Here is a 57671-nt window from a genome sequence, read left to right as displayed (position 1 = left end):
ATGAAAAAGAACTGGGCGTGGTGCTGGTGGATATCGGCGGCGGCACGACCGACGTCGCCATCTTCACCGGCGGCGCTATTCGCCACACGGCGGTGTTGCCGATTGCCGGCGACCAGATCACCAACGACATCGCGGCCATGCTGCGCACGCCGACGCCGGACGCCGAAGAAATCAAGCTGCGCTACGGCGTGGCCAAGCAGGTGCTGGCCAGCCCGGACGAATCCGTGGAAGTGCCGGGCCTGGGTGATCGCGGTCCGCGCCAGGTCAAGCGCCAGGCGTTGGGCGCCGTGATCGAGCCGCGTGTCGAAGAACTGTTCACGCTGGTGCAGCAGGTGGTGCGCGATTCCGGCTACGAAGATCTGCTGGCGTCAGGCGTAGTGCTGACCGGCGGTTCCGCGCAGTTGCCCGGCATGATCGAGCTGGCCGAGGACGTGTTCCTGAAGCCGGTTCGCGTGGCGGTACCTGAATACGAAGGAAGCTTGGCCGACGTGATGCGCAACCCGCGCTTCTCGACGGTGATGGGCTTGTTGCAGGAAGCTCGGATGCAGCGGGTGCGCGGTCGCAAGGTCGCCGCTCAGACAGGCAATTTCAAGAGCCTGCTTGCGCGCATGAAGGAATGGTTCATGAATTAAAGAGGAAGGGGCAGGTTGGGGCCTGCTCCTTGGCACGCATCGCGGCGGTATTGCGGGGCGGGCCAGAACGGGGAGGCGTCTCAAACCCGTGGCGGGCCATAGCAGTCGGCATCGGCTTTGAGGCGATTCACAAAATATAGGTTGTTGGGGAATTTTTGTGATTTGCAAAATCGGACTTGTGAGGGAGTCATCATGATGAACTTTGAGATGCTTGAGAACAACACCAAAGGGACCGTAATCAAGGTCGTTGGTGTGGGCGGTGCGGGCGGCAATGCCGTCGCGCACATGATTCGCAGCGGCGTGCACGGCGTGGATTTCATCTGCGCCAACACCGATGCGCAAGCACTGGCGGCAACCAATGCCCCGGTGCAAATTCGTCTGGGCCGTACCGGCCTGGGTGCGGGCGCCAAGCCCGAGCAAGGACGTGCGTCGGCTGAAACCGCGCGCGAGGAGATCCGTGCTGCGCTGAACGGCGCTCACATGGTCTTCATCACCGCCGGTATGGGCGGTGGCACCGGCACCGGCGCGGGTCCGGTCGTGGCCGAAGTGGCAAAGGAACTGGGCATCCTGACCGTTGGCGTGGTCACCAAGCCTTTCACGTTTGAAGGCAACAAGCGCCTGAAGATGGCCGAGGACGGCATTGCCGAACTGGCCAAGCACGTGCATTCGCTCATCGTGGTGCTCAACGAGAACCTCTATGAATTGATGGACGAGGACGCGACGCAGGAAGACTGCTTCCGTTCGGCCGACGATATCCTGCACAACGCTTGCGCCGGTATCGCCGAAATCATCAACGTCGAAGGTAACGTCAACGTCGACTTCGAAGACGTCAAGACGATCATGGGCGAGCAGGGCCAGGCCATGATGGGCACGGCATCGGCATCGGGCGCAGACCGCGCGCGTGTCGCCGCCGAGCACGCCATTGCTTGCCCGCTGCTGGAAGGCGTGGACTTGAACGGCGCGCGTGGCGTGCTGGTCAACATCACCGCAAGCCGCACGCTGAAGATGCGCGAAACGCGCGAAATCATGGAAACGATCCGCAGCTACGCTTCGGACGACGCGACCGTGATCTTCGGTACCGCCTACGACGAGTCCATGGGTGAAAACCTGCGCGTGACCGTGGTTGCAACCGGCCTGGGCCGTGCGCAGTCGCGTCCGCAATTGGTGCAAAACACCGCTGAGGTGCTGCGCACCGGTACCGACAACATGCCCATGGGCACGATGCCGGCCGGTCAAGGCGGCGATTACCGCAATCTGGACATGCCGTCTGTCATGCGCAATCCGCGCAGCCAGGCGTCGGCTCAAGTGCGTGCTCTGGAAAGCTCGGGAATGGATCATTTCGACATCCCGGCGTTCTTGCGCAAGCAGGCAGATTGAACGAAAGAGCCGATCACAGGCTCTAATCGCACTCCCTCATCTCCGGCTCGCTTGTCCCCGCGGGCGAGCCGGAGGCGGAGCGGTCCGTGTTTCCCTTGCACGGTTCTTTTAAGGGACGGAAGTATCGGTCGATCCGGGTTGCTTGATGGCGCCAAGGATCGGACAGCGTTACAATACGTCAGTTACGCCGGCAATCTGTACTCTACGTGCCGGCTTCCTGGCTCTAATACCCAAGCACCATGTTCCGACAGCGCAGCATTCAGAATCTAGTCCGCACGACAGGCGTCGGCGTCCACTCCGGACGGCGGGTAGAACTCACTCTGCGTCCGGCACAGCCCAATACGGGCATTGTTTTCCACCGCGTGGACCTGCCTGAAGTCGTGGACCTGCCTGCTCAGGCCACTGGCGTGGGCGATACGCGCATGGCGTCGGTCCTGCAACAGGGCAACGTCCGCGTTTCCACGGTAGAGCACCTGATGTCGGCATTGGCCGGCCTGGGTATCGACAACCTGCATATCGACCTCACTGCCGAAGAAGTCCCCATCATGGACGGCAGTGCGGCAACCTTTGTTTATCTGTTGCGCTCGGCGGGCATCGTCGAGCAGAACGCGCCCAAGCAGTTCATCCGCGTGAAGAAAACCGTGGAAGTGCGCGAGGGCGAGGGCCGCAACGAGAAATGGGCCCGGCTGGAACCCCACGAGGGCTACGCGCTGGCCTTCTCGATTGACTTCCGCCACCCCGCCATTGATTCCACCGCCAATTTCGCCGAGATTGATTTCGCGACGCACTCGTATGTGCGCGAAATCGCCCGCGCGCGCACCTTCGGGTTCGTGAATGAAGTGGAAGCGCTGCGCTCGATGGGCCTGGCCCGTGGCGGCAGCCTGGACAACGCCATCGTCATGGACGAATACCGGGTGCTGAACAGCGACGGGCTGCGCTACGACGACGAATTCGTGAAGCACAAGATCCTGGACGCCATCGGCGACCTGTATCTACTGGGCAAACCGCTGGTGGCGCGCTATGTGGCGTGCAAGTCGGGTCACAGCCTGAACAACCAATTGGCCCGTGCGCTGCTTGCTCAGCAAGACGCCTGGGAAATGGTCACCTACGAATCGCAGGCAGAAGCGCCGCAGGCCTTCCGCCACGAGTGGAAACTGGCATAACGCCAGGTTCCTGATCGGGTCTGAACCGGGGGAGTGTCCCCGGTATTCACATCAGGTCCCTGCTTAAGGATGGCGCTGGCTCCATCCGTTAGCGAAAAAATCCCCATCCGGTTGCAAACCATCGGATCTAAACCCCCGAGAACTTGGTTTCGCTTCGTTTCCAGGCGCCCGTGGCGCCGGACAGGGCCGGATGGCTTCAGCTACTCTTGTGATGCCTCAAGAGCTTGGCGACCGCGTCGGCCAATGGGCCTGGACGTAGTTTTTCGTGCAGCGTCTCGAACGCGCCCAGGGCCTTGTCGCCCAGGGGTTGCGCCTCTTTGGGAGGGCGCGCCTGACGGGCGCCGGGCTTCGGTAACCCCGCTTGTACCTTGACGGCAATTTCGTTAAGGTTCCAGCCTTGATCGGCCAGGGCGCGCGCCACGCGCGGCGCCAATTGCCGCATCTTGGCTGCATGCGCGGCGCTGGGCACCACCAGATGCAGGCACTGGTTTTCCAGCTTGCCGACCTGGCAGACAGCACCTAGCGGGGCGGGCAGAACCGCCGCCACCGCATACTGAATTTGCAAGTGCTTGCGGGCAGTCGCCAACACACCGGCGCCCCGCATGTCATGACCCAGCCATCCCAGGGCGGTATTTTCTTTCCGCCGGCTGGAACCGGAACGTTGACGGTATGAAGAGGGTCTATTCATCCCGGCTCTATAGAATTAGGAAGCAATCTTGAAAATCGTGATTATGCACGCCCGTGACGGGCGGGACGGGCATTTCACCCTGGGCGGTGCGCGGCTGGCGTTGTTGCTTGGGGCGGCGCTGATGACGGCGGCCATCTTTGGCGCCGCCATTCAGCGATACCTTACTCCCATCCTGCCGGCCGTACACGCCGTGGGTTGGCCGTTGGCGCAGCAGCCCGGCCGTGACACCGATTTCTTGCGGGGAAACATGAACCTGCTGGCCGCCAAGGTGGGGGCACTGCAGGCCAAGCTGGTCAGCATCGACGGCCTGGGCCAGCGCGTGGCCAAGGTGGCGGGTGTGGCGTACACCGACCCCGAATTGGCCAAGCAATTGGCCGTGGCGCAGCCCGAGGCGATGACGCAGCCTGAAGCCACCCACGTCATGGACGACCTGTTTACCGACCACCCGCCACCCAGCGCGGCATCGGCCGAGGCGCTGGGGCGCCAACTGGACGAAATCCAGGCGCGCCTGGCGCAGCAGTCCGACAATCTGAAGCTGCTTGATGCTGCCCTGACCAAGCGGTCCGCGGATCAGGCGCGCATGCCGACCGCCATGCCGATCACGGATTACCCGTATCTGAGTTCGTCCTACGGCTGGCGCCGCAACCCGGTCACGGGGCGCACCGCCATGCATGAAGGGCTGGATTTCGCGGCCCCGTCCGGCACGCCGATCCTTGCCGCCTCCGGCGGCGTCGTGCTCGAAGCCAAGTATTTGCCTGGCTTTGGCAACATGGTCGAGATCGACCACGGCGATGGCCTGATCACCCGCTACGCCCACGCTTCGTCCTTGATGGTGAAGCAGGGCGAGCTTGTAGAGCGCGGCCAGCAAGTGGCCCGCGTAGGCAGTTCGGGCCGTTCGACCGGACCCCATCTGCACTTTGAAGTCCGCCTTGCCGGGCAACCGCTCGACCCTCGATTGTTCCTGGGAACGCCACAGAATGCGCCGCCAGCCGTGGCGCAAGCCGCAGGGACTGAACCTGTGGTGCGCTGACCGGTCAAACCGCACAACATAAGTACTCTGGCAATAGGTCCAGGCTATTACGCGCCAGGTGCGTTAAACTGGTTCGTTTCCCAGCGGACCCCCGCTCAACCAATAACATCAAAGTCACGGGAAGCGCTGCCCTTGCCTTTTGCAGGCGCGGCGTGGCTCGTGCGGCCGACATACGCATGGTTTCTCTGCTCAAAAAACTCATAGGTAGCCGCAACGACCGGCTGCTTAAGCAGTATCGCAAGCTGGTAACCCAGATCAATGGGCTGGAGCCCAAGATTTCCGCGCTTTCCGATGCGGAGCTGGCGGCCAAGACTGACGAATTTCGATCTCGATACGCGCAGGGCACGTCGCTGGACGACCTGCTGCCGGAAGCCTTCGCCGTTGTGCGCGAAGCGGGCAAGCGCGTGTTCGGGATGCGGCACTTCGACTCCCAGTTGTTGGGCGGCATCGCGCTGCACAACGGCAAGATTGCCGAAATGCGCACGGGGGAAGGCAAGACGCTGATGGCGACCTTGCCCGTTTACCTGAACGCTTGCGCCGGCAAGGGCGTGCACGTTGTTACGGTGAACGACTATCTGGCCCGCCGCGACGCGGAATGGATGGGGCGCCTGTACCACTTCCTGGGCATGACCACGGGCGTGGTGGTGCCGCAGCAGCCTAACGAAGAGAAGAAGGCAGCCTACGCCGCCGACATCACTTACGGCACCAATAACGAATTCGGTTTCGACTACCTGCGCGACAACATGGAATTCCGTGTTGAGGACCGCCGCCAGCGCGTGCTGTTCTACGCCATCGTCGACGAAGTGGACTCGATCCTGATCGACGAAGCTCGCACGCCGCTGATCATTTCCGGCCAGGCCGAAGATCACACCGAGCTCTACATCCGCATGAACGCGGTGCCGCCGCTGCTCAAGCGCATGGCCAGCGAACCCAAGCCGCAGGAGCCGGAACCCGAAGGCGACTACTGGGTCGACGAAAAGAGCCAGCAGGTTTACCTGTCGGAAGCCGGCCACGAAAATGCCGAGGCAATTCTGGCCCGCCTGGGCATCCTGCCGGAAGGCGAATCGCTGTACGACCCCCGCCACATTGCGCTGATGCACCACCTGATGGTGGCCTTGCGCGCCAATAACCTGTTCTTCCGCGACCAGCAATACGTGGTCCAGGATGGCGAGGTGGTGATCGTCGACGAATTCACGGGCCGCCTGATGGTGGGCCGCCGTTGGTCCGATGGCTTGCACCAAGCCGTCGAAGCCAAGGAAGGCGTGAAGATCCAGCACGAAAACCAGACGCTGGCATCCATCACGTTCCAGAACTACTTCCGCATGTATGAAAAGCTGTCCGGCATGACCGGCACGGCCGATACGGAAGCGTACGAGTTCCAGGAAATCTACGGGCTTGAAACGGTCATCATCCCGACCAACAAGCCGATGATCCGCAAGGACCAGAACGATCAGGTCTTCAAGACCGATCCGGAAAAGTACAACGCGATCCTCGAAGACATCCGCGACTGCCACGAGCGTGGCCAGCCGGTGCTGGTGGGTACGACCAGCATTGAAAACTCCGAGCTGCTGTCGGGCCTCCTGAAAAAGGCCAAGCTGCCGCACGAAGTGCTGAACGCCAAGCAGCACGCCCGCGAAGCCGAGATCGTGGCCGAAGCCGGCAAGCCGGGTCACATCACGATCGCCACCAACATGGCCGGTCGTGGTACCGACATCGTGCTGGGTGGCAGCGTCGACAAGCAGGTTGACCTGATCCGCGCTGACGAATCGCTGTCGGAAGCTGAAAAGACCGCGCGCATCGAGAAGATCCGCGCCGAATGGAAGCCGCTGAACGAGCAGGTCAAGGCCGCGGGCGGCCTGCGCATCATCGGTACCGAGCGCCACGAATCGCGCCGTATCGACAACCAGCTGCGCGGCCGTGCCGGCCGTCAGGGTGACCCGGGTTCGTCCCGTTTCTACCTGTCGCTGGAAGATTCGCTGATGCGCATCTTCGCGGGCGACCGCGTGCGCGCCATCATGGAACGCCTGAAGCTGCCCGAGGGCGAGCCGATCGAGGCGGGCATGGTCACGCGCTCGATCGAAACCGCGCAACGCAAGGTGGAAGGCCGCAACTTCGACATCCGCAAGCAATTGCTGGAATACGACGACGTGGCCAACGACCAGCGCAAGGTGCTGTATTCGCAGCGCAACGACGTGCTGGAAGCCGCAAGCGTGGGCGACACGGTGAATAGCCTGCGCGACGCTGCCGTGGTGGAAATGTTCAACACCTATGTGCCGCCGGAATCGGTGGAAGAGCAATGGGACGTGCCGGGCCTGCAAAGGGCTCTGGAATCGGACTGGAACCTGCACCTTCCGCTGACCGAAATGTTGGACAAGGAAACCAGCCTGACCGACGAAGACCTGCGTGAGCGCGTGGTGAAGGCGGCTCGCGATGCCTACCAGGCCAAGGTTGACCAGGTTGGGGCCGAATCTTGGTCGCAGTTTGAACGTTCGATCATGTTGCAGTCGATCGACACGCATTGGCGCGAACACCTGTCGTCGCTGGATTACCTGCGCCAGGGCATCCATTTGCGCGGTTATGCGCAGAAGAATCCCAAGCAGGAATACAAGCGCGAAGCCTTCGAACTGTTCTCGGGCATGCTGGACCGCATTCGCGACGACGTGGTGCGCGTGTTGATGACGGTGCGTGTGCAGTCGTCGGAGCAAGTCGAACAGGCCGAAGCCGAAGCCGCGCAACCGCATGTGCAAAACGTGCAGTACCACCACTCCGATTACGACGAAGCGCTGGCCAAGACGGAATCGGAAGAGGGCGAGCAACCCGTGCGCAATGCCTTGCCCAAGGTCGGACGCAACGATCCGTGCCCGTGCGGCAGTGGCAAGAAGTACAAGCAGTGCCACGGCAAACTGGTCTGATCAGGGGATAACGCCATGCTGCATTCTGTCGGCCGCACCGAATTCGACCACGCCGTCGTGATGGTGCGCGACCGGCTGGATGCGTTGGCGCCGCATTTCGAGCGCCAGGGGTTTCACCTGAGCGACAAGGCGGTGCATAACCTGGGGTCGTGCAATCGCCTGATCGTGCTGGAAGGCACGTATGTCGAGCTGCTGGGATGGCCCACGGGCGCCCCGCCGGCCCGCAAGGAAATCGCTGATTCGCCGTTTGGGTTGGAAGCGCTGGTGTTCCGTACGTATGACGCCGACGCTACCTACGAACGCCTGAAGGCGGCCGGGTTTGCGGTGAACCCGGTACAGGAACTGACGCGCCCGGCGATGCTGGACGGTCAGGAAGTGCAGGCCCGATTCCACACCGTGCGCTTTGCCGAGCAGCCTTTGCCCGGCATCCGCATGTATTTCTGCCGTCATCTGACACCCGAGTGTGTCTGGTCGCCGGACCTGATGGCGCATCCCAATGGCGCACGCAGCCTGATGCGCATTGATGCACGCGCGGCCGATGCCCGGGCCGTGGCCGAGCGCCTGGCGCTGGTGGCGGACGTCACGGCTGAAGCTGTCGATGGCGGTTGGGACGTGCCCTTGGCCAACCTGCGCATTCACGTGCACACTGACCCGACAGCGTCAGCTCCCACGCTGTCCACGCTGACCCTGGAAAACCGCGACGGCGCCCACTACACCCTGGACACCGGGACACCAAAGCCCTAGACCCAGGACGTAGGATGGGTGGAGCGCGCGAATCTCGCCGCTAGCACTCCGACATAACAACGCGCGAAACCCATCAAGCAACGATTGAATTCTTGGCCGGATCAGCCATGACGCAATCGCTGCTTGATGGGTTTCGCGCGTTCAATACTGGTTTCCTGTTTAGAAATCCTTCGCGCTGCACCCATCCTACGATGGCAACGGTCCGTGGCCGTGGCAGCGGCATGGCGATGTTGCTCATCATCGGCCACGGCCATTCGTGATCGGGGCAAACCCTGCTTGCGTCGCAAAGTGTATGCACTTTAGTATGCACTTCATACCCGCTGATCATCCCCTCTCAAATCGACCAGCCATGACGCAGCCCCCCTCAGCGATTCGCCCCGCCGCCCGCACGTCTGCCGGGCAGGCCGAGCTGTATGGCGCGGTCAAGGCGATGGCGGTGCGGTTTGATTTCAAGCCGGGTGAGCGCATCAACGAAGTGGATCTGGCGCGGCGCTTGAATGTCAGCCGGACGCCGCTGCGCGAAGTGCTGAACCAATTGATGGTCGAGGGCTTCCTGACTCGTTCCGTGAACCGCGGCTTCATCGCCCGGTTGTTGGACGCCAAGCAGATCCACAGTTTGTACGAGTACCGGGCGGTGCTTGAGGCCGGCATCGTGCGTGCCGCCTGCGAGCGCGCCAGCGACGAGGAACTGGCCGAACTGCGCCAGTTCGTGGAGCGGTCTCGCGATGTGCCGGAAGACAGCGACGCCACACGGCTGTTGGAACTGGACGAAGCCTTTCACCTGCATCTGGCGCGCCTGTCTCGTAATGAAGAATTTGTGCGTGCGCTGGAAAGCGTGAATGCCCGCATTCATTTCGTGCGCTGGATCGACATGCAGCAGGGCCGACGCAGCCATACGCAGGGCGAGCATCTGCGTATCGTCCAGGCTTTGGAACAGCGCGATCTGGACGCCTTGTCCGCGCTGATCAGCGCACACATCGGACGCCGTCTGGACCAGATCACCGACGTGATCCGCACGGGGTTCTCAACGATTTACATGCGGGACCAGGCCGAACCCGCCACGGTAGCGCCGGCCAACACCACAACAGCAGGGGAAAAACAATGACTCACACGATGAAGCGGATTTTGGCGGGCCTATGCACGCTGGCAGCCGCGGGGGGCGCTTTTGTCGCCGCGCCCGCCGCCGCCGAGGAACGGCCGTTGGTGCTGGTAGTGCCCTACCCGCCGGGCGGCAGCACCGACATCCTGGCGCGCATTCTGCAACCGCGTCTGTCGCAGCAACTGGGCGGACGCACGGTGATCGTGGAAAACCGCCCCGGTGCGGCCAGCCAGATCGCCACCGCGCACGTGGCGCGCGCCGAGCCCGATGGCAGCACGCTCTTGGTCAGCTTCGACAACCACGGCATCAACCCCGCCGTGAAGCCCAAGCTGCCCTACGACACCTTCAAGGACTTTGTCGCCATTTCGCAGACCGTGCGCTTTCCGCTGGTCATTGGCGCCAACCCCAGCGTGCCTGGGGATAACCTGAAAGCGTTCCTGGCGGCCGCCGCGAAAGAATCGCCCAACAAATTCAACTACGCCTCGACCGGGGTCGGTTCGCTGAATCACCTGGCGCCCGAAGAGCTCAAGCGCTTGTCGAAAGTCGAGCTGCTGCACGTGCCGTATGGCGGCGGCGGGCCGGCCATCCAGGCGGTGGTGGGCGGGCAGGCCAATATGACGTGGTTGAGTTTCGCGGCGCTGCGCGGCCAGATCCAGGCCGGCAAGATCAAGCCGCTGGCGGTGGCGGGTGAAAAGCGCTTGCCCGAACTGCCCAACGTGCCGACGGTGGAAGAGTCGGGCTTCCCTGGCTTTGTTGCCTACTCGTGGAGCGGCATGTTCGCCCCGAAGGGCACGCCCGAGGCCACGGTGAAAAAGCTGACGGCCGATTTCAAGGCCGTGCTGGCGGACCCGGAAATCAAGAAGAAGATCACTGAAGCGGGCTTCGAGATCGTGGCCTCGGACGGCCCCGCGCTGGATGCCTACGTGAAATCGGAATACGACCGGTGGAGCGCCTTCATCAAGAAGAACAACATCAATCTGGATAACTGAGCGACGGTTGGCCGGGTGGCGCGCCGCCCGGTCCTGTCGGCTAACTACGTGGAGATGATATGGAAAACCTGAACGGCGCCGAAGCCATGGTGCGGATGCTGCAGCACAACGGCGTCAAACATATTTTTGGCCTGTGCGGCGACACCAGCCTGCCGTTTTACGATGCGCTGTACCGCCTGGATCACGGCATGCAGCACATCCTGACGCGCGACGAGCGCAGCGCCGGGTACATGGCGGACGCCTACGCCCGCGTCACCGGCAAGGTCGGCGTGTGCGAAGGCCCTAGCGGTGGCGGCGCCACCTATCTGCTGCCTGGCCTGGTCGAAGCCAATGAGTCCTCGATTCCCGTGCTGGGCATCACCTCGGACGTGGCGGTGGGGTCGCGCGGGAAATACCCGCTGACCGAGCTGGACCAGGAAGCGCTGTACCGTCCGCTGACCAAGTGGAACCGCACCATTGACCGTGCCGACCAGATTCCCGGCATGGTGCGCGCGGCATTCCGCGCCATGACCACCGGCAAGCCGGGCGCGGCGCACCTGTGCTTTCCATATGACGTGATGAAGCAGCAGGTGGATGCGTCCGATATCTGGGCGCAGCCCGAGCACGGCCGCTTCCCGGCCATGCGCTTCGCACCGGATCCCGCCGATGTGGCGCGTGCCGCGCAGCGTTTGATCGGTGCGCGTGCGCCCGTGATCATCTGCGGTGGCGGCGTGGTCATCGCGGGCGCCAGCGGCGCCTTGCAGGAACTGGCGGAAAGCTTGAAGGCGGCGGTGTGCGTGACGGTCAGCGGGCAAGGCAGCCTGGCCGACACGCATCCGCTGAATGCAGGCGTGGTGGGCTCCAACGGCGGCGTGATGGCCACCCGCGACGTGGTGGCCGCAGCCGACGTGGTGCTGTTCGTGGGTTGCCGCGCCGGTTCGACGTCCACGGAACATTGGCGCTTCCCGAACCGCGACGTGCCCATCCTGCACATCGACATCGATCCCATGGTGATCGGCGCCAACTACCTGACCGAAGTCGGCCTGGTGGGCGACGCGAAGCTGGCGCTGGAAGCCTTGGGCGCCGAAGTGCAGGCGCGCCTGGCGCACCGTAATTCGGACGCGGTGGACGGCGCGGTGCTGGCCGGCCGCGCCAAGGCCGCGCGCCTGGCGCAACTGGAGCCGCTGGCCAACAGCCTTGAAACGCCGATCCGCCCCGAGCGCGTAGTGCAATCGCTGAACCGCTTGCTGCCCGACGATGCGGTGGTGTGCGCGGACCCGGGCACGCCTTGCCCGTACTTCTCGGCCTACTACGATGTGTCGCGCCCCGGCCGCCACTTCATCACCAACCGCGCGCACGGCGCGCTGGGCTTTTCCATGTCGGCCGCGTTGGGCGCCTGGGTTGGCCGGCCGCAGTCCAAGTGCGTGTCGGTGATGGGCGACGGCAGCTTCGGCTTCACCGTGGGCGAATTGGAAACCATCGTGCGCCACAAGGCGCCGCTGCTGATGATCGTGTTCTCGAATTCGGTCTACGGCTGGATCAAGGCCAGCCAGAAGGCGGGCTACGACCAGCGCTACTACAGCGTGGACTTCAACCGCACCGACCATGCCCGCATCGCCGAAGCGTACGGCGTGAAGGCCTGGCGCGTGGAAGACCCGGCCAAGCTGGACGACGCCATCAAGGCCGCCATGGAACACGACGGCCCGGCGCTGATCGACGTGGTGGCGCAGCCGCTGCAAGATACGGCGGCGCCGGTCAGCCAGTGGATGGGTTGATAAGCGCCTGACGGCGCAGTCAACACAAGAGGCCCTTCGGGGCCTCTTTTTTTTGGTCCAAGGTGCCTGCGGCTGGTCCTATACTGATTCGCTTTGGCGCGGCGTCGCCGCGTGGCTTGCAACACGTCAAAGGGGAATTGGGCATGGATCTGGGGATCAGTGGCAAGACGGCTTTGGTGTTCGGCGGCAGCCGTGGCATGGGCCGCGCCTGTGCGCTGCAGTTGGCGCGCGAGGGTGTGGCGGTGACCATCGCCGCGCGCAATCCCGAGACGCTTGCGCAGGCCGCGGCCGAGATTTCCAAGGAAGCCGGCATCGGCGTGGGCTGGGTGTCGGCCGACCTGACCCAGGAACACGGTCGCGATGCGGCCATGGCCGCGTGCCCGCAACCCGACATCCTGATCAACAACGCCGACGGCCCGCTGCCCGGCGATTTCCGGGACTGGACGCGTGAGGACTGGATCGCATCGTTGGACGCGATGATGCTGGGGCCCATCGACATGATCCGGCGCGTGGTCGACGGCATGGTCGAGCGGCGCTTTGGCCGCATCGTGAATATCGTGTCGCGCAGCGTGAAGGCGCCGCATGCCGAGCTGGGTCTGTCCAATGGTGCGCGTTCGGGGCTGATCGGCTTCGTGGGCGGCCTGGCGCGGCAGACGGTGCGGCACAACGTCACCATCAACAACCTGTTGCCGGGGGCCTTTGCCACCGACGCGCAGGTCAGGCACGTGCGGGGCATGTTGGAACAGTCGTCGGACAAGACCTTCGACCAACTGTGGGAAGAGCGTGGGCGCGCCAACCCGGCCGGGCGCTTTGGCCAGCCGGAAGAAGTGGGCGCGTTGTGCGCCTATCTGTGTTCGGCGCAAGCCGGCTACATGACGGCGCAAAGCCTGTTGATCGATGGGGGCGGCTACCCCGGTACGTACTGAATCCCGCCGCGCGCGGCGGCGGCTTCCGGCTGGACGCGCGCCGGACTAACGGGCAAGATTGGCTCCCATCGCGTTCGAGAAAACTCATGGACCAGACCGACATCAAGATCCTGGCGTTGCTGCAGAAAGACGCTACCTGTTCGGTTGCTGAAATCGCCGAACAGGTGAATCTGTCGGTGACGCCATGCTGGCGCCGCATCCAGAAGCTGAAGGATGACGGCGTTATCGCGCGCAACGCCATCTTGCTTGACCCGCGTGCGCTGGGCTTGAACCTGACGGTGTTCGTGTCCATCAAGACCAGCCAGCACAACGAGAAATGGACGCAAAGCCTGATCAACGCCGTCATGGCCTTGCCGAACGTGGTGGAGTTTCACCGCATGGCGGGCGATATCGATTACCTGCTCAAGGTGGTGGTCGAGGACATGGCGGCGTATGACCGCTTCTACCGTCGGCTGATCGGCGCCGTGGACCTGCTGGACGTCAGCGCCAGCTTCTCGATGGAGATCATCAAAAGCACGACGGAACTGCCGCTGGACGCGGTGTAGCGGCGTTGTTGCGGCAGCGTTGTGGCTATTGAGCAAAAATTTTTCGCGGCCGGCCACTGCGGCGGATGCAAATTTCTTTCGGCGTGTTGCACAAGGCCTATCTCGCAATGCTTTTGCGCAGTGTGCGGCGTAGGATATCTCTCGTTCCCATCAGGGAATGAATCGGGATATCAGAGGACCCTATGTCGTTCGCAGTACCCGCCGGCTGTGCCGGTATGGCAAAAGCGCGACAAGCGCGATCGGTGGACGACCTTTTGGCCGACTGGAACGGCGTTGACGACTTATGGGTGTTCGCCTACGGGTCCCTGATCTGGCATCCCGGCTTTGCGTGGCGCGAGCGCCGTCTGGCGACCGTGCGTGGCTATCACCGCTCGTTGTGCCTGTGGTCGCACGATCATCGCGGCTCGCCAGACAACCCTGGCTTGGTCTTCGGCTTGAACCGGGGCGGTTGCTGCCGGGGCGTGGCCTACCAGATCGCGGCGGCCGATGTGCCCGATGTGTTCCAGGCGCTGTGGCGTCGCGAGATGGTGACCGGCGCCTACACCCCCCGCTGGATTACTTGCCATACCGAAGCCGCGCCGGTGCGCGGACTGGTCTTCCTGCTGAATCGCGCCTGCGATGAGTACGCGGCCGACCTCAGCGACGACCGCCTGATCGCGTCCGTGCGCAATGCCGTCGGCCAATCTGGGCCTTGTCTGGACTACGTGGTGGAGACCGAGCGCGCCTTGCGTGCGCACGGCATCGACGACTGGCGCCTGGGTGATCTGGTGCGCAGGCTGGGCCAGGCTTTCTGAGCGTTGGCCCTCGCGCCTTGGCTCAGAAGTGCCAGCGGCCGAACATATACAGGACGTTGCCCGCGCCGCTTGAGCCGGGGATGTAGGTCGCGTAGAACATGGCGTCTTTGTAGCCGGCGCCCACCAGCGGCAGGATGCCGGGGAACGGCATGTAGCTCATGATGTCGTGCCGCGCGGTCAGGAATACCGTGTAGCCCGCGCCCAGGCGGAAGTTTTCGCTGACTTGCCCGATTTTCAAGAATCCGTAGCCGGCAATCGGTTCGACCTTGCTGTGCGAATCCAGGAACGCCATCGCGTACAGGCCCTGCCAGTCGCCGTCTTCGTCGTAGATGCTGCGGCCATAGCCGGCGCCCCACGCCAGCTCGTTGAAGCTGTCGACTTTTTCTTTGCTATACATGGCGCGGTTGTGCCAGGCATAGCCGGAAACGTAGAGGTCGTTGCCCCCTTCGGTCCAGATCTGGTCAAGGCGATTGCAAGCGGACTGTGCCCACGAGGGCATGCTTTCACAGGCTTGCGCGGCGGCGGTGAAAGTCGAGAGCAGCAGGCAAAGAAGGGCTGCTCGAAATGCGGTGATCATTACGGGTACAGAAGGATGAAGATGACAATTTCATGACTGTACTTGTTGTCATCGCTCGATCCCTGTCAGTACGCTTTCATCAAACGGCGTTCGTGGCCTCGGCCCCAGGAAAGGGGCGGTCAGGCAAACGCAAAATCAAGAATTTTCTGTGGTGGCCGTGCTACAGCAGGAAGATGGTGGCCAAGCCCAGGAAGATGAAGAACCCCAATGAGTCGGTGGCGAAAGTCAGCAGCACTGACGACCCCATGGCGGGATCCTTGCCGAAGCGCGCACGCACCATCGGCACCAGCACGCCCACCGAGGCGCCGACCAGCATGTTGCAGATCATCGCCGCCATCATCACCAGCGCAATCGAGAGCGAGCGCGAGATCACCCAGGCGAACAAGGCGGCCACCAAGCTGCCGCACAGGCCCACCAGCAAGGTCACGAACAATTCGCGCTTGACCAATTGCCACAGGTTGCGGCCCGTGATCCGGCCCATGGCAAGCGCCCGGATGATCAGCGTCATGGTCTGGTTGCCGGAGTTGCCGCCGATGCCGGCCACGATCGACATCAGGAAAGCCAGGATCACGATGTGGCTGACGGTGCCTTCAAACCGCGACGCCACGAAGGACGCCGTGGCGGCGGTACAGAGGTTGAGCAGCAGCCACGGCGCGCGGTTGCGCAGCGCCGTGGTGACAGGCGCGAAGATGTCTTCTTCTTGCAGACCCGCGCGCGACAGCGCTTGTTCCTGGGAGTCTTCGCGCATCACGTCCACCACATCGGCGATGGTGACGCGCCCGATCAGGCGCCCCTGGTCGTCCATCACGGGGGCGGAGACCAGGTCGTAACGTTCAAAGGCCCCGGCCGCGTCGGCGTCGGAATCCAGGGGGTTCAGCGTCAGGAAGTCGGCGTTCATGACGGCGCGCACTTCGGTTTCCGGTTCGCTGACCAAAAGGCGCGACAGCGGCAGGATGCCTTGCAGCTTGTCTTGGCGGTCCACCACGAAAATCTGGTCGGTGTGGTCGGGCAGTTCGTGCAGGCGGCGCAGATAGCGCAGCACCACTTCAAGCGTGACGTCCTCGCGCACCCGGACCATTTCGAAGTCCATGATCGCGCCCACGCTGTCTTCCGGATAGCCCATGGCTTCCAGCAACTGCGCGCGTTCTTCTTCGGTCAGGCCCTTTTGTACTTCGGCCACCACGTCGGGCGGCAGGTCGGGCGCCAGGTCGGCGAGTTCGTCCGCGTCCATGTTGCCGGTGGCGGCAACCAGGTCCTGGCGATCCATCGCTTCAATCAGCGATTCCCGAACCCAGTCTTCCACTTCCAGCAGCACGTCGGCGTCGTGCTCGGGGCTGACCAGCTTCCAGATGGCCTGGCGTTCATCCTTGGGCAGCGATTCCAGGATGAAGGCGATGTCGGCCGGATGCAGGCCGTCCAGCAACGTTTTGAGTTCGGCCTCGTGCTGGCGGTGAACCAGGTCTTCGACCAGCGTGGCCTTGGCATCGCCTTCTTCCTGGCGATGCACCAGGTCGGCCACCAGTTGTTGGCGGCGCAGGCGTTCCTGCACTTCGGCCAGGGCGGTCTGTGCGTCTTCCGGGTCGAGGCGGCGGGGCGTCGCGGGCGGTTTCTGCGCGGCGGCGGACTGCGTCATGCGTTACGGCTCAAAGAGAAGGGAGGGGGCGGCTGCGCCGTGCTTCATCGGTGGCGACATACGTCAGGGTGGCCTCGGTGACCTTGACGACTTCGGCGTCCAGGCGCTGGCGTTCCGCGTAGACCTCAACCGACACCGTGATGGACGTGTTGCCGGTCTTGACGATGGATGCGTAGAAGCTGAGCAGGTCGCCCACGAAGACGGGCTCTTTGAACTGGAAGGCGTTGACCGCCACCGTGGCGACCCGGCCGGCGGCGCGGCGCGCGGCGGGAATGGATCCGGCGATGTCGACCTGGGCCATGATCCAGCCGCCAAAAACGTCCCCGTGGATATTCGCATCGGCCGGCATCGGCATGACGCGCAATACCGCGTCGCGATTGGCGGGCAAAGTCGTAAACGGGGATTTGGGGCTGGAGGTCATGCGGCCGACTCCAATGCATGGGAATCAGCCGATTATGCAGGAAAAACGAGACAGCGGCGTGCGTGGCGCAAGCCGTCGCGGCGCTTTGCCGCGACGGCTTGGAAATCAGGTGGCCAACTTCACGATCCCGTAGCCGCCAACCAACAGCCACGCGTACAGAATCAGGCCCAGGGCCATTACGCGGGGGCCCGCTTTCTTGATCTGGGCAAAGCGCGTTTCGATGCCCAGCGCGGTCATGGCCATGGTCAACGCAAAGATGTCCAGGCGGCGGATGGCTGCAATGGCGTCGGCGGGAATGATATTCAGCGAGTTGATAATGGCCAGCACCAGGAAGCCGACGGCAAACCAGGGAATGGGAAGCTTGCCGCCCTTGGCCTGGCCACCCGCTTGGCTGGCGGCGCTGCGCAGGTACATGCCCAGCACCAGCAGCACCGGCACCAGCAGCGCCACGCGGGTCATCTTGACGATGGTGGCGACTTCGGTGGTGGCGGGGTCGATATTGCTGGCGGCGCCCACGACCTGCGCCACTTCATGGATGGTGCCGCCGATATAGATGCCCAAGGCCTGGGTGTCCAGGCCAAGCCAGCCCGCGTGATACAGGATGGGGTACAGGAACATGGACAGCGTGCCAAACAGCACTACGGTGGCGACGGCGACCGCGCTCTTGTGGGGGGCGGCCCGCAGCGTCGGTTCGAACGCCAGCACGGCGGCCGCGCCACAAATGGCGCTGCCCGCGGCGGTCAGCATGGCGGTATCGCGATCCAGGCCCAGAATGCGTTGCCCGACGACGGTACCGATCAGCAAGGTGCCCAACACCACCGCCACCGACACGGCCAGGCCCGGCAAGCCCACGGCCGCGATCTGCTGGATGCTGATGTTCAGGCCGTAGAAGGCCACGGCAATGCGCAACAGGCGCCGCGCGGTGAAGTTGACGCCCACACCCCAGTCAGCCGGCATCGTGCCGCGCAGGAAGTTGCCGTACAGCATGCCGCACACAATGCCCACCACCAGAGGCGAAAAGCCCAGTTGGCGAATGGCGGGCAGGTCCGCCAACTGCATCACGGCGGCGGCCATCAGTCCGACGAAAAGCACGCCGTTGAGCTTGTCGCGCCAGGGGGTGGCGGTGACGGCGGCCAAGGTGTTGGCGCTGCTGGCCGACGGGGCCGGGGCAGCGGGGGTAAGGGGAACGGTGGTGCTGGTCGAAGTGCTCATGACGGCCCTTTGGGCATATCTAAATAACTTCCCGAAATATTAGAGGCCGCATCGTTATTTGAAAAATCTTTATTTTGAATATTTAATATCGGAAATTCTGATATTAAAGGGGGCGCTATGACGCCAGATCAGTTGCTGTCGTTTGCATGCGTGGCCGACACGGGCAACATCAGCCGCGCCGCTCAGCTGCTGAATTTGTCGCAGCCGGCCGTATCGGGCCAATTGCGCGCGCTGCAGGACTGGTTTGGCGAACCCCTGTACCGCCGCAGTGGTCACGGCATCGCCCTGACCGAGGCGGGCGAGCGCCTGGCGGAGCAGGCCCGGCAATTGCGGCAGGTCTACCGGCAGGCCCAGGCGGTGCGGGAATCCTGGCGGGGATTGGAAACGGGCGCCTTGCGCCTGGGTGCCAGCACTACGCCCGCCAGCTACCTGTTGCCGCGCCTGGTGGCGGATTTCCGCTCGGCGTTTCCGGCGGTCAGCCTGCACCTGTCGGACGGCAACACCCGGGAAATCGTCGAGCGCCTGCCCGCGCTGGATCTGGCGTTTATTGAAGGCGATGTGCCGTCAGGCTTGCCGTCGGACACGGCGGTCCATGCCTGGCGTCAGGACGAGGTGGTGGCGATTGTGCGGGCCGATCATGCGCTGGCGGCCAAGGGGGCGGTGACCTTGCGGGATCTGGCGGCTTCGCCGCTGGTGATGCGCGAGCCGGGCTCCGGGGTGCGCCGGCTGGTTGAGCGCGCGTTCGCCGATGCCGGGCTGACCCCGTCCGTAGGGCTGGAACTGGCCGGTGTGGAAGGCGTGAAGCAGGCGGTGCGCGCGGGGCTGGGCGTGGGGTTCGTGTCGGTGATGTCGATGCGGCACGAAGACGGCGCCTTGGCGGCGTTGCGCCTGTTGCCCAGGCCGCTGACACGCACGCTGAGCATTCTGGTGCCGCACGCCGATGCCGCCGCCCGCGCCGCCGAACGCTTTTTGGCGATGTGCCTGGCGGTCGGGGCGGCAGACGGCGGTTAGGGCTCAGGCCTTGGCCAGGCGCTTCAAGGCAAGTTGGACCCAGTACGTGCCGCCCAGGGGCAGCAGCTCGTCGTTGAAGTCGTAGCTGCCGTTGTGCAGCATGCAGGGGCCCAGGCCGTGGCCGCTGTCGCGGTGTTCGCCGGTGCCGTTGCCGATCCAGACATAGCAGCCCGGCAGCTCCTGCAGCATGAACGCAAAGTCTTCCGCGCCCATGGTCGCTTGCACGTGGTCGTTGACGTTGGCATCACCCACGATGTCGCGCAGCACGTCGGCGCAGAACGCGGCTTCTTCGGCATGGTTGATGGTGGGCGGATAGTTGCGCTGGAATGTGAACTCCACTTCGCAGTCCATGGCCGCGCAGGTGTGCCGCGTGATCTCTTCCATACGGCGTTCGATCAGGTCCAGCACATCCAGCGTGAAGGTACGCACGGTGCCGCGCAGTTCCGCGTGGTTGGGCACCACGTTGTCGGCGCTGCCCGCGTGGATCTGGGTAATGCTGAGCACCGCGGCATCCAGCGGATTGCGGTTGCGCGTGATGATGGTCTGCAGCGATTGCGCCAACTGCACCGCCGCCATGACGGGGTCGATGCCCAGGTTGGGCATGCCCGCGTGGGTGCCCTTGCCTTTGACGACGATCGAAAATTCGTTGCTGGACGCCATGATGGGGCCGGGGGTCAGGCCGAACTGGCCGGGCTTCATGCCGGGCCAGTTGTGCATGCCGAACACGGCTTCCATGGGGAAGCGCTTGAACAAGCCATCGTCGATCATGCGCTTGGCGCCGCCGCCGCCTTCTTCAGCCGGCTGGAAAATCACATACACCGTGCCCGCGAAATCGCGATGCTGGGACAGGTATTGCGCCGCGGCCAGCAGCATGGCGGTGTGGCCGTCGTGGCCGCAGGCGTGCATCTTGCCTTCGTTTTTGCTGGCGTGCGCGAAGCTGTTGACCTCTTGCATGGGCAGCGCGTCCATGTCGGCGCGCAGGCCCACCGCGCGGTCACCGGGCAGCTTGCCGCGAATGATGCCGACCACGCCCGTGCCACCCAGGCCGCGATCAATCTCGATGCCCCATTCTTCAAGCTTGGCCGCCACGACGTCGGCGGTGCGAAATTCTTCGAAGGCCAATTCAGGATGCGCGTGAATGTCGCGGCGGATCTTCGAAATATCCTGGTGCCAGGCGACGATAGGTTCGAGCAGTTTCATGGGAGAAGGGGGGCGGAAAAAGGGAACGCAACAAGGTTATCATCATTCAAAAATCTGTTTAATGGAGACAAACACCATGACGCGACCGTGGCTTGCTCACTATCCGCAGGGGGTGCCGGCAGAGATCTCCACCGAGGGCTATTCCTCGCTGGCCGACCTGTTGGACCGGGCCTGCAAGCAGTACGCCACCCGCATCGCCTGCACGGCGATGGGCAGCGATATCACCTATGCGCAACTGGATCGGCATGCGCGCGCGTTTTCCGGATGGCTGCAAAGCCTGGGCCTGGAGAAGGGCGCCCGGGTGGCGTTGATGATGCCCAACGTGCCGGCCTATCTGGTGGGTATGCTGGGCACGCTGCGCGCCGGGCTGGTCGTCGTGAACGTGAACCCGCTGTACACAGCCGACGAACTTGAACGCCAATTGCAGGACAGCGGCGCGTCCGTCATCCTGATCCTGGAAAATTTTGCGCACACCTTGCAGGCCGTGAAGAACCGCGGCCAGCTCAAGCATGTGGTTGTGACGGCGCCGGGCGACCTGCTGGGCGGCCTGAAGGCGCCGCTGGTCAACTTCGTGGCTCGCCGCATCAAGAAGATTGTGCCGGCCTGGAGCATCGACGGCGCGCACACGTTGCCGAAGGTCTTGGGGGCGGGCGCGAACCTGCCATTCACGCCACCCACGCTGACGATGGACGATATTGCGGTGCTGCAGTACACGGGCGGCACCACCGGCGTGCCCAAGGGCGCGATGCTGTCGCATCGGAACCTGACCGCCAACGTGCTGCAGACCGAAGCCGTGGCGCAGCCCGTTGTGCATGACTTGTCGAATACCCAACTTACGATCATCAGCGCGCTGCCGCTGTACCACGTGTTTGCAATGACCGTCTGCGGCTTGTATGGCATGCATGCGGGCATGCGCAACGTGCTGATCATCAACCCGCGCGACCAGCCTTCGCTGATCAGCGCGTGGCGCAAGGTGCCGATCAATCTGTTTCCCGGCGTCAACACCTTGTTCAATGCGCTGGCGCATAACGCGGATTTCGCCAAGCTGGATTTTTCGGCGCTGCGCCTGACTTTGGGCGGTGGCATGGCCGTGCAGCAGTCCGTGGCCGAACGCTGGTTGAAGATCACCGGCCGGCCACTGATCGAAGGCTACGGCTTGTCGGAAACCTCGCCCGTGGCCACGGTGAACCCCACCAACGCCACGGCCTATTCCGGCTCTATCGGCCTGCCGCTGCCGTCCACCGACGTGGCCATTCTTGATGATGCCGGCCACGAAGTGCCGTTGGGCGAACGCGGCGAAGTGGGCATACGCGGGCCGCAGGTCATGCTGGGCTATTGGCAGAAGCCCGACGAAACCCGGCAGTCCATGACGGCGGACGGGTTCTTTCGCACGGGCGACATCGGCATCATGGATGACAAGGGCTATACGCGCATCGTGGACCGCAAGAAGGACATGATCGCGGTGTCCGGATTCAAGGTCTATCCGAACGAGGTCGAGGCCGTGGTGGCGCAGATGCCGGGTGTGCTGGAGTGCGCGGCCATCGGCGTGCCGGACGAGCACTCGGGCGAAGCCGTCAAGGTGTTCGTGGTGAAAAGCGACGCGTCATTGACCGAGGCGCAGGTGCAGGACTGGTGCCGCGAAAAGCTCACGGGCTACAAACGCCCGCGCTTTGTGGAATTCCGCGATGAACTGCCCAAGAGCAACGTGGGCAAGATTCTGCGTCGGGAATTGCGTCCCGACGCGCCGGCCAAAGCGTCTTAGGCTTCGGCGGGAGGCTCGCCGCCAAGGTGCGGCGCAATCATCTCGTGCAGGGCGCGTTCGATGGCGGGGTTGCCCGCCACAACGCGCCCGCCGATAGGCCAGGGATCCAGCTTGTGCATGTCTGAACACGTGCCGCCTGCTTCGCGCAGGATCAGCGTGCCGGCGGCCACGTCCCACGGCGCCAGCCCCATTTCCCAATAACCGTCGTAGCGGCCGCAAGCCGTCCAGGCCAGGTCCAGCGCGGCTGCGCCCATGCGGCGCACGCCGCGCGCGCGCTTGATGGCGTCGTTCAGCATGGGCATGTACTGCCCGGCGAAAGAAAAGTCGCGGAACGGAAAGCCCGTTGCCAGCACGGAATCTTCAATGGTCTGCGTGCGCGAACATTTGATGCGGCGTCCATTCAGCCAGGCGCCGATGCCATACACCGCGGTGAACAGTTCTTCGCGGTTGGGGTCGTAAACCACGCCGGCCACGGGCGTGTCTTCAGTGAGGGTTTCCGTGGCTGACACCGCGGTGCCCGCATGCGCGATCAGCGCGATCGACACGGCATAGTGAGGGATGTCGTGCAGGAAATTGGTGGTGCCATCCAGCGGGTCGATGTACCAGGTGGCGCGGCCTTGGGGCTTGCCGCCCGTCTCTTCAGCCACGATGCCGAATTTGGGCGTGCGCGTTTGCAGTTCCTGGATGATCACGGCCTCGGCTTCGCGGTCTGCTTGCGATACGAGATCGTTGCGCGCCTTGCGGTCGATCACGAGGTCGGCCCGATGATGCGCGTAGGATTGCAGGATGGCTGCACCCGCATGCGCCGCAGTGACTGCCGCGTCGATCGCGGCGCACAGGTCGATGGGTTGGGCCAGTGAGCGGGGCTGATCATAGGTGTCCATGTAAACCAGTGTAAGCCCAGGTATGCGTCAAATCCGCGGCAGCCACGGGAATCCGCGCCGCCGCGTGGCGTCTATCCAACGCCCGGGCCGTGGCCAGTCGATAATTCGCGTTTGTCACAACCTTGATCCTTTCTTCGAAGAGCCCATGTCCGCGCCTTACGTTCCCCTGACCCCCGCAGTGGTCGACTTTGATGCCGACGGCAAGCTTCATAACGCCGAGTCCGGCGATGTCTACCCCCTGTATGCCGGGTCATTCAGCGACCGGGAGCAGGTATTCCTGCGCGGCAACGGGCTGCCCGAGCGCTGGCGCGGATGCGACGTATTCACTGTCTGCGAGACCGCTTTCGGCCTGGGCCTGAACTTTCTGGCGCTGTGGCATGCGTGGCGGCAAGACCCGCAGCGGCCTTCGGCCTTGCATGTCGTGTCGATGGAAGCGCATCCGTTCTCTCGGGATGACTTGTCGGCATTGCTGGTGCGTTATGCGCCGTCGCCCATGGCCGAGTTGGCGCGGCGTCTGGTGGAGCAGTGGCCCACGCTGTTGCCGGGACTGCATCGGCTGGAATTCGAGAACGGCGCGGTGACGCTGACGCTGGGTTTTGGCGATGCGCAGGTGCTTGCGCCACGCCTGGACGCGCGCGTGGATGCATTCTTTCTGGACGGCTACATGCCAGAACGCGATTCCGACCCGAAGTCAGCGCCGTTGCTACGCGCGCTGGCGCAATTGGCGGCGTCCGGGGCCACCTTGACGGCTGCGGTCGGCACGGAAGCACTGCGGCGTGCGTTGCAGGATGCGGGATTCGACGCGCGCTGCGTGCCGATCGACGGGGGCAAGCGGCAAATGATCCAAGCCACCGCCCGCGTGCAGGGCCGAGCGGCCGGGGCTGCCGCGACGGCTGCGGCCGTCAAGCATGCGGTGGTGGTGGGTGCCGGGCTGGCGGGCGCCGGCATCGCGCAAGTGCTGGCCGGGCGGGGTTGGCGAGTCACCGTGTTGGACGCGGGTCGGGCGCTGGGGGCGCCGGCGCATGCCGGGCATGTGGCCGCGGCGCTGACGCCCGTGGTGGCGCGTGATGACAATGCGCGGGCACGCCTGTCGCGCGCCGGGAGCCAGCGCGCGCTTGCGCGATGGCAAGGGCTGGCTGGCGACGCCGCACCGCGCGTGTGCGGCACGCTTCAGGTCGAGCGCGACGCGGGCAAATCCGCTGCATTGGCGAGCACATTGGAAACGCTGGCTTTTCCGCGCGACTGGGTACGGCAGGTGGATCGCGACGAAGCCAGCGCCTTGGCCGGCTTGCCGGTGGCGCGCGGCGGCGTGTACTTCGCGCAAGGCATGCTGGTTCAACCGAACCGACTCATCGACGCCTTGCTGGAAACCCCCGGCGTGAGCGTGTTGCCGGGCAAGGCGGCCCGGGTCGAACGCCAGGGGCAGGGATGGCGCGTGCGCGATGCGCAAGGCGAGGAATTGGCGCACGCCGACACCGTCATCCTGGCCAATGCCTTTGGCGCGCGCGCGGTGCTGGCCGAAAGCGGGCTGTTGGACCCCTTGCCGCGTGTGGAGCAGATGCACGCGCTGGCAGGCGAGGTCACGCTGGTGCCCGGCGAGGCGCTTGCGGGCGGGCCGCGCTGCATCGTCGGTGGCGAGGGCTATCTGCTGCCGGACGTGGGCGCGGGCTGCGTGGTCGGCAGTACTTACGTGCATGGCGCCACGCAAGCGGTGATCAGCCCGGAAGGGCAACACACCACGCTAGCCAAGGCAGCCGGGCTACTGAGCGGTCACTTCCCGGCGTTCGATGCGTTGGTGCCCGGCACCTTGCCCGGTTGGGCGGGATGGCGGGCTGTGTTGCCCGGGCGCCTGCCCGCAGTCGGGGAGCTACCGCACGCGCCCGGCCTGTGGTTGGCCGTGGGCTATGCGTCGCGCGGCTTGTCGTGGTCGGCTTTGATGGGCGATTTGATCGGCGCCCGGCTGGCGGGCGAACCCGCGTTGCTGGAAACCGATCTGTCCAAACTTATTTCACCACGGTGAAAAAAAGTTTGGCCGCGAATGGGGGCTCGACCCAGGTGGCGTAGAATTGCGGGAATTGCCAGGATTTGGCGCCAAATAGGCCGTAATGGCCTCGTTGTTGGCGTTTCGGCGGCGCGCGGCACTAGGCCGACAGGCGCTGATCGAGGGCTTTATGACCCCTTTTTATGGATGAGAAACCCATCCAGAAGAGGGACCGAGTTTATTTCAAAGCTCAAATCCGTCAAAATAGCGTCTTTTGATGGTTTTTGGCTTAAGCCGGGGGATGCTCTGTGCCGCCCAAGTTCGACTTTGCCCATACTACCCAGCTCGACACCATCGAGCTGCTGACGTCCCGCCCCAGTCGCTTCGATTTCGACGCGGGCGATGGGTTGCACCTGGTAGTCGAGGCGCATGCGCCTGGTGTTTTTCGCCTGCGCTGCGGCGAGGCGAACCACCTGAATGATGACAAGCCCGGCGCGCGTGCGCGCGCCGTGGCCGAGATGCTGCTCGCGCGCCAAGAGGCCGTGGGCGAAGCCTCTATTGCCCCTCGCGAAGGCGGGGACGGCTGGCGGATCACACAGGGCGACGTTGCCCTGGAGATCCAGTCCAACCCGGTGCGCGTTGCGATCTATCGCAACGAGGAACGGGTGTTCGAGTCCGAGGTTTCCGCGCATACGCCCGCATTCGGGCACAACGCGCTGGACCAGGAAGACGATGCGGTGTGGACGGCGGGCTTTACCTTGCTGGCCGACGAACGCATCTTCGGCCTGGGGGAAACACCGGGCGACCTGAACCGCCGCGAAGAATCGGTGGTGTCCGATGACCCCGAGCACCGCGCCTTGCCGCTGGCATGGAGCCCGCGTGGCTGGGGCGTTTACGTCAATACGATGCGCCGCGTTGAACATTCCGTGGGCGTCGCCCCGGCGGATTCGGCCTACGTGCTGACCGTTGACGACGCCGTGCTGGACGTGTTCCTCTTTGCCGGCGAGCCCGCCGAAATCCTGAACCAGTACACCGCGTTGACCGGCCGCGCCGGCCAGCCCGTGCTGTGGGCGATGGGCGCGTGGCTGCAACAGGCCACGGGCGAAATGCCCACGCAGACCGTCGCCTTGCTGGCTCGCATGCGCGAAAACCAGATTCCCGTGGATGCCGTGACGCTGGCCCAGCCGGCGGCGTGGGGCTTCCAGTCGGATAAGGCGGTGTTCGAATGGGACGCCCAGCGCTTCCCCGACGCCAAGCAGATGCTGGCCTTGTTCCACAAGCACAACGTGCATGTCGCGGCATCCGGTTTCCCCGGCGTGCTCAAGACCAGCCCCTTGTTCGAAGAACTGGAAGACCGCGGCTGGTTGTTGGCCAAGGAAGACGGCGCCGCCCAGGTGTTTGACGGCATCGCCGCCACCTCGGGCCAGCCCTTCGGCCTGCTGGACCTGACTTACCGCGACATCTACAACATGTGGGTCGAGCGTCACCGCCAACTGATCGAAGATGGCCTGGACGCGCCTGCGTGCGATGCCCAGCTTGCCATTCCTGACGGCGTGACGGCCCGCAACGGTGAAACCGGCCCGGCGCTGCGCAGCATGTATCCGCTGCTGGTGCGCCGCGCGCTCTTCGATGCCGTGGCCGGCCTCAAAGTGCCGCCCGAAGGTGTCGTGCCCAGTTCCGCCCTGTTCCCCGCCGCGCAACGCCTGCCGTGGCAGGTGGGGCCGCAAGCCGAGAACTCCTGGGACGGCTTGCGCCATACGCTGCGCACCGCTTTGTCGATCGGCGCCAGCGGCGTGCCCGTGCAGGTGCACGGCATCGGTTCGGCATCGCGTGACCGCGCGGGCATGACGTCTGAACTGTATTTGCGCTGGCTGACCGTGGGCGTGTTCTCCGCGAACTTCTCGTTCCAGGGCGTGGAAGGGCTGATGCCTTGGGACTTCGGCGACGAAACCCTGGCGCAGGCCAAGACCTGGATGCAGTGGCGCTATCGCCTGGTGCCTTATGTGCTGGGCGCCATCGAGGATTCCGCCCGTACCGGCCTGCCGGTGCAGCGTTCCATGGCCCTGTCTTTCCCGAACGATCCGCATGCCCACGAGTGGGACCTGCAATACCTGCTTGGCCCCGCCTTGCTGGTAGCGCCGGTTACCGAACCCGGCAAGCAGGTGCGCGTGTATCTGCCCAAGGGCGAGGCCTGGTGGGATTTGAACACCGGGCATCGCTACGAAGGCGGCACCACCTGGACGATCGACTGCGAACTGGGCCAGTTCCCGGTTTTTGGCCGCGAAGGGCACATGCTCTGTCTGGGACCCGCCGCGCAGCATACGGGCGAGTTCAACTCGGCCCGCATCCTGGACGAGGTCTGGATGTTCGGCATGCCGGTGCATAACCCGGTTGTCATGCGCAACAAGATCCGCGTGATGCAGATGCAGGGCTCCAGCTACATCAAGGGGCTGGAAGGGCTGCGCATCTCGCCGTCCGAAGGTCTTGAGGTCAAGCGCCGGGGGGCGGAAGTCCGCATTTCTCGCGCTCGCTGATATCGACGCGGCCGGCTTGCCGGCTACCGTCATCAAAAGGGGCAGTCAGGAAGGCTTTCCTTCCGACTGCCCTTTGCGCGTTTTGCCGACGCCCGATTGCAGTGTGTAGCCACCCCTTGGTGACGAGCGGGCGGGCCATGAGGGCGCAGCATATTACTTGTAGTTATTAAAAATGAAAAAAACGGTCGTTCTCTTTAGAAGAGAAAAGATACAAAATCGCTTGCCATGATTCACATCGAGAACCTATCCAAGACCTATGCCACGCCGCATGGACAATTCCAGGCGCTGCGAGGCATCAACCTGCATATCGAGCAGGGCGAGGTCTTCGGCATCATCGGCCCCAGCGGGGCCGGCAAAAGCACGCTGGTCCAATGCATCAACCTGCTTGAACGCCCCAACGAAGGCACGATTGCCATCGGTGGACAGCAACTTACCGGCCTGAACGAGGCGCAGCTTCGTGGCCAGCGCCGCCGCATCGGCATGGTGTTCCAGGGCTTCAACCTGCTGTCGCGCCGCACTGTCTATGGCAACGTGGCGCTGCCGCTGGAAATTGCCGGCGTCGCCAAGGCCGAGATCCCGGCCCGCGTGGAACGCCTGCTGGCCCTGGTGGGGCTGGAGCATCTGCGTGATCGCTATCCCAGCCAGATCAGCGGCGGCCAGAAGCAGCGGGTGGGCATCGCCCGCGCGCTGGCCAACAACCCCGACGTGCTGCTCAGCGACGAAGCCACGTCCGCGCTCGACCCCGAAACCACGCACAACATCCTGGCCCTGCTGCGCGACATCAATCGCAAGACGGGCGTGACGGTCGTCATGATTACGCACCAGATGGAAGTGGTGCGCGAAGTGTGCGACCGGGTGGCCGTGCTGTCGCAAGGCGAAGTGGTTGAAATCGGCAGCACGCGCGAAGTGTTCGCGCAGCCGCGCCACGAGGTCACGCGCGGCATGGTGTCGGCCGCCACCGCATCCGACCTGACCGACGCCACCTTGGCGGCCGTGAAGGAACGCATCGCCACGCTGGTTGCCGCCGCGCCCACCCAGGCCGTGCGCCTCTTGCGCCTGTCCTTGACCGGCACGGATTCGTCGGGCTCGTTCCTGACCGATCTGTCCAAGCAGTTCTCGCTGGACGTGGGCCTGGTGCAGGCCCGCGTTGAAGATATCCAGGGCGTGGCCGTGGGCACGATGTTCGTGCTGGTTCAAGGCGCGCCCGAAGCGGTCAAGGACGCGATTGCCGCGTTGGCCGCCCGTGACATTACCGTTAAAGAAATAGCTCATGAGTCCGCAACTGATCGATCTGCTTATTACGTCGCTGCTTGACACCCTGCTGATGGTGGGCGTGGCCAGCGCCATCGCGGTGGTGATCGGCATCCCCCTGGGCGTGACGCTGACCGTGACCGCACGCGGCAACATGCTGGAAAACCAGCCCGTGAACCACGTGCTGGGCGCCATCATCAACGCCACGCGTTCGGTGCCCTTCGTCATCTTGATGGTTGCCATCATTCCGTTTACGCGCCTGATCGCGCAAACCTCCATCGGCACCACGGCCGCCATCGTGCCGCTGTCGGTGGCCGCGATTCCGTTCATGGCCCGCATCGCCGAAAACGCCATGCGTGAAGTGGATCCGGGCCTGATCACCGCAGCGCGCGCCATGGGCGCATCGCCGATGCAGATCATCCTGAAGGTGCTGTTGCCGGAGGCCTTGCCGGGCCTTATCGCCGCCACCATCGTCACCGTGGTCAGCCTGATCGGCTATTCCGCGATGGCCGGCGCCATCGGCGGCGGTGGCCTGGGCGACCTGGCCATCCGCTACGGGTATCAACGTTTTCAATCGGACGTCATGGCCGCGGTCGTGATTGTGCTGATCGTTTTGGTCCAGGCAATCCAAAGCCTTGGCGATCGCTTCGTGCGCCGCATGTCGCATCGCTGAGCGCCCCGGCGCCGCTTCGTTTTCGCTGCAATCTTCTTTCTACTTCCGTTACTCGGGATATCGCAACATGAGCATCAAGGTTTTGAAGTCGCTGGCTGCATTCGCCCTCGGCGCCGCCGTAATCGCCCAGCCCGCGCTGGCTCAAGACAAGCCGCTGAAGGTTGGCGTTACCGCCGGCCCGCACGCGCAGATCTTTGATGTGGTCAAGGCCGAAGCGGCCAAGCAGGGCTTGAACATCCAGGTCATCGAATTCACCGACTACGTGCAGCCCAACGTGGCGCTGGCCGCGGGCGACCTGGACATGAACAGCTACCAGCACCAGCCCTATCTGGACAACGCCAACGCCGACCGTGGCTACAAGCTGGTCAGCATCGCCAAGACCGTGATCTTCCCCATCGGCATCTACAGCAAGAAGATCAAGTCGCTGTCGGAACTGAAGGACGGCGCCCGCATCGCCTTGCCGAATGACCCCACCAACGGCGGTCGCGCCCTGTTGCTGCTGCAAGCCAACGGCCTGATCAAGCTGCGTCCGGAAGCGGGCCTGAAGGCGACGCCGATCGACGTCATCGAGAACAAGAAGAAGCTGCGCTTCATTGAATTGGACGCCGCCCAACTGCCGCGTTCGCTGGATGACACCGACGCCTCGGCCGTCAACACCAACTTCGCGCTGGAAGCCGGCCTGGATCCGGCCAAGGACGCCATCGCCCAGGAATCGCCGGATTCGCCGTACGCCAACGTGTTGGTCGTGCGCGAAAAGGACAAGGACCGCGCTGAATTCGCCAAGCTGGTCAGCATCTATCACAGCCCGGCCGTGAAGCAATTCATCCAGACCAAGTACAAGGGCGCCGTGGTGGCTGCCTGGTAATCCAGGTCCATCGCAAGCCCCGGGACGGCCGCCGCAAGCGGCCGTTTTTTCTGGGCGGCTACAGGGGCTCACCGGCACGCGACGTTAAACGTTTTGACAAGCCCGGAGAAATCCGCCATAATTTCTGGCTTCGGTCGGGCTGATAGCTCAGTCGGTAGAGCAGCGGACTTTTAATCCGTTGGTCGCGAGTTCGAGTCTCGCTCAGCCCACCACAGAACACCGGAATGAAAAAACGCCGCAGTGAAAACACGCCGCTATTACTAGCGGCGTTTTTTTTCGTCTGGCGCCGGCCTTAGAACCGCATGGCCAGCTTGAACATGCCCGACTGCTGGCGGTTGCCGCCACCAAACTGCGCATCGTAGGCCACGCCTGCCGTCGTGTTGCGGGTGATGGACACTTCTGCGCCCAGTCCCACCACGGCGGCGTCACGCGCGATGGGAACGCCCGTCACCGAGAACGTGCTGCCACCGTCAAACGCCAGTTGCTGCTTGGGCTTCACATCACCCATGGCATGGCGCCATCCCAACGACGCGGTCAATCGGCCCGGTGCGCGATCAGCGCCGAACTCCCAAGCGCCGCGCAAGCCCAGCGTGGTGCTGGTCACGTCGTCGGTGGCGCCCGACCCGTGCAGGGCTGCCGTACCACCCGATTCCTGGAAGTCGCGCGTGCGCAACTGGTTCCAGGCCAGGCCGGCGTAGGGCTCGATGCTGGTCGCGTCGTTCAGCGGCAGCTTGTAGCCCAGTTCCGTGAACACTTGCGTCGACGAGGCGTTATACGACGACTTCAGCCGCTGGTTCAGGCTGCCGGCCGCGACGTCGCGTTTCGTGTCGATGTCGTGCCAGGTGTAGGCCGCGCCCGCCATGAAGCGGATGTGGCCGGGCCCAGCGGGGAAGTTTCGTCCGCCGAACATCGTGGCCGTATAGCTGTCGACGCTGGTGCGCGACGCGGCATCCGCGACCGAGCTATGGCTGCCGGTGTAGCCCACCGCTCCGCCCAGGCGCCAACCGTTACCCACCGCGCCGTCGCCGCCCACAAAGAAGCCGCCGGCCGACTGGCTCACGCTGGATGCGTTGCCGTCACTGTCGAACTTGCTCCAATTGCCAAACGCTTGCGCCCAAAGGGGATAAGCGCCGCTTTGCGGCAGCGCGTCGGATGAGGGAGAACCCAATTGGGCCGTCGGCCGTCCGGCCTGCATCGGTGCGTCAAGGTTGCCGCGCAAGTGGGCCAGCGGCAGCGTGCGCACGGTGTCCGCCTGGCTTTGCAACACGCTGGCGGTGCTTGCGTACGCTTCGCCGGAAAGCATGGCCAATGCCGAGCGTGCTTGCTCCGGCGTCATGGAGAGAACCGCTGTCGTGACTTGGCTGGCGCCGGTATTCTTGCCCGCGGTGCTGCCGCTGGCGACGACCGACGAGCCGGCTTCGGGGGCCGTCGTCGTGGTCTCGTTGCCGTTCCCGGTCGACGTCGATCCATTTCCGGCCGACGACGACTCAGATCCCGCCGTCGACGATCCGTTCCCAGCCGACGACGACTCATTTCCCGCCGACGTCGATCCATTCCCATTCGACGTCGATCCATTCCCAGCCGTCGACGATCCGTTTCCGCTCACGGGCGGATCTTCCTGGTCCAGTGCGCCGCCCACGCTGCTCTCGTTGCCGGTTTCGCCCACGCTGCCGATCGGCACGTCGTTGCGCGTCAGCGTCATGAAGGCATTTTTCGCGTCGTAGCTAAGCGTGGGAGTCAGGAACGCATACGCGCTGGAAGCGCCGGTGAACGTGCCTTGAATGCCGCCGTCCGCCGTCAGGATGTTGTAGGTGGTGCGCGGCGCATAGTTGCCGTTGGGTCCCACGTGCGCCACGCTGCCATCCAGGGTGGCCACGCCGGTGACGTGGATGCGGTCGCTGGTGTTGCTGGTGGGGTCGGCGTGTACGCGATAGATGGCGTTTTGGCCGAAGCTGAGGTTGCCATTGACGGTGAGCGTGCCCATGGGCGAGCCATCATTGCCCGGCGAGATGACCGCGGTGGGGTAGAGGGTGGTGGTGCCCACTTGGCCGACACCCGCCAGTACGACTTCGCGGCCGATATCCATCGGGCCGTTCAACTTGCCGTCGATTTCCAACGCGCCGTCGGCGATCAGGATGGGGCCGGTCAAGCCGCTGCTGTCGGCGGTCAGGATCACCGAGCCCGGGCCGGTCTTGACGAAGCCTTCAGTGCCTTGCAGCGGGTTGTCGATGATGTCGACGAACTGGCCCGACGCATAGGTCCCGTCGCCAACGACGATGACCGGCGGGTTGCCGCCGCTGCCGACCAGGGTGATGGGCGCGCCTTGCAGGCGATAGCGGTCGGTGGCGAATTGAAGGCCCGACACGCGGACGGGGCCCGCGCTGCCATCCACGGTGACCGTGCCGGCCGCGCCCGTGAAGATGGCGTAGCCGCCGTCGGGCAGCGCGCCGGTGGCATTGCTGGGGCTGTTCCAGTTGGTGCTGGCAGCGCTCCAGGTGCCGTTGCCGCCACCCGCGCGCGAGGCAGATGCCGCACCGTCGCCGTTCCACAGATTGGTGGTGCTGGGGCCCAGGATCAGGTTGATATGCTTGTCGCCCGTCAGCGTTTGAATGGTGGCCGCGGGCGTGGAGTCGCCGCTGACGCTGCCCAGCGTCAGGCCGTTGCCGCTCAAGGTGCCGCCGTACGACAGGATCCGGTAATAGCCGGCGTTCACGCCCAAGGTATTGACCGTGACGTTCAACGTCGTGTTGTTAATGGTGGCGTTGCCGCCGACCGTGATGTTGTCGCCGGTGCCGGGCTGCGTAATGGGCAAGCCCGCGTAGCCGGTCTCGAAGGCGAACTCGGCGTTGTTCATCGACAGGTTGCCGTTGACGACCAGGTTGCCGTTGGAGACGCCGGTCGGCGTGCCGACTTCGTAGCCGGGGGCGACTCGCGCGCCGCTCACGTTGAGGTCGCCGTTGATGGAGCCGAAGCCCGCGACGATGCCGTTTGATGTCGCGTTGACGTTTCCACCCAGCGTGACGCCGGATCCGCCACCGTTGCCGCCTATCACCAGCGTGCCGCCGTTGACATCGACCCCGCCCGGAAAGTTGACCGAGCCATCGAATACTTGGGTATTCCCCGGGGAAACCGTCAGGTCGGCGGCCATGACGCCGCCGCAGTAAGTCGTGCCCAGCGCCAGCGTCGCCGTCAGCCACTTCTTCGTGCCGTAGTTCAAAACTGCATCCTTTATCTCGATTAATAATCCGAGGCTCAAACATTGCTGGATTGCTTTAAACGTATTGCTACGTAACAGGCCAATCTGCTTGAGCCAAATGGGCTACCCGAAAAAAAGGACGCAATTTATACCAGTTTTTTTATATAACCAAGGATTAATGAATGGATACCATCCTGATTAAAAACCCCAGGGAAAACGGATACCAACCGCAGCGTTAATTAATAAATGTTGGATACCATCCGTACTACATATATTGGGTGAATTGAAACATTAATTATTATTGAAAGACAAATTAGCGCTGAAATGTTTTGACGCAAGCCATGTCAAATTTACTCATCCCCGCATTCAGTTTCCTGATTGCGGGGACGGGTAATCAATACCGCCAGGTCATATGAAGCGAACCGGCGTTTTCGCGGTTGCCGCCGCCGAATTGGCCGCTGTAGGTCAGGCCAAGGGTGGCGTTCTTGGTGATCGCGGTTTCGACGCCAAGCTCGGCCAGCGCGGCGTTGCGTGCGATGGGCGCGCCTGCCACGCTGAAAGCCTGGCCGCCATCGAAGGACATGATGGTTTGCGGCTGCACATCACCAAATGCGTGCCGCCATCCCAAGGTGGCCTGCAGACGGCCTTCGGTTTGGCCAACCGTGAAGTTCGTCAATGCGCGCAAGCCCAGCGTGCTGGTGGTCTGCTTGGTGCTGTCGCTTTGCCCGCGCAACGCGGCGGAACCGCCAGACTCCGAGAACCCACGGGTGCGCGTGTCGCTCCAGGCCAGGCCGGTGAAGGGCTCGATACTGACGTGCTCCGACACGGGCAGCGTGTAGCCCAGTTCGCCGAACAACTGGGTGGTGCTGGCGCCGTAGTCGGCAGTCAGCTTCTGGGACACGCCGGAAACGCTGGCGTGGCGTTCGGTGGAGATGTCGTGCCAGGTGTAGGCCGTACCGGCCATCAGGTTCAACTTGCCGGGGCCGACATCGAATACCTTGCCGCCAAACAATGCCGCGCTGTAGCCGCCAACGTCCGCCTTGGACGAACGGTCGTCCACCTGAATGTTGCTGTCGGTGAAGCCCAGCGCACCGCCCAGGCGCCAGCCGCCGCCCAAGGCATGGTCTACGCCGGCGAAGACGCCGCCTGTCTTCTGGCGCACTTGCGCGGAATCGCCGTTGCCTTTCATGGTCTGCCAATTGCCGATGACTTCGGCCCAGGCGGGCTGCGCGTTCGAGGATGGCAAGGCCGAGGCGGACGGGGTGCCGCCGGCTTGCGCGGTGGGGGCGCCCGGCCGCATGCCCGCGCCCAGATTGGCGCGCAGGTAGGCCAGGGGAATGGCGCGCACCGTGTTGTTAAAGCCCGTCAAGCTGGACGTCACGCTGGCGTGCGCTTCGCCGGACAGGCTGTTGAAGGCGTCAGACGTCGCGCCCTCGGGCAGCGTCAGGATGTAGTCGTGCAGCGGGTTGCCGGCGGGCAGGCTGTCCAGGGCGTTGGCCACGGCGCGCTCGTTGCCGCTTTGCGCCGCGTCGGCGAAGGCGATGGGACGGGTCGGCGTTTCAGGCGTTCCGGGCGTTCCGGGCGATTCCGGGGTGCCCGGGTCCACGGGCACCTGCTTGCGGCCAAGCTGCATCACGACGTTCTGGGCGTCGTAGTGCAAGGCCGGGTCCAGGAAGGCGTAGTTGGACGATACGCTGTCGAACTGCCCATTGACCGCGCCCGCGCTAAGAATGGTGTATTCGCGCTGGGTCTGGAACCCGTTGTCTGGGCCGATATGGACGGCCGACCCCGCCAGATTCGCCGTGCCGCTGACCACTACGCGGCTGCTTGCCGACGATTGCGAATCGGCCGCCACCTGGTAGATGGAGCCCGGCGAGAACGTCAGGTCACCCGCCACGTTCAAGGTCCCGCCGACTTGGCCCGGCGCCAGCGTAGCCCCGCTTTGCAGCGTGGTTGTGCCAACCTGGCCCACGCCGTGCAGTGATGCGCCGCTGGCCACGTTCAGGGTGCCGCCCAAGGTGCCATTCACCGTCAAGGCGCCGCCCAGCACATTGGTGTGCCCGCTGAAAGCGCTTGAATCACCCGTCAAGATGGTTGTTCCGGCCAGCATGTCGATAGTGCCCATGCCCGGCGACAAGGAACTGATGGCGGGGGCGAAGACGTAGTTGGTGCTGGAATGGTTGAAGACCAGCTTGCCGGTCCCGTTGCCAAAGCGCACGCCCAGTGCTGCCTGAAGCACACCCGGCGCCGTGGGGGCATCGCCTGCGGCGGCGCCGATATTCACGGTGCCGGTCGAACCTGCGACATCGGCGATCCGGAGTCGGTTTGCCGTTTCGATGGTGGCGCCGTTGGACACGGTGGCGGTGCCATCGCCGTTATAGCCAACGAGGAAGAGGCTGGAGGTTCTGAGCTTGGTTTGCGGGCCGTCGGCGATGATGGTGCCTTCGGTTGATGCGCTGAAACCCGCGATGATCTGGAGCGCATCGACCAGGGCGCCATCGGTTGCGATCAATTCGCCCTTTGATCCTGCGTTGTAGCCAACGGAAATCCAATGGTTCAACGATGAAAACTGGCTGCCGGTGCCTGAAACCGATAGCTTGCCAATACCACCTGCCTCTTGCCCCACATCGGTTCGGTTGCCGGACGAGGCCGAGGCGCCGCCTTTGATGTCCACGGTGCCCGTACCGCGTAAGCCGATCGTCATGCCGCCGCTGGTTGTCAGCGACGCTCCGGGGCCGGTGATTTCGACTGTGCCCTCAGACCCTGCGCTATTGCCCATCAGCAAGCCGGAAGCTTGCGCCGTGCCGTTATTGGATATCGTGACAAGGCTGACGCCGTTATCGCTGACGGTAAGTTGCCCGGCCTGCAAAGAACTACCCGCGCCCGTGATATTCAAGGTGCCGTGGGATCCCACGTGGGATCCCAACGAAACAGTGTTGGTCGCGATGGCTTTGCCGCCCGCCGTAAGGTTCAGCGTGCCCGTGCCATAAAAGCCGACATTGAAGGCGTTTGCATTCCATTGGGAACCCGCGCCGTTGATGGTGGCCGTGCCCGATTGAAGTTCAGAAACTCCGGGCGTCATACCGTTGGTGGAGTTACTGATAATGGCGGTGTTGCTGGTTAATTGCCCGCCATTTTGCAGCGTAAGCGATGGCCCTCCGATTGCGCCAATATAAATGACGCCTGCCACTGCACTACTGTTCTCGATAATCGGTACATTAGGCGTCACGCTATTGATAAATAGATTGCCGCTTGAGCCGGGAAGCGCCCCCGTCGACCAATTCAGTGTGTCTTGCCAATCATTGCTTTGCGTACCGTTCCACGTAATGCTCTGGGCAAGCACCGGCGTAGCGGCGGCCAGGCTAAGTGCTTGCAAGGCGAGAACGATCGCCCGCTTTTTTAGTTCGTAAGGAGGCATTGTTCGCTTTTTATTAGGGTTGATGGGCGACCGATGCAAACAATCTTACGGATAGCTGACAGGCTCAAAGCCTTAAAGAAGGCAGGTTCAGGTGCCTATATATCGATTTATAATGCGTCCCTAAAAAAATAATGTCTGTCGATATTTGTTATGTATCAGGACGGTGTGCGCGTCGACGCGCCCGACAAGGCATGCAGGCTTAATCCGCAACTGCGGGCGCGTTCGGATAGCGATTCACTTTGCGCCAATGCGCGCCGGCTTTCTTCCAACAGCACATCCAACTGTTCTTCCAGCGTGGCCGCCATCACCCAGGCGCGTTCGGTAAAACGTTCCGAGAATTGATCCACGCAGTTTTTGCAGATGGCGGCGCCGTTTTTTTCAAGCAGCGGCGCGCCCTGTGCCAGCGTCGAATGGCAAAAAATACAGGCAAGTGCGCGATTCATGCGGCGGGCGGCTCGTTGTCGGTGGGCGGGGAGCGCCGCGGAGTCGCGGCGCCTACCCTTAGACAACGGCCTGCCGGGCCAACTCTTAAGCCGACATTCGCCCTAGGACGAATGTCGTAATGCAAAAGGTTGAGATTTGCCGCGAGCGTTTTCGCGAGAAAAGCTTCTGCTCAAGGGGTAGATCAATCCACGACAAATCCGCCCGGGCCGCTGTGCCCCAGCAGCTCACGCGCGCATTGCAAGGCTTCGGCGGGCGTGGCCACGGCCAGGAATGGCATACCGAAGGCGCGCGCCATTTTTTCGCCGCGCTTGCGGATCTTGTCCAGCGCCTGCGGTTCGCGTTCCACGGCGATGAAGGCGCGGCAACGTGCCTTCAAGCGCGGCATGTTGAGCGTCTGCCATTCGATCATGGCTTTGCGGTCGTCGTGGCCGGCTTCCTGGCTCATGTCCGGCACCACCATGACGAAGGACTGCGGGTTGTCCACCAGCATCTCCATTTCGCGTATCCAGGTGGCGGCGTAGCCCTTGGGGGCGCCGCCGTGCTTGGCGGTCACGATGGGAAAGCGGGATAGGTCGTGAAAGAAAAAGTGGTCGCGGTTCATTCGAATTCTCCGTGGGCAATGGCGGGTGCGCCGGGTTTGCAGCCGCAGCTTCCGTAGAGCACCAGGCTGTAGGAGTCCAGCAGGAAGCCGTTCTGCTTGGCGATCTTGCGCACCAATTGCGCCACGGCGGGGTCGCTGGACTCCAGGATCTGCCCGCAGTGCGTGCAGACCAGATGGTCGTGGTGTCCCTTGTCGTTAAGTTCGAACACCGTGGTGTGGGCGTCAAGCTGCGTTCGTTTGAGCAGCCCGGCGTCTTCAAGTTGCGTAATCACGCGATACACCGTGGCCAGGCCGATATTGCTGCGCTCTGAAAGCAGGTTGCGGTAGATGTCGGCCGCGCTCATGTGCTGATTCGCGTGCTGATAAAAGAGGTCAAGAATCTTGAGGCGGGGGAAGGTGGCTTTGATGCCGGCGTCGCGCAGCCGCGTGGTGTCCATATGATTTCTCCATTCGGGGGGCTGATGCCCGACTAATGAGAATGATGTACATTTTCATGTGCGCCCGCTAACGGGAACCCGTCAACCTGTAGCTCAAACTTGCCAACCATGCTTCACGTGGCTATCGCGCCTGCCCGGCCAGACATGCTGCTGACTCCGTTCAGCGTGCAGGGCCGGCGGGAATCCAAAGGAATTGCCGTGCCCTCGCATGTCCATGACGAGGGCATGCTGGTGTTGGTGCACGAAGGCTTGGTGGTGGTGCAGGCGGGCACCGAGGTATGGACGGTGATGCCCGGCAGCCTGGGTTGGATTCCGCCCGGCACGCCGCATGGCGCGCGCTGGTTTGGCGAGGCGCGCGGCTCGTTCCTGTACGTGCGGCAAGACGTCTGCGGCCGTTTGCCGGCGCGTTGCTGGTCGTGGCCCTCGTCCAAATTGATCGAGGCCCTGATCGACCGCTTCACCAGCGGTCAGCCCGGCGACATCTCCGACGCTTATCTGGCGCAGCTGTTCGATGTACTGCTGCATGAACTGGATACGCGCGCGCATGCGCCGCAGCCCTTGCCCATGCCGGTTGATCCGCGTTTGCAGGATCTTGCCCATACTTTGCTGGATACGCCGGATGACACGGCGGGCATCGACGAATGGGCGCAACGGCTGAACATGTCGTCGCGCACCTTGATGCGGCGCTTTCGCCAAGAGACGGGCGTAACGTTGGGGCAATGGCGCCAGCAGGCGCGCTTGCTGCGCGCGCTGGAAATGCTGTGCCGGGGCGGCTCGGTGACGCAGGCTGCGTTGTCGGTTGGATATGAAAGCACCAGCGCGTTCATCGGCAGCTTTCGCGCCGCCTTCGGCATGACGCCCACGCGCTATCTAGCTGGATTGCGGCCGCTTTAACTTTAAGTTGCTGAGCTGCTTCAACCCGCTTTATGCCGCCGCCGGCTGATCCGGATGCATCGGCCCTTGCGGGTCGTTTTCCGCATCGGGGCGGGGCGCCACGGGCGGCAGGCCCAAGCCCAGCCGCAGCCGCTGGCAATCCGGGTTGGGTGAGCCGTCCGGCATCCAGATATCGAATTCCCGACAGGGCGTGGGGCGATTTTCGTAGATGGCGCAGTGGATGCCGGGCTGCCCCAGTTCTCCGCGCAACGACACGCAGCGGCCGCCGCCCATCTCGGTGCCCTTCATGCAGGCTCGCAATGGGCTCATCTGGGTCACCAGTTCCAACGGCACCTGGCCGCCGTTTTCACCCGCCAGTTCGCCGACATAGAACGACACCCTGAAATGCGAGCAACAGGCTCCGCAATCCAGGCAAGGGTTGGCGTCCGGCTTGTCACCGGCCAGAACGGCGGGCGACACGAACGTAAGGACAGCGGTCTCTAGCAGCGACATGTTGGGGGTGGCGACATGTGGGGGGAGTAGACGCAAAACGGGCTTGCATCGGCGCAAGCCCGTCGGGGATCCGGGGCGCGCTGGGACATGGCCGGCGCGGGATCTGCGCTGCAAATAGTAGCGGGATTCCGACTGCGGCCGCTACGACTTTTTTCAGGGACGTTGCTGCGGTAGCATCGGTGCCTGACCGCCGCCTGGAGCTATGCCTTGAACGCCAAAAACGATTTTCCCGATGGCCTTGCCCGTTGCGGCTGGGTGGATACGTCCGCCGAATACATGGCCTATCACGACACCGAATGGGGCCGCCCGCAGGGCGACGATCGCGCGCTGTTCGAACAGCTCTGCCTGGAAGGTTTTCAGTCGGGGCTCAGTTGGCGCACCATCCTGAACAAGCGCGAAGCGTTCCGCCGTGGGTTCGCCAATTTCGATCCCGCCAGGGTGGCGACGTTTGGAGACAAGCAGGTGCAGGCCTTGCTGGCCGATGCGGGCATCGTGCGCCATCGCGGCAAGATCGAAGCCGTGATCAACAATGCAGGCCGCGCGCTGGAAATGATCGACAAAGAAGGGTCGCTGGCCGCGTTCTTCTGGCGCTTCGAGGCGCCGGCGGGGGCGCCGCCCACCTTGGGCGCCTCAACCTCGGAACAGTCCATCGCCCTGTCCAAGGCGCTGAAGAAGCTCGGCTGGAAATTCGTGGGCCCCACCACCGTGTACGCGTTCATGCAGTCGGTGGGCATGGTCAATGACCACAGCCCGGGCTGCCATTGCCACGCGCTTAGTGACAAGGCGCGCCGGGGTTTCAAAAGGCCGCTGTAGTCACGGCTCTTGTATTGAAGGCCCTCGCATCTAAGGCCGCTATCTAAGCGCCGCTATCTAAGCGCCGCTATCAAAGGCCGCTGTCGTTATTGCGAGCTTGTCGGCAAGGGTGTGGCCGTTTCGGGCGTGAGCCCCGGCAGGCAGTAGCGGCCTTCGCGATACGCCCAACTGGGCCACAGCGCATGCGCCAGCGCTTCGGTGGCAAGTTCAGGGTTCAGCGCGACGGGCGCGTAGTCTTCCGGCGCGGTGTAGCGGTACTGCACCGGCGTCTTGTTGGGCGCCAGCACCAGCAGGTCGTTTTCTTTCAGATAGCCGTAGGTGCTGTCGTACTGCATGATGGCCCGGCCCGGGGTGCTGCGTGTCAGGTCGTGGCCAATCATCGGATGCTCGGTGTCCACGCCAATCAAGGACAGCAGGGTGGGGGGCAGGTCGATCTGGCTGATCAGGCGGTCGTCGCGGCGCGCTTCAATGCCCCCGCCCAGAATCACGGCAGGAATATGGAAGTGGCGCACGGGCACCAGGCTGGCGCCGAACACGCGCGAGTCATGGTCGGCCGCCACCAGGAACACGGTGTTCTCCCAATAGGGCGAGGCCTTGGCGCGTTCAAAGAACTGGCCCAGCGCCCAGTCCGCATAGCGCACGGTGTTTTCCACGGTGGCCGGGTTGCCTTCGGTCTGGATGCGCCCGGCGGGGTATTCCCACGGCGTGTGGTTCGATACGCTGAAAGCCAGCGTGAAGGTGGGCTTGTCGCCGTCTTCGCGCAGCAGGCGGTCAAGCTGATTGAACATGTCTTCGTCCGAGGCGCCCCAGGTGCCCACGAAGGCGGGGTTGACGAAGTCGGCGCGGTCAACGATCTGCTTGAAGCCGTTGCCCAGGAAAAAGCCCTTCATATTGTCGAAGTGCGATTCGCCGCCGTAGATGAAGCGCGAATGGTAGCCATGGCGCCCCAGCAGGTCCGCCAACGAGAAAAAGCCGCGTTGCGACCGGGGCAGTTTCAAGACGGCTTGGGCCGGCGTTGGCAGAAAGCCGGTGGTTACCGCTTCCAGCCCGCGCACCGATCGGGTGCCGGTGGCATAGGCGCGGGTAAAGGTCCAGGCCTCGCGCGCCAGCGCGTCCAGTTCCGGCGTCAGGTTGGCGCCGCCCAGCCCCGCGCTGTACTGCGCGCCCAGGCTTTCTTCCAGGATGATCACCAGGTTCAGCGGGCGCGCCGTCTTGCGCGTGGCGGGCTGGCGATGCAGGCTGGGGTAGTCGGGGTTGGCGGGCGGGTTGGGCAGGCCGGACTGCGTCAGCACCAGATCATGCATCTTGGCTTCGTCCATGCCGCCGTAAACCGCCGACGCCGACTTTTCGTTCTTCATGCTGTAGACCGCGTAGAACACGTTGTACAGCGAGTTCAACGCCAGCGTGTTGAGCATGCCGTCCGAGCAATAGGCCACTGAAGACGGGTTGATGGGCCGGTGGCTCAGCGTGCCGCGTATGGCAAGAATGACGACCGCCAGGATGACCACGCTGGCGATCGGCATTTGCCACCACGCAAGCTGCGCATCGGGTTGGGCGTGGCCGAACAGATTGAATGCGCCCCATCCAATGATGGCCAGGGCGCCAAAACCGCCTAACAGCGCCAGCTTGTAGCCGCGCCAAAGCATGCCCGAGACCTCGCGCGGATGCTTCAGGTATTCGACGAACAGCCGGTTGGGGCGTGAGTCGTATTCCAGGATGAAGGGCGGCGAGGCCACTTCCAGGAAGGCCAGCAGGATGAAGGCGACCAGATACCAGTAGCCGGCTATTGATGCGGCAATGGGGAAGTGGCCCAGGAAGGGGGACAACACCGCCGGCAAGGCGGCCAGCACGGCGATCTGGTGCGCGTCGATGCGCAGCCCGCCCAGCAGCAAGGGGACCAAGCCGCCGGCATTGCGCACGCGCTGCCACTGCCAGGCGGCCAGCGCCAGGCGGCTAAGCGTCAGTAGCGCAAACGCCGCCACGACAAAAATCAAGGTTGAATGCCGCATTGGGCCTCCAGGTTATGCAGAACGACCGAAGCCATTTCGCTTTGTAACTGCGTGGCAGTGCGCCGAGCGCGCCAGGCACGCCGCATGCTGCGCGCAGACGCGACGGCATGGCGTTGCCGTGCATTGTCACCCCGCCCGCGCCGTATTCATCTGGAAAGATCCGCACACATTATGGGGCCGGGAAGCTTAATCCTTCTGATGGGCCGCGATACCCTTGATGGTAACGAGCGCCGGCGGTCAAAGGCTGGCCATAACGCCAAGGATGATAACCATGACGCGCACAAGAAAAATAGCGATCGGGATTGTAGGGGCTCTGGCCCTCATCGTGCTGGTGTTCGTGGTGGTGATAGCCACCTTCGATTGGAACCGGGCCAAGCCCATGATCAACGAACGCGCCAGCGCCGCCATCGGACGCCCCTTCGCCATCAATGGCGACCTGAGCGTTGAATGGGGCCGCGAGCCGGCAGAGGGCGGATGGCGCGCCTGGGTGCCATGGCCGCATGTTGTCGCCAACGATATTTCGGTGGGCAACGCGCCGTGGGCAAAGGCGCCGCATTTCGCCACGCTCAAGCGCGGCGAATTCAGCTTGGCGCCATTGCCGCTGCTGCGCCAGCGCGTGGTCATCCGCAAGATCCAACTGACCGAGCCCGCCGCCGACCTGGAACGCCTGGCCGATGGCCGCGCGAACTGGGTCTTCACGCTGCCCGAATCCGGCGAACCGTCGCCGTGGGTGCTGGACATCAACGAAATCGGATTCGACAAGGGCCGGGTCGGCTACGTCGACGAAGTCCTCAAGGCGGATCTGACGGTGCTGGTGGACCCCTTGGGCAAGCCCGTGCCTTTCGCGGACGTGGCCGGCGCCGCCTTCGTGCCGCAGGACGGGCAGGCGCCCGCGCCCCGCGACTACGTCTTCGGCTGGAAAGTGGATGGCAAATTCAAGGGCCTGACGACCCAGGGCGAAGGCAAGGTCGGCGGCATGCTGGCCATGCAGGATCCCAAGCAACCGTTTCCCGTACAGGCCGACGTGGCCATTGGCGGCACCAAGGCGTCGGTCACCGGCACCTTGACCGACCCCGCCAACCTGGGCGCGCTGGACCTGCGCCTGAAACTGGCGGGCGCGTCGATGGCGCAGTTGTATCCGCTGACCGGCGTGACGCTGCCTGACACGCCGCCGTATTCCACGGACGGTCACCTGGTGGCCAAGCTGAAAAATCCCGGCGGCGCGGTGTTCGACTATAAGGATTTCAACGGCAAGGTCGGCAATAGCGACCTGCACGGCGACATCACGTTCGCACTGGGCGCGCCTCGGCCCAAGCTCACCGGCAAATTGATATCCAAGCAACTGCGCATGGTGGACTTGGGGCCCTTGATCGGTGTGCCGGCGGACGGTACCAAGGCCGCTCCCGCGGACAAGGCCAAGGACGCGCCGGCCAAGCCCAAGGGTGGCAAGGTGTTGCCCACGCAGGCATTCCGCACCGACCGCTGGCGCGACATGGATGCGGACGTTGAGCTCGACGCGGGGCGCATTGTTCACGACAGCAAGCTGCCCTTGTCCGACTTGTCGGTGCATGTGCTGCTTCAGGACGGCAAGCTGACGCTGGACCCGTTTCGCTTCGGCATCGCGGGCGGCACCATCGGTGGCACCATCAAGCTGGACGGCGCCCGCGAAGTCATGGATGGGCGCGTGGACCTGCGCGCGCGCCGCCTGCGGCTAAAGCAACTGTTTCCCGCCACCGACGCCATGCAGAAGACGCTGGGTGAACTCAATGGCGACATGGCCGTCAGCGGCACCGGCAATTCTGTGGCGGCGCTGTTGGGCACGGCCACCGGCGACGTAAAGATGCTGGTCAACGACGGCGTCATCAGCCGCAGCCTGATGGAGATTGCCGGCTTGAACGTGGCCAACTACGTGGTATCCAAATTGTTCGGCGACGATGAGGTGAATATCAATTGCGGCGCCGCTGACCTTGTCATGAAGAACGGCCAGATGACGCCGCGCGTTTTTGTCTTCGACACGGAAAATGCCTTGATTAGCATTACCGGCAGCGCCGACTTCAAAAACGAAAAGATCGATATGGACATCACGCCTGACAGCAAGGGCTTCCGCATCTTTTCCCTGCGTTCGCCCTTGTACGTGCGCGGCACCTTCGGCGACCCCGATGTGGGCGTACACGTGGGGCCGCTTGCCGCGCGCGGCGCAGGCATGGTGGCGCTGGGCGTGTTGCTGACGCCGGCGGCGGGCTTGCTGGCGCTGATCGCACCCAGCACGAACGATGAGAACGCCTGCGGACCCTTGCTGGAACAGATGCGCAAGCCGCCGACCGCGCCCGCGCCGAAGGGAAAATAGGCCGCTTGCGCGGCAGCCGTCAGGTGGAATGAAAGCCGCCACTTGGCGCCCCCGGCTTGGCGCCCCCGGCTTGGCGCCCCCGGCTTGGCGCCCCCGGCTTGGCGCCCCCGCTATTCCCCCGGCGTCACCCGCCGCGCGCCGTCGGGCGCGGTGTCGTCGACGACGTAGACCCCGTCGCGGCCGTGGTTCTTGGCGTGGTAAAGCGCCTGGTCCGCGCGTTGGTAGACGGTTTCCAGCGTGGCGCCATGGTCGGGAAAGCGCGCCACGCCCACCGATACCGTGATGCGCGTACCAATGGCGTCGGGCATCTGCTGGTTGGCAATGCGGTGGCGCAGGCGTTCAGCGGCCGCCGCCGCGGATCGCAGCGATGCGCCCGGCATCAGCACCACGAACTCTTCGCCACCGGCGCGCGCCAGCGTGTCGCCCGCGCGCGAGCCTTCGTTCATGACCGCGGCCAGTGCCTGCAACGCGCGGTCCCCCGCGACGTGACCAAAGCGGTCATTGATGGTCTTGAAACGGTCGATGTCGATGGCCAGCAAGGCCACGGGCGAGCCCTCCGCTTGCAGCAGCGCCATCGCTTCGTCCAGGCCACGGCGGTTCAGCAGGCCCGTCAGCGTATCCGTCGTGCTTTCGCGGCGCAGATCACGAATCTTGTGATGTATCGGCGCCAGGCCGATGAGCAACGCACGCTTGAGCTCGGCCGCCTCGAAATACCAGGACCGCACGCCGCGCAGGCTATCGGCGGAATCGGGGTCCTGCATGCGCCGGGCAATGCCCGCCAGCTCGCCAAGCGGGCGCGCGATCCAGCCCGACAACAGCCAGATCGTGGCGATGGACAGCAGCAGCAAGGGCAGTGTGTTGCGGGCGGTGGCGATCAGCAAGTCGACCAAGGGGCGCAAGGTGCTGGCCACGGGCCGTTCCGCGACGATGCTCCAGCCGGTGCTGGGTACGGGCGCGTAGCCGGCCAGCATGTCGTTGCCGTGCGTGTCCGTGAAGCGTCGTTCGCCGGTTTCACCGCGCCGCGCGGCGGCGAAGCCTTCGTTGTCGGGCGCCTTGCGGCCAAGCAGGCTGCGATCCGGGTGATAGATCAACGTGCCATTGCGATCCATCACGTAAAGATAGGAGTCGTCACGGTAGAAGTGCTTGTCCAGCAGGCGATCCAGCACGTTGTCTTCATGCAGGTACAGCGTGCCGGCGATATAGCCCAGGTAGCGGTAGTCGCGCGAGAAGATCGGATGCGAATACAGAATCACCCAGCGGCCGGAGTTGGCTTGGTAGGGTTCGCTGATGGCAGGCTGCTGCGTACTGATCGCGTGTTGCGACGCATCGCTGGCCAGATGCTGACCCAGCAACTGCGGGTACGCCGATGACACCGCGATCACCTTGCCGGCCGGCGACACCACCATGCTGGAATTGAAGTGGCCTAGCTGCGCTTGCTGTCGCCGCGTTTCCTCGACCATCAATTCGGGGCGCGCTTCCATGTCGGCCAGCACGTCGGCGCTGTACGCGAGGTATCGGCGCAGGTCGGCCAGGAACAGGTCGGTGGTGACGGCTAGCTTCGAAGCGTAGGCGCGGTTGGCCTCAAGCGCGTTGTGCAACAACAGATCGCGCTGCACCAGATAGCTGGCATGCAGCCCGCCCGCCAGCACCAATACCACCGACAGCAAGCAGATCCACAGGATCAGGCGCCGAAGGTCAAGGCGGAACATGGCGGTATCCGTCAGGAACGGGCGTTTCCGGCCGGCGGAACACCCGACGGCGGGCGGCTGCCCGTCAGCGCGTCCCAGGCGCACATGGCCTGGCGCGCCACGGATTGCAGCGTCTTGCGGCTGGCGCCATCGCGCGCCTGGATCGACATGCCGTGCAGCACCGTCGTGTAGAAGGCCGCCAGGCCTTTCACGTCGGCGCCGGTCGGCAATTCGCCGTTATCGATGCCGGCAGACAAGCGAGCCTGGATGCGGCTTTGCATTTCACGGCGGCTATCGCAGAGGAACCCACCGACGCTGTCGTGGTGCACGCTGCCGGACGGCGCGCCCAGCACGATCATGCAGCCGGGCGGGGTGCCGGGCGCGGTAAAGCGTTCGGCTGCCGCCATCAACATGGCCTGGACGCCGTCGCGCGCGGTGGCGCCATCTTGCAACGCGCGCCGCGACGACCCGCCCGTTGTGTCGCGATACAGCGCCACGGCTTCGCGGAATAGTCCTTCTTTTGAGCCGAATGCGCCGTAAAGGCTGGGCGAGTTGATCCCCATCGCCTCGGTCAAATCCGCAAGCGATGCGCCTTCATATCCCTTCGACCAGAAAACCTCCATGGCCTTTTGCAAGGCCTGGTCTCGGTCGAAGTTCCGGGGACGCCCACGTTCTGCCATGGCGGGATTTTACCCGCGTCGCCTATTTTGTGTTGATCGATAAAAAAATGGTTGACGAAAGAAATCGGGTGCGGCAATGATATTTGTACTGATCACTACAAATTAAGGATGAAGCATGGGCAACTTGAACGGGAAAGTGGCATTCGTTACCGGCGGCAGCCGCGGCATTGGCGCGGCCATCGTGCGACGCCTGGCCGCCGACGGCGCCAACGTGGCCTTCACCTACGTCAGCGTGTCCTCCGCCGACACGGCGCAAGTCCTGGCCCAGGAACTGTCGGTGGACGGCCGCCGCGCCGTCGCCATCCAGGCCGACGCCGAAGACGCGCTGGCGACACGGCAAGCGGTGGAGCAGGCCATCAGCGCCCTGGGGCCGGTGGACGTGCTGGTCAACAACGCAGGCATATTCGTCACCGGCGAAATCGGTGACACCAGCCTGGACGACTACGAGCGCACGATGAACATCAATGTGCGCGCACCCTTCGTCGCCATCCGCACCGCGCAGGCATCCATGCCCGACGGCGGCCGCATCATCAACATCGGCAGTTGCCTGGCCATGCGCGCCGGCCGCCCGGGCGTGGCGCTATACGCCGCCAGCAAGTCCGCGTTGATCGGCCTGAGCCAAGGCCTGGCGCGCGACCTGGGCCCGCGCGGCATCACCGTCAACGTGGTGCACCCCGGCCCGATCAACACCGACATGAATCCGGCAAATGGTGACCACGCGAGCGAACTCGTGGCCGTGCTGTCCCTGCCGCACTACGGCGACCCCCGCGACATCGCCGGCATGGTCGCGTTTCTGGCCGGCCCCGAAGGGCGCTATGTGACGGGCGCAAGCCTGTCGGTGGACGGCGGATACGCGGCTTGATGTCGCGGAGATGAAAGTTTTTTGCGTGTGACTTGCACAAACGAAAAAACCTACATATAATCTTGCTTCTTCGCACTGCACACACAACGAAACGCAGCCAGCGGCACCGAATACCGATAGCAAATATCGACTAAACGGCGCGGTTGAAAACGAATCAAAGTGGCGTGAATTGCGCAGGGCTGTTAGCTCAGTTGGTAGAGCAGCGGACTCTTAATCCGTAGGTCGAGTGTTCGAGCCACTCACAGCCCACCAGAATTCTCTAGTAGTATCAAGCGCTTAGCCCACCGGAAACGGTGGGCTTTTTGCTTTCTGGGAATTTTGACCGCACTTCTAACGCACTCCGGTGTTTTGGCGGACTGTGGCAGCGACCTTCGAGCGCTGTTACAGAAAAAATTTCTGCCTCCATTTGCTGGTGGTTTTGGCGAAACGGAGCCCCGCGAAGCAAGGGCCCTCCCGCGCTGGCGCTTATACCTCAATCCTCAAATTGTGAGATAAGCAGCATGGCTAACATTCAGAAGCGCGGTGAGTACCAGTACCAGGCAGACATTCGTCGCAAAGGCTTCCCGCGGCAAACCCAGACGTTCTTGACCAAAGACGACGCCGAACGGTGGGTGCGAAAGCCCGAAGGGCAAATGGACGAGGGGAAATTCAGAGACCTGCGCCCCGTCGCGAAACTGACCCTTGGCGACGCCTTGGACCGCTATATGGAAGAAGTCGTCCCGACCAAGGCCGTAGGCGGGCAGCGTAACGAGCGCAATCGAATTCGACTGCTGAAGAAGCATCCACTGGCCAGGCGTGAGCTGAGCACCCTTCAGTCCTCTGACTTTGCCAAGTACCGCAATGAGCGGACCGCACAAGTAGGCAGCGCTAACACCGTGCGGCTGGAGCTGGCGCTGCTCTCGCACCTGTACACGATTGGCAAGAAGGAGTGGAACTGGCCACTCGACAATCCCTTGAAGGATGTGAGGCGGCCATCGGCGCCCGAGGGCCGTGAGCGTCGGCTTCGTGGGGATGAAGAGGCCTGGCTCCTCTCGGGAATCAGCGACGAGCGCGTTCGGCAACCCGTCTGGCTGGAAGCATGCATTCGACTTTCGCTGGCCACGGGGTTGCGTGCCGGTGAGCTCCTGACTCTCGAGTGGTCACAGGTTGATCTGAAAGGCGGCGTCATGAACCTGACAAAGGCCCGCAATGGCAGCAAGCGGTCAGTGGGCTTGAACCTCGAGGCTGTACGCGTCCTTCAGAACATTCCTCGTTCGGCCGAGAAGGTCATCAAGGGCTATCACGAGACCGGCAAGCTGGATTGCGATTTCAAGGCAGCCTGCATTGCCGCTGGTCTGGTCGACTTGCACTTTCACGATCTTCGTCACGAAGCGGCGACTCGCTTGGCTCCGCACATGATGCCTCAGGAGCTGGCCAAGATCATGGGCTGGAAAACGCTGCAAATGGCCATGAGGTACTACAACCCGACCGCACAGGAATTGGCGACGCGAATGCGTGCCGTGGAGGCGGCTAGATCGGAACCGTCACCCGGTGCGCCGAATGCTCTGGCTGTGCCCAGGGCTATCGAATTGGCTTCTGGGCCGACGCTGGGTGTGCCTGTCCAGCGCGTTGGCGACCCGACCACGAGCAACGTCATTCGAGTGCAGTTCTTGCGTGATCTGCCATCGCGGACTCGCGCTATTGCCTAGTTTGGGCATCTGATGGGGATTGCTGGCGGGCAGCGGAAGAGGTTTGCTCGCCAGCCAGCATTCGAGATAAAACCCGCCGCAGCGGCGAGGACATATTGCTGCTCAGTTAGGAAACATTGATTTCGTTGCGGCACGTCATTTAGGCGTGCCATGTCAGCAGCTTTGCTTGCTCGCATTGAAGCGTCTGCGCCACGTCGGCCGTGGTGTGGACCAGAGAAAGACCGTTGCCGTGTTCGGCCGTTAGCGACTGCCTTAACGGAACCCTACATTCAACTCAACCCGCCGGCGCATGTGTACTGGCTCCAGTTTGATATCGACAAGGGGGAAGCGTCTCACACCTGGGCGGACTGTAATCTCCCTCCGCCCACCTATGTTGCCGTGAATCCCTCCAATGGGCATGCGCACTACGGATATGCACTTGCCAGTCCAGTGTGCAAGACGGACGCCGGTCGTCAAAAGCCCTTGGCTTATCTTGCGGCCATTGAGTACGCCTACAACCGTAAGCTTGAAGCTGATCGCGCGTTTCGTGGGCCTTTGGCGAAGAATCCCCTGCACGCCAACTGGCATCTATGGCAGCCCGCGAACGACGTTCAATACGAGCTCAGTGAACTTGCTGAGCATGTTGAGCTGCCTCGCTTGGAGGAGATGCGAGCAGATCGAATCAATCCGGACTATGCCGCCTTGGGGCGCAATTGCTGGTTATTCGAAGGCTTGAGACAGCAGGCGTACTTGCGAGTAAAGGCGTTCTGGCGACCGGCAGGAGACGAGCTTTTTTATGAATGGCTCTTGCTGGAGGCTAAATCCCTGAACCAAACTTTCCCTGTCCCATTGGGCTTCGGAGAGGTGAAGAGCATTGCACGCAGCGTCACACGTTGGGTGTGGAAGCGATTTACGCCAAGTGGCTTCCGGGCTATTCAGGCAGCTCGAGGGCGGGCCTCGGGCGTAGCGCGGAGGTTCGCCACTCAAGAGCTGCGGCAGAGGGCTGCGATGCTGACCGCATCAGGCTTGACCTCGCGGCAAGTGGCGGGACAGCTGGAAGTGAATCAATCCACCGTGGTCAGATGGCTGCGGGCTAAAGGCTCCGGTGAGGCTTGAGATGGGCTTACCCGGGTTTGCCTCTGTGGATGTTGACGGCAATCGATCACGTGTGTCTGCGCACTCGCCGACCTCCCTTGATATACTGATGGGGCTGAAATCGACGATGAGTCCGGCCGAAGTGACATTACGGTCGAGGCTTGTGGAGCAGGACTGGAGTCACTCAGCGTAGCTGTCCAGTCGAACGGGGTGCCTCAATGAGGCGCAATTTGCGAATAGCATTTTGCGGGCGCCGTTCCGAAAAGTTGAACAGGGCCCATGCATAGCGTGGGCCTTTCCTTTGGGTGATTGGAAGTTCAGGCCTGCTTCGGTTTTTGGGTCCTCACCACTCAAAGCGCCGCACGATTTGCTTTCTCCGATGTCAGTAGGCACGCAATCAAGCTTCAATGCTTTGATTTGATCGGATTTCGGCAAGAGTGTGGGTGATGCACGAACCATATCAGGTAACAGCGGACTTGGAGCGTTTCTCGCCTATTCGACGGAGAGGGTGTGACCTGCTCCCCCCATAGTTATCGCTAATGCAAGTTCGCGGACTGGCTACACGGCCATCAGCACGTAGATGCCACCATGAGCCTAGCCCAAGCGCGCCACTGAGCGAGCGTGATTCGCTGCCTATTGGAAGGACCTGCTCGGAGTGATGTAAGCCGGTCCACCGGGACTAGATGGGCGCATTGGAGGCACCTATGAGGACCCACTGAGCCGCCGCATGCGGAACTGCACGTATGGTGGGGTGAACAAGCGAGGGAGGCTGCCCAACCGGATGGAGGTTGGTTGTCTAGCCGACTTCGTTTAGGCTGGGTAGCTTCGAGCGTGATGCACGAGCCATATCAGGTAACAGCTAATACCAAGCCGTTCAGTCCTCCCCTACGGAACAGGTCAGTCAGGACTATTTACGTCGCCCGCTTTCTACGCTGAGCGGAAGTTCGGCGGAAAAATCAAGATGACCGTTTTGCTGCGGATGCGACACAAATCTACGAACGCGTGGCTGGAAAGCAGACACTTAGCATTGAGGTATCGGCACGATGAGATTGCGCGCTCAGGCTGTAGCCAACCCGATAGACCAACATGATTTGCTCTAACTTAGAGCGGTGCAACTGCGCTGGGCTCCCTTGCCGTCCTTCCGTGATGCGTAAAGGCATATCGTCATAGAGCACACGAAGACAGTGACTGCGATTTACACGAGTCAATGTCTGCGAGAAGTGTCTGTGTGTTCGTGGTGACATGCGTAGCTGGTCGATTGCCTCGAATCAGTTGATCAGTTCGACCTCGCCTTGTTCGAACCATCCGTACTGGAGGATGGCCCTGCGAGCTAGTGCTGGATCAGGCGAGTAGTAAACGATGGCCAAGCTGTTCTCAGCCCGGCTGCAAGTCACGTAGAACAAGCGGCGGGTGCGGTCTGAGCCGGTCTCTCGGCCAGCGACTTCGTTTTCAAGATCCGTCTTTGTTTTCTCCTTGGTGCCGAAGAACTTGTCGTAGGCGAAGAGGAAGCCTCGTGCCTCGTCGTCGTTGATCACAACCAGCACTCGTGGGAACTCGAGCCCCTTGACGCCCTGATGCGTTCCAAACTGCGACCGTCCTTGCACGTACTGGTCATACCGTTCGATCTGGCTTAACGGGGCCTCAAGCGACTTACTCCACGCGCTTAGTTCAGGGCTTGTGTCTCCGGCTTCGTCGTCCTCGCGACCGTCGGCTTGATCGCCCTGCATTGCGTCGTCTTCGGCCCCCGCAGCCATGGCGTCACTTGGAACGAAGGGAGTCAGCGTGTCCGGGACCACAAACAACCCCGTCCGCGCCACAAACTCGAGCACAGCCTGAGCAGTAACTTCAGGCTGTTCCGTGATCAGCTCCAGAAGCTCATCGCAAGCCGCCTTGGCCTTACTGAATTGTGCAACCTGATTCGATCCTGCTCCTTGAAGCGTTGCGCGCGCCAGAAGTGGCGATGACGCCTTGATGATCGCCGTAGCCCCAAACCGGTCGTTGGCGCGAAGCGCCTTGACCAGCGGTAAAACGTCCCGGATGAAGAATCCAAGACCTGCGCCTGCGCCTTGGAGGAGACTGGTCCTAAGGTTATCGATTCCCCAAAGCGGCTCGAAAAACTCCACGAAACCAAAGCGCCGGGCAGACATCAGATGTTCAAGGGCTAGTGTTTTCACTGTATCCGAGTTCTGCCAAGCTGGATCTCCAGTACTCGTCACCATCCGCTGGCGCACCGTCGCTTCGATGGCGAAGGGATCGGTGCCTGCTTGAGGTGCAATGAAGACTCGCACCACTCCCTCTTCAGCGTCGCTGCGTGGGACCTGTTCCTCGCCATCAACATCTTGGCGGATACTGTTAATGACCTCGATAATGCGGGACGGACACCGATGGTTCATCCGTTTGCGCGGCATTGCCCATCTGGCCGGGATAGCTTTGTCCAGCCGGTCTTTCCCGTCCGAGTAGATGCGCTGCATCATGTCGCCGAACAAGCCCAGGCTGAACCGTCCGTGGAACTCCTCCTCGAGATGGAGGAACGCATCCATGAGTGCTTTGTTCGTGTCCTGGCTCTCATCAATGAGCAAGACTGGACACCTACTGATCAACATCCGTCGTAATCCGGGCTTGCTGACCAGGAAAGCCGCTGTCATAGCAATAACCTCCGAGTGGTTCAGAGAGTCGTGCGTGCGGTTGTCGCTGGTCGGGCTATAGATGAACTTAACGATGGAATCCAAACGTGCCATACGGCGACGCTTGCTTTCCATGGATCGAAGCCTTTCCGCGCCCGCCTTTGTGTTGGAGCGGCCCTTCTTGTGCTGTTCTTCGAGTTCGGAAATCTCCTCTCCGAGGTTCTTTGCTACCCACTGGCGGATGTCGGCGTTGAAGCCCTCGATTAGCGACCATGAGAACGCGTGGATCGTCATGACCTCGACCCGGGGATCGAAATCGAGACGTTGCTTGATTTCGTCACAGGCAGCATTGGTGTAGGTAATGACGCCAATCTTCTTGCCCGTCAGAGTCAGCTGCCTACCATGCGTGCCCTCTATCGCGTGTCTAACTGCGCTGACCAGCGACCGCGTCTTTCCTGATCCGGCACCTGCGTATAGGAAGAAACTCCTGGGTTTGCCCAGGTCGAGACACTCGATGATCGTTGCGTCAGCCTCAGCATCGAATTGATCGTCAGCGGCAGTCATCGTGTCCCCTCCGGCGCTGGCATCAAGATTTCCACCTGCTTCTTTTTCATCTGTTCCAGCAGCCACTCCAGCCCCTCGGCGATGTACCGCGGCACCTTCAGATTGTTGAAGTTTTCCGCCATCAATACGTCGAGAGCGAACTCCGCCTTCTTGCCATCCTTGAGTGCGGCGAACATGCTTGCGCCAATCGCGGTTGCACCGCCACCATTGGCGATTGCCATCCGGAATTTTGCGTTCAATCCCGGTCCCGCAAACGCAGCGAAGAAGTCCACGTTCTCGAACACGAGCGCGTCTTCAAACGTGTAGGGGTAGGCGATCTCCTTGGCGGTGGCGTCCGGCAGCGTGACCTCAACGGGCAATTGGTACGCCGAGCGAACGGCGAACAGCGTATCGCCTGCACCTATGATTGTCTTTGCGGCAGGCTTCGCGCCGATGAGCGCGTCTATGTCTTCCAGGGCTGGCACCCAGGTTTTTAGGGTGGTGTTATCGGTTTTCTGGCCGGCGCCTAAAGCGGGCTGAACCGATGAGCCACCCGTCTCCGTCAGGCTGTCTAGGTCGGTGACGATTAGCGTCAACAAGCCCAGATGATCGATCAGTGGGCGTAGACGGTGCGCGTGGCTACCGCCAATTTCTAGCAGAGTGACGTAGCTCTGATGCAGTACCTTGTAGTGAGCCCGGATGAAGTTGGGAATGAGCATGCGCTCAGCCGGACCCTCTACGAGAATCGCAGCATCAGCGAAGAACAAGTCGGCGTGTTGTGCGCGCAAGTACCGGGTGACGAAGCGCTCGGTCTCCGAGCCCTCCCCGAACACCTGCGATAGGTTGATCACCGTCGACACTGGTACCTTGGCTGCCATACCGGCCGGCAGCCGCCGGAAATACCGCAGGCTCGCAAAAGGCGTCTCATGCGCTACATGGCTCGAGTGCGTGCTGACGATCAGCTGCGTGCAGAGTGCGTCTTTTTCTCCCAGCTCTGGGCGCCTGCGCAGCACCTCATACGCTTTCTTGATGAAGACTTGCTGCACCTGCACATGCAGATGCGCTTCAGGCTCTTCCACGAGGACTAGGTGAAGTGGTTCAATGCTTGCAGCCTCTGCGCCCTTGGATGCCTTACCAACACGCATCCAAGCATCGCGGAAGCTCATCAGCCGGAAGATCATTGAGATGAGGTTCTGATATCCCAGCCCATTGCTGCCTTCAGGCAATAGCAGGAGGGGTGTGACCGCCCCCGCATCCGAAACCACGTCTACCTCGAAATTGACCGCTGCGCTGTGATTCAGACCGTCGATCGCACGCAAGCGTGTCGATACGCGTGGCCGCGGGTCGCTGACACCTGGATAGCCTAGACCCGCCACTTCGGTGAAGCATTCGTTGAAGCTCTCCATTAGCTTCAGGTCAAATGCATCCTCGGCCGCTTCCATAGCCTGGAGAGCCTCCAAATCCATCGGATCCGGGCCCTTGGCGGGATCCAGATGCTTGGCGTAGTAGCTGCGGAGCTGTTCTGAAAGCCGCGTCCCGCCAGCCGAAGTTTGCAGCTCTCCTTCGTCTTCGACCGCACTCGGGACCTCGCCAAAACCGCGCTGTGCGGGAATGTCATGCACCTTGATGAGGCCGCTGAGAGGATCGCCTTCGATCGGCAGCGCCGACGCAGATAGCACCTGCGGCAAGGCCCGAAGCTTCTCAGGAGACGCCAGCAGGGCTGGATCCAACGGATACACCCGAATCGTGAACATCGAGCTTAGCCGCCTAGTGAGGAAATCGACTAGGGTTTCAGGCCATATGGTGAGCTTGGCGCCAGCAGCACCCTTTGCAGCCGCAGCCGTTGCAGCTGCTGCACGCATCGCATTGGCTTCGGTGGTTGCGGTTATGAAATCCTTGAAGAGTGCATTGAGATCCTTTGGCTCGTAACGGAGCCGGGCCCCTAATCTTCCGCCAGTCCACTCCATGAGGGGGACCAAATCCCGGACCCGGTGAACTTCGTCCTCCTTGATCTGCAACCACAGGTCAAGGGCGGGAAGTGCTTGCACCCAGGAGTCCAAGGAGAGGTCTGCCGCCTTACCTGCGTGGTGGGCTTGAACCCAAGCTTCCCCGATTTCTACAAGGGACCGCAAGTGACACAACGTGAAGTCATGGATCTCAAACGGGCACCGGCGCGGTGTCAAGAAGCGCCGCAGAGCTAGCATGGCTGAAGTCTTGCCGCTGTTGTTCGCACCGACGAATAGAGTTGTCTTCGGCGATAGGTCCACGCGCGCCGACAATAACTTCCTGAAATTTGCGATCTCGACGAACTCAATGTGCATTTCGCATCCTCCCCCTTGGTGTGTACTTTTTGTAACGATACCCGAAGCGCGAAGCTACTAATAGCCAGGGAAGGCCTTGAAACAGTTATCTCATAACTATTTTGTCGGATTCCAATATCTCTGCGTCCCGTAGGCTCCACTGGCAATTCGCTAATTGATGATCTGGCGTCGTACTCACTTTTCGCCGCGACGTTGCTGAAAAGCGGACGCTGGTGAGCATCCGCTTCCAGCTAGATACTGTCACAGCCAGCAATGACTTCAACGGCAGCTTCTGGCTGATTCTGTTGAAAAACTCGCGGCCGTCTCGGTCGTCTGGCAGAATTTGCAAAGCGCCAACGAGTTCGGAGAGCACCGACATGATGGGTCATCAAGCGAGCGGGCAAGAGCGGCTGTTCTACGCTTTCAACCTTGAAGACGTCGTTCCGCCGACCCATCTTCTTAGAGCCATCGATCGCTGTCTGGATCTGAAGGAACTCCACCAACACCTGGCGAAGCACTACAGCCATACGGGCCGTCCGTCCATTGACCCCGAACTTATGATCCGTATGCTGATCGTTGGGTATTGCTACGGCATCCGCTCCGAGCGTCGTCTGTGCGAAGAGGTTCAACTGAATCTTGCATATCGATGGTTCTGTCGTCTCGGCCTCGAGGATGCAGTGCCCGATCACTCGACCTTCTCCAAGAACCGACATGGACGTTTCCGCGCCAGCGATACCTTCCGCTGGTTGTTCGATGAAGTGGTCCACCGTTGCATGGCTGCGGGCCTAGTCAAAGGCGAAGGCTTCGCTGTCGATGCCAGCGTCGTGGCTGCTGATGCGAGCCGCCAGCGCGGTGTTCCTGCCAGTGAGGCCACCGACTGGTCGAACCCCGCACTCAGCACGCG

45 protein-coding genes and 2 tRNA genes (1 of these 47 running past the window's edge) are annotated in these 57671 nt (G+C 62.9%); 29 read left to right on the top strand and 18 right to left on the bottom strand.

Features of this window, described 5'->3' with window-relative positions:
* The 3 genes from ftsA to lpxC form a co-directional block, all read left to right on the top strand.
* On the top strand, positions 1 to 632 hold the 3' portion of the coding sequence (ftsA, locus tag ACE04A_RS01575; RefSeq protein WP_006217473.1) for a cell division protein FtsA. It extends 595 nt beyond the left edge of the window; 632 of the gene's 1227 nt are visible here — the last part of the coding sequence; the start codon falls outside the window, past its left edge; its stop codon occupies positions 630 to 632.
* A gap of 192 nt (positions 633 to 824) precedes the next feature.
* Positions 825 to 2009 (top strand): cell division protein FtsZ, encoded by a 1185-nt coding sequence (ftsZ, locus tag ACE04A_RS01570; RefSeq protein ID WP_050449963.1) that lies wholly within the window; start codon positions 825 to 827, stop codon positions 2007 to 2009.
* A gap of 239 nt (positions 2010 to 2248) precedes the next feature.
* A complete protein-coding gene (lpxC, locus tag ACE04A_RS01565) occupies positions 2249 to 3172 on the top strand; it encodes a UDP-3-O-acyl-N-acetylglucosamine deacetylase (RefSeq protein WP_259252616.1) in 924 nt (307 codons plus the stop codon).
* A gap of 196 nt (positions 3173 to 3368) precedes the next feature.
* Here lpxC and ACE04A_RS01560 read toward each other — a convergent pair whose 3' ends face one another.
* Positions 3369 to 3776, bottom strand: a complete 408-nt coding sequence (locus ACE04A_RS01560; protein WP_259252615.1) for a DciA family protein — start codon at positions 3774 to 3776, stop codon at positions 3369 to 3371.
* A gap of 127 nt (positions 3777 to 3903) precedes the next feature.
* Here ACE04A_RS01560 and ACE04A_RS01555 point away from each other — a divergent pair, with 127 nt between their 5' ends.
* The 10 genes from ACE04A_RS01555 to ACE04A_RS01510 all read left to right on the top strand — a co-directional run bounded on the left by ACE04A_RS01555 (position 3904) and on the right by ACE04A_RS01510 (position 14653).
* Entirely contained in the window at positions 3904 to 4890 is a 987-nt protein-coding gene (locus ACE04A_RS01555) for a M23 family metallopeptidase (RefSeq protein WP_438859079.1), read from the top strand.
* 176 nt (positions 4891 to 5066) lie between these two features.
* Positions 5067 to 7802, top strand: coding sequence for a preprotein translocase subunit SecA (gene secA, locus ACE04A_RS01550; protein WP_259252614.1), 2736 nt, complete (start codon positions 5067 to 5069; stop codon positions 7800 to 7802).
* Positions 7803 to 7817: 15 nt separating this feature from the next.
* A complete protein-coding gene (locus ACE04A_RS01545) occupies positions 7818 to 8546 on the top strand; it encodes a VOC family protein (protein ID WP_448717874.1) in 729 nt (242 codons plus the stop codon).
* Between the two features lie 107 nt (positions 8547 to 8653).
* Positions 8654 to 8806, top strand: a complete 153-nt coding sequence (locus tag ACE04A_RS01540; RefSeq protein ID WP_448717872.1) for a hypothetical protein — start codon at positions 8654 to 8656, stop codon at positions 8804 to 8806.
* A gap of 89 nt (positions 8807 to 8895) precedes the next feature.
* Positions 8896 to 9651, top strand: a complete 756-nt coding sequence (locus tag ACE04A_RS01535) for a GntR family transcriptional regulator (protein ID WP_259252611.1) — start codon at positions 8896 to 8898, stop codon at positions 9649 to 9651.
* A complete protein-coding gene (locus tag ACE04A_RS01530) occupies positions 9648 to 10634 on the top strand; it encodes a tripartite tricarboxylate transporter substrate binding protein (RefSeq protein ID WP_391441945.1) in 987 nt (328 codons plus the stop codon). Before ACE04A_RS01535 ends, ACE04A_RS01530 begins: the two co-directional genes overlap by 4 nt.
* A 59-nt stretch (positions 10635 to 10693) precedes the next feature.
* Positions 10694 to 12388 carry a thiamine pyrophosphate-binding protein gene (locus tag ACE04A_RS01525; RefSeq protein ID WP_100853102.1) on the top strand — a complete coding sequence of 565 codons (1695 nt, stop codon included), beginning with the start codon at positions 10694 to 10696 and terminating at the stop codon, positions 12386 to 12388.
* A 143-nt stretch (positions 12389 to 12531) separates the two neighbouring features.
* Positions 12532 to 13314 carry an SDR family oxidoreductase gene (locus ACE04A_RS01520; RefSeq protein WP_279997404.1) on the top strand — a complete coding sequence of 261 codons (783 nt, stop codon included), beginning with the start codon at positions 12532 to 12534 and terminating at the stop codon, positions 13312 to 13314.
* Between the two features lie 86 nt (positions 13315 to 13400).
* The gene (locus tag ACE04A_RS01515) at positions 13401 to 13859 is read left to right on the top strand and encodes an Lrp/AsnC family transcriptional regulator (RefSeq protein ID WP_006226278.1); all 459 of its coding nucleotides are present in this window, start codon (positions 13401 to 13403) and stop codon (positions 13857 to 13859) included.
* A 182-nt stretch (positions 13860 to 14041) separates the two neighbouring features.
* Complete coding sequence (locus tag ACE04A_RS01510) at positions 14042 to 14653, top strand: gamma-glutamylcyclotransferase (RefSeq protein WP_424917729.1); 612 nt, start codon at positions 14042 to 14044, stop codon at positions 14651 to 14653.
* 22 nt (positions 14654 to 14675) lie between these two features.
* Here the strand turns inward: ACE04A_RS01510 and pagP are convergent, their stop codons facing one another.
* The 4 genes from pagP to ACE04A_RS01490 form a co-directional block, all read right to left on the bottom strand.
* A complete protein-coding gene (gene pagP, locus ACE04A_RS01505) occupies positions 14676 to 15230 on the bottom strand; it encodes a lipid IV(A) palmitoyltransferase PagP (protein WP_279997405.1) in 555 nt (184 codons plus the stop codon).
* Between the two features lie 160 nt (positions 15231 to 15390).
* The gene (gene mgtE / locus ACE04A_RS01500; protein ID WP_259252608.1) at positions 15391 to 16863 is read right to left on the bottom strand and encodes a magnesium transporter; all 1473 of its coding nucleotides are present in this window, start codon (positions 16861 to 16863) and stop codon (positions 15391 to 15393) included.
* A gap of 10 nt (positions 16864 to 16873) precedes the next feature.
* Positions 16874 to 17284, bottom strand: a complete 411-nt coding sequence (locus ACE04A_RS01495) for an acyl-CoA thioesterase (RefSeq protein WP_100853097.1) — start codon at positions 17282 to 17284, stop codon at positions 16874 to 16876.
* A gap of 105 nt (positions 17285 to 17389) precedes the next feature.
* Positions 17390 to 18496, bottom strand: coding sequence for a YeiH family protein (locus ACE04A_RS01490; RefSeq protein ID WP_448717866.1), 1107 nt, complete (start codon positions 18494 to 18496; stop codon positions 17390 to 17392).
* 117 nt (positions 18497 to 18613) lie between these two features.
* On the opposite strand from ACE04A_RS01490, the gene ACE04A_RS01485 reads away from it, so the two are divergent.
* Positions 18614 to 19507 carry a LysR family transcriptional regulator gene (locus ACE04A_RS01485; RefSeq protein ID WP_259252606.1) on the top strand — a complete coding sequence of 298 codons (894 nt, stop codon included), beginning with the start codon at positions 18614 to 18616 and terminating at the stop codon, positions 19505 to 19507.
* Between the two features lie 3 nt (positions 19508 to 19510).
* On the opposite strand, the gene ACE04A_RS01480 is transcribed toward ACE04A_RS01485, so the two are convergent.
* Positions 19511 to 20707 carry a M20 aminoacylase family protein gene (locus ACE04A_RS01480; RefSeq protein WP_448717864.1) on the bottom strand — a complete coding sequence of 399 codons (1197 nt, stop codon included), beginning with the start codon at positions 20705 to 20707 and terminating at the stop codon, positions 19511 to 19513.
* A 76-nt stretch (positions 20708 to 20783) separates the two neighbouring features.
* On the opposite strand from ACE04A_RS01480, the gene ACE04A_RS01475 reads away from it, so the two are divergent.
* Positions 20784 to 22469 (top strand): AMP-binding protein, encoded by a 1686-nt coding sequence (locus ACE04A_RS01475; protein WP_279997406.1) that lies wholly within the window; start codon positions 20784 to 20786, stop codon positions 22467 to 22469.
* Here ACE04A_RS01475 and ACE04A_RS01470 read toward each other — a convergent pair.
* A complete protein-coding gene (locus ACE04A_RS01470) occupies positions 22466 to 23353 on the bottom strand; it encodes an inositol monophosphatase family protein (protein ID WP_268079759.1) in 888 nt (295 codons plus the stop codon). The genes ACE04A_RS01475 and ACE04A_RS01470 overlap by 4 nt on opposite strands.
* Before the next feature lie 145 nt (positions 23354 to 23498).
* On the opposite strand from ACE04A_RS01470, the gene mnmC1 reads away from it, so the two are divergent.
* From mnmC1 to ACE04A_RS01440, 6 genes are all read left to right on the top strand, one after another.
* Positions 23499 to 25373: an FAD-dependent 5-carboxymethylaminomethyl-2-thiouridine(34) oxidoreductase MnmC1 gene (mnmC1, locus tag ACE04A_RS01465; protein ID WP_448717861.1), complete on the top strand. Its 1875-nt coding sequence runs from the start codon at positions 23499 to 23501 to the stop codon at positions 25371 to 25373.
* Positions 25374 to 25642: 269 nt separating this feature from the next.
* Entirely contained in the window at positions 25643 to 27868 is a 2226-nt protein-coding gene (locus tag ACE04A_RS01460) for a glycoside hydrolase family 31 protein (protein WP_448717859.1), read from the top strand.
* Between the two features lie 225 nt (positions 27869 to 28093).
* Positions 28094 to 29182, top strand: coding sequence for a methionine ABC transporter ATP-binding protein (locus ACE04A_RS01455; protein ID WP_100853090.1), 1089 nt, complete (start codon positions 28094 to 28096; stop codon positions 29180 to 29182).
* Entirely contained in the window at positions 29139 to 29792 is a 654-nt protein-coding gene (locus tag ACE04A_RS01450) for a methionine ABC transporter permease (RefSeq protein WP_100853089.1), read from the top strand. Before ACE04A_RS01455 ends, ACE04A_RS01450 begins: the two co-directional genes overlap by 44 nt.
* Before the next feature lie 67 nt (positions 29793 to 29859).
* Complete coding sequence (locus ACE04A_RS01445) at positions 29860 to 30657, top strand: MetQ/NlpA family ABC transporter substrate-binding protein (RefSeq protein ID WP_259252601.1); 798 nt, start codon at positions 29860 to 29862, stop codon at positions 30655 to 30657.
* Positions 30658 to 30793: 136 nt separating this feature from the next.
* Positions 30794 to 30869 (top strand) — tRNA-Lys (locus ACE04A_RS01440).
* Between the two features lie 80 nt (positions 30870 to 30949).
* Here ACE04A_RS01440 and ACE04A_RS01435 read toward each other — a convergent pair.
* The 5 genes from ACE04A_RS01435 to ACE04A_RS01415 form a co-directional block, all read right to left on the bottom strand.
* On the bottom strand, positions 30950 to 33874 hold the full coding sequence (locus ACE04A_RS01435) for an autotransporter family protein (protein WP_448717856.1): 2925 nt from the start codon (positions 33872 to 33874) through the stop codon (positions 30950 to 30952).
* A gap of 373 nt (positions 33875 to 34247) precedes the next feature.
* Positions 34248 to 36935: an autotransporter family protein gene (locus ACE04A_RS01430; protein ID WP_485819809.1), complete on the bottom strand. Its 2688-nt coding sequence runs from the start codon at positions 36933 to 36935 to the stop codon at positions 34248 to 34250.
* Between the two features lie 491 nt (positions 36936 to 37426).
* Positions 37427 to 37714 (bottom strand): ClpX C4-type zinc finger protein, encoded by a 288-nt coding sequence (locus ACE04A_RS01425; protein ID WP_259252496.1) that lies wholly within the window; start codon positions 37712 to 37714, stop codon positions 37427 to 37429.
* Positions 37715 to 37896: 182 nt separating this feature from the next.
* Positions 37897 to 38316: a hypothetical protein gene (locus ACE04A_RS01420; protein WP_259252493.1), complete on the bottom strand. Its 420-nt coding sequence runs from the start codon at positions 38314 to 38316 to the stop codon at positions 37897 to 37899.
* Positions 38313 to 38753: a Fur family transcriptional regulator gene (locus ACE04A_RS01415; RefSeq protein WP_100853081.1), complete on the bottom strand. Its 441-nt coding sequence runs from the start codon at positions 38751 to 38753 to the stop codon at positions 38313 to 38315. Before ACE04A_RS01415 ends, ACE04A_RS01420 begins: the two co-directional genes overlap by 4 nt.
* 108 nt (positions 38754 to 38861) lie before the next feature.
* Here ACE04A_RS01415 and ACE04A_RS01410 point away from each other — a divergent pair, with 108 nt between their 5' ends.
* Positions 38862 to 39647 (top strand): helix-turn-helix domain-containing protein, encoded by a 786-nt coding sequence (locus ACE04A_RS01410; protein ID WP_448717888.1) that lies wholly within the window; start codon positions 38862 to 38864, stop codon positions 39645 to 39647.
* A gap of 30 nt (positions 39648 to 39677) precedes the next feature.
* Here ACE04A_RS01410 and ACE04A_RS01405 read toward each other — a convergent pair whose 3' ends face one another.
* Positions 39678 to 40139, bottom strand: a complete 462-nt coding sequence (locus ACE04A_RS01405) for a YkgJ family cysteine cluster protein (protein ID WP_259252492.1) — start codon at positions 40137 to 40139, stop codon at positions 39678 to 39680.
* Positions 40140 to 40346: 207 nt separating this feature from the next.
* On the opposite strand from ACE04A_RS01405, the gene ACE04A_RS01400 reads away from it, so the two are divergent.
* The gene (locus ACE04A_RS01400) at positions 40347 to 40952 is read left to right on the top strand and encodes a DNA-3-methyladenine glycosylase I (RefSeq protein ID WP_448717852.1); all 606 of its coding nucleotides are present in this window, start codon (positions 40347 to 40349) and stop codon (positions 40950 to 40952) included.
* Between the two features lie 86 nt (positions 40953 to 41038).
* On the opposite strand, the gene ACE04A_RS01395 is transcribed toward ACE04A_RS01400, so the two are convergent.
* Positions 41039 to 42961: an LTA synthase family protein gene (locus ACE04A_RS01395; protein WP_448717851.1), complete on the bottom strand. Its 1923-nt coding sequence runs from the start codon at positions 42959 to 42961 to the stop codon at positions 41039 to 41041.
* Positions 42962 to 43232: 271 nt separating this feature from the next.
* Between ACE04A_RS01395 and ACE04A_RS01390 the strand changes: the two genes are divergently transcribed.
* On the top strand, positions 43233 to 45308 hold the full coding sequence (locus ACE04A_RS01390; RefSeq protein WP_485819808.1) for an AsmA family protein: 2076 nt from the start codon (positions 43233 to 43235) through the stop codon (positions 45306 to 45308).
* A 110-nt stretch (positions 45309 to 45418) separates the two neighbouring features.
* On the opposite strand, the gene ACE04A_RS01385 is transcribed toward ACE04A_RS01390, so the two are convergent.
* On the bottom strand, positions 45419 to 47017 hold the full coding sequence (locus ACE04A_RS01385; RefSeq protein WP_447987968.1) for a sensor domain-containing diguanylate cyclase: 1599 nt from the start codon (positions 47015 to 47017) through the stop codon (positions 45419 to 45421).
* Positions 47018 to 47028: 11 nt separating this feature from the next.
* The gene (locus ACE04A_RS01380) at positions 47029 to 47676 is read right to left on the bottom strand and encodes a TetR/AcrR family transcriptional regulator (RefSeq protein ID WP_485819807.1); all 648 of its coding nucleotides are present in this window, start codon (positions 47674 to 47676) and stop codon (positions 47029 to 47031) included.
* A gap of 115 nt (positions 47677 to 47791) precedes the next feature.
* Between ACE04A_RS01380 and ACE04A_RS01375 the strand changes: the two genes are divergently transcribed.
* The 4 genes from ACE04A_RS01375 (at position 47792) to ACE04A_RS01360 (ending at position 51321) form a co-directional block, all read left to right on the top strand.
* Positions 47792 to 48538 carry a 3-oxoacyl-ACP reductase family protein gene (locus tag ACE04A_RS01375; RefSeq protein ID WP_448717846.1) on the top strand — a complete coding sequence of 249 codons (747 nt, stop codon included), beginning with the start codon at positions 47792 to 47794 and terminating at the stop codon, positions 48536 to 48538.
* 176 nt (positions 48539 to 48714) lie between these two features.
* Positions 48715 to 48790, top strand: a tRNA-Lys gene (locus tag ACE04A_RS01370).
* A gap of 248 nt (positions 48791 to 49038) precedes the next feature.
* Complete coding sequence (locus tag ACE04A_RS01365; protein ID WP_448717844.1) at positions 49039 to 50226, top strand: tyrosine-type recombinase/integrase; 1188 nt, start codon at positions 49039 to 49041, stop codon at positions 50224 to 50226.
* A gap of 150 nt (positions 50227 to 50376) precedes the next feature.
* Positions 50377 to 51321, top strand: a complete 945-nt coding sequence (locus ACE04A_RS01360; RefSeq protein ID WP_448717842.1) for a replication initiation protein — start codon at positions 50377 to 50379, stop codon at positions 51319 to 51321.
* A 1247-nt stretch (positions 51322 to 52568) separates the two neighbouring features.
* On the opposite strand, the gene ACE04A_RS01355 is transcribed toward ACE04A_RS01360, so the two are convergent.
* Positions 52569 to 54488 (bottom strand): UvrD-helicase domain-containing protein, encoded by a 1920-nt coding sequence (locus tag ACE04A_RS01355; RefSeq protein WP_448717840.1) that lies wholly within the window; start codon positions 54486 to 54488, stop codon positions 52569 to 52571.
* The gene (locus ACE04A_RS01350; protein WP_448717838.1) at positions 54485 to 56788 is read right to left on the bottom strand and encodes an ATP-dependent nuclease; all 2304 of its coding nucleotides are present in this window, start codon (positions 56786 to 56788) and stop codon (positions 54485 to 54487) included. Before ACE04A_RS01350 ends, ACE04A_RS01355 begins: the two co-directional genes overlap by 4 nt.
* Positions 56789 to 57144: 356 nt before the next feature.
* Between ACE04A_RS01350 and ACE04A_RS01345 the strand changes: the two genes are divergently transcribed.
* A partial coding sequence (locus ACE04A_RS01345; protein ID WP_485819811.1) for a transposase occupies positions 57145 to 57671 on the top strand: 527 nt, incomplete at its 3' end.

The sequence above is a fragment of the Achromobacter colocynthidis genome (assembly GCF_057334535.1).
This window is presented reverse-complemented; position numbering and strand designations above follow the sequence as displayed.

Bases quoted from the DNA above. Each gene is read 5' to 3' on its own strand.
- ftsZ (WP_050449963.1), top strand. From the start codon at position 825: ATGATGAACTTTGAGATGCTTGAGAACAACACCAAAGGGACCGTAATC.
- lpxC (WP_259252616.1), top strand. From the start codon at position 2,249: ATGTTCCGACAGCGCAGCATTCAGAATCTAGTCCGCACGACAGGCGTC.
- ACE04A_RS01560 (WP_259252615.1), bottom strand. From the start codon at position 3,776: ATGCGGGGCGCCGGTGTGTTGGCGACTGCCCGCAAGCACTTGCAAATT.
- ACE04A_RS01555 (WP_438859079.1), top strand. From the start codon at position 3,904: ATGCACGCCCGTGACGGGCGGGACGGGCATTTCACCCTGGGCGGTGCG.
- secA (WP_259252614.1), top strand. From the start codon at position 5,067: ATGGTTTCTCTGCTCAAAAAACTCATAGGTAGCCGCAACGACCGGCTG.
- ACE04A_RS01545 (WP_448717874.1), top strand. From the start codon at position 7,818: ATGCTGCATTCTGTCGGCCGCACCGAATTCGACCACGCCGTCGTGATG.
- ACE04A_RS01540 (WP_448717872.1), top strand. From the start codon at position 8,654: ATGACGCAATCGCTGCTTGATGGGTTTCGCGCGTTCAATACTGGTTTC.
- ACE04A_RS01535 (WP_259252611.1), top strand. From the start codon at position 8,896: ATGACGCAGCCCCCCTCAGCGATTCGCCCCGCCGCCCGCACGTCTGCC.
- ACE04A_RS01530 (WP_391441945.1), top strand. From the start codon at position 9,648: ATGACTCACACGATGAAGCGGATTTTGGCGGGCCTATGCACGCTGGCA.
- ACE04A_RS01525 (WP_100853102.1), top strand. From the start codon at position 10,694: ATGGAAAACCTGAACGGCGCCGAAGCCATGGTGCGGATGCTGCAGCAC.
- ACE04A_RS01520 (WP_279997404.1), top strand. From the start codon at position 12,532: ATGGATCTGGGGATCAGTGGCAAGACGGCTTTGGTGTTCGGCGGCAGC.
- ACE04A_RS01515 (WP_006226278.1), top strand. From the start codon at position 13,401: ATGGACCAGACCGACATCAAGATCCTGGCGTTGCTGCAGAAAGACGCT.
- ACE04A_RS01510 (WP_424917729.1), top strand. From the start codon at position 14,042: ATGTCGTTCGCAGTACCCGCCGGCTGTGCCGGTATGGCAAAAGCGCGA.
- pagP (WP_279997405.1), bottom strand. From the start codon at position 15,230: ATGATCACCGCATTTCGAGCAGCCCTTCTTTGCCTGCTGCTCTCGACT.
- mgtE (WP_259252608.1), bottom strand. From the start codon at position 16,863: ATGACGCAGTCCGCCGCCGCGCAGAAACCGCCCGCGACGCCCCGCCGC.
- ACE04A_RS01495 (WP_100853097.1), bottom strand. From the start codon at position 17,284: ATGACCTCCAGCCCCAAATCCCCGTTTACGACTTTGCCCGCCAATCGC.
- ACE04A_RS01490 (WP_448717866.1), bottom strand. From the start codon at position 18,496: ATGAGCACTTCGACCAGCACCACCGTTCCCCTTACCCCCGCTGCCCCG.
- ACE04A_RS01485 (WP_259252606.1), top strand. From the start codon at position 18,614: ATGACGCCAGATCAGTTGCTGTCGTTTGCATGCGTGGCCGACACGGGC.
- ACE04A_RS01480 (WP_448717864.1), bottom strand. From the start codon at position 20,707: ATGAAACTGCTCGAACCTATCGTCGCCTGGCACCAGGATATTTCGAAG.
- ACE04A_RS01475 (WP_279997406.1), top strand. From the start codon at position 20,784: ATGACGCGACCGTGGCTTGCTCACTATCCGCAGGGGGTGCCGGCAGAG.
- ACE04A_RS01470 (WP_268079759.1), bottom strand. From the start codon at position 23,353: ATGGACACCTATGATCAGCCCCGCTCACTGGCCCAACCCATCGACCTG.
- mnmC1 (WP_448717861.1), top strand. From the start codon at position 23,499: ATGTCCGCGCCTTACGTTCCCCTGACCCCCGCAGTGGTCGACTTTGAT.
- ACE04A_RS01455 (WP_100853090.1), top strand. From the start codon at position 28,094: ATGATTCACATCGAGAACCTATCCAAGACCTATGCCACGCCGCATGGA.
- ACE04A_RS01450 (WP_100853089.1), top strand. From the start codon at position 29,139: ATGAGTCCGCAACTGATCGATCTGCTTATTACGTCGCTGCTTGACACC.
- ACE04A_RS01445 (WP_259252601.1), top strand. From the start codon at position 29,860: ATGAGCATCAAGGTTTTGAAGTCGCTGGCTGCATTCGCCCTCGGCGCC.
- ACE04A_RS01430 (WP_485819809.1), bottom strand. From the start codon at position 36,935: ATGACGCCCGGAGTTTCTGAACTTCAATCGGGCACGGCCACCATCAAC.
- ACE04A_RS01425 (WP_259252496.1), bottom strand. From the start codon at position 37,714: ATGAATCGCGCACTTGCCTGTATTTTTTGCCATTCGACGCTGGCACAG.
- ACE04A_RS01420 (WP_259252493.1), bottom strand. From the start codon at position 38,316: ATGAACCGCGACCACTTTTTCTTTCACGACCTATCCCGCTTTCCCATC.
- ACE04A_RS01415 (WP_100853081.1), bottom strand. From the start codon at position 38,753: ATGGACACCACGCGGCTGCGCGACGCCGGCATCAAAGCCACCTTCCCC.
- ACE04A_RS01410 (WP_448717888.1), top strand. From the start codon at position 38,862: ATGCTTCACGTGGCTATCGCGCCTGCCCGGCCAGACATGCTGCTGACT.
- ACE04A_RS01405 (WP_259252492.1), bottom strand. From the start codon at position 40,139: ATGTCGCTGCTAGAGACCGCTGTCCTTACGTTCGTGTCGCCCGCCGTT.
- ACE04A_RS01395 (WP_448717851.1), bottom strand. From the start codon at position 42,961: ATGCGGCATTCAACCTTGATTTTTGTCGTGGCGGCGTTTGCGCTACTG.
- ACE04A_RS01390 (WP_485819808.1), top strand. From the start codon at position 43,233: ATGACGCGCACAAGAAAAATAGCGATCGGGATTGTAGGGGCTCTGGCC.
- ACE04A_RS01385 (WP_447987968.1), bottom strand. From the start codon at position 47,017: ATGTTCCGCCTTGACCTTCGGCGCCTGATCCTGTGGATCTGCTTGCTG.
- ACE04A_RS01380 (WP_485819807.1), bottom strand. From the start codon at position 47,676: ATGGCAGAACGTGGGCGTCCCCGGAACTTCGACCGAGACCAGGCCTTG.
- ACE04A_RS01375 (WP_448717846.1), top strand. From the start codon at position 47,792: ATGGGCAACTTGAACGGGAAAGTGGCATTCGTTACCGGCGGCAGCCGC.
- ACE04A_RS01365 (WP_448717844.1), top strand. From the start codon at position 49,039: ATGGCTAACATTCAGAAGCGCGGTGAGTACCAGTACCAGGCAGACATT.
- ACE04A_RS01360 (WP_448717842.1), top strand. From the start codon at position 50,377: ATGTCAGCAGCTTTGCTTGCTCGCATTGAAGCGTCTGCGCCACGTCGG.
- ACE04A_RS01355 (WP_448717840.1), bottom strand. From the start codon at position 54,488: ATGACTGCCGCTGACGATCAATTCGATGCTGAGGCTGACGCAACGATC.
- ACE04A_RS01350 (WP_448717838.1), bottom strand. From the start codon at position 56,788: ATGCACATTGAGTTCGTCGAGATCGCAAATTTCAGGAAGTTATTGTCG.